This window comes from Aquipseudomonas alcaligenes NBRC 14159 (genome assembly GCF_000467105.1).
Classification (GTDB): domain Bacteria; phylum Pseudomonadota; class Gammaproteobacteria; order Pseudomonadales; family Pseudomonadaceae; genus Aquipseudomonas; species Aquipseudomonas alcaligenes.
This window is the reverse complement of record NZ_BATI01000036.1, coordinates 1-55,163: the sequence shown is the minus strand read 5'-3', so window position 1 is coordinate 55,163 and position 55,163 is coordinate 1. Positions and strand designations below refer to the sequence as shown.

General features: G+C 67.0%; 54 protein-coding genes (1 of these 54 running past the window's edge). 21 read left to right on the top strand and 33 right to left on the bottom strand.

Annotated elements, in window-relative coordinates; translation table 11 throughout:
- The 18 genes from tssM to tssA form a co-directional block, all read right to left on the bottom strand.
- A protein-coding gene (gene tssM / locus PA6_RS18290; RefSeq protein WP_021702448.1) for a type VI secretion system membrane subunit TssM crosses the window boundary here: on the bottom strand, positions 1-151 show its start. Its footprint begins 3,371 nt before the window's first position; the window shows 151 of its 3,522 coding nt (coding positions 1-151); the start codon lies at positions 149-151; its stop codon lies beyond the left edge, outside the window.
- Between the two features lie 6 nt (positions 152-157).
- Complete coding sequence (gene icmH, locus PA6_RS18285; protein ID WP_021702447.1) at positions 158-1,024, bottom strand: type IVB secretion system protein IcmH/DotU; 867 nt, start codon at positions 1,022-1,024, stop codon at positions 158-160.
- A 2-nt stretch (positions 1,025-1,026) separates the two neighbouring features.
- Positions 1,027-2,358: a type VI secretion system baseplate subunit TssK gene (tssK, locus tag PA6_RS18280; RefSeq protein ID WP_021702446.1), complete on the bottom strand. Its 1,332-nt coding sequence runs from the start codon at positions 2,356-2,358 to the stop codon at positions 1,027-1,029.
- A gap of 3 nt (positions 2,359-2,361) precedes the next feature.
- Positions 2,362-2,832 carry a type VI secretion system lipoprotein TssJ gene (tssJ, locus tag PA6_RS18275; RefSeq protein WP_043216985.1) on the bottom strand — a complete coding sequence of 157 codons (471 nt, stop codon included), beginning with the start codon at positions 2,830-2,832 and terminating at the stop codon, positions 2,362-2,364.
- Positions 2,833-2,852: 20 nt separating this feature from the next.
- Positions 2,853-4,076 carry a type VI secretion system-associated FHA domain protein TagH gene (gene tagH / locus PA6_RS18270; RefSeq protein WP_021702444.1) on the bottom strand — a complete coding sequence of 408 codons (1,224 nt, stop codon included), beginning with the start codon at positions 4,074-4,076 and terminating at the stop codon, positions 2,853-2,855.
- An 18-nt stretch (positions 4,077-4,094) separates the two neighbouring features.
- Positions 4,095-4,232 carry a hypothetical protein gene (locus PA6_RS18265; protein ID WP_021702443.1) on the bottom strand — a complete coding sequence of 46 codons (138 nt, stop codon included), beginning with the start codon at positions 4,230-4,232 and terminating at the stop codon, positions 4,095-4,097.
- Between the two features lie 38 nt (positions 4,233-4,270).
- The gene (locus tag PA6_RS18260; protein ID WP_021702442.1) at positions 4,271-4,627 is read right to left on the bottom strand and encodes a DUF805 domain-containing protein; all 357 of its coding nucleotides are present in this window, start codon (positions 4,625-4,627) and stop codon (positions 4,271-4,273) included.
- A 12-nt stretch (positions 4,628-4,639) separates the two neighbouring features.
- A complete protein-coding gene (locus PA6_RS18255) occupies positions 4,640-6,145 on the bottom strand; it encodes a sigma-54-dependent Fis family transcriptional regulator (protein ID WP_043217007.1) in 1,506 nt (501 codons plus the stop codon).
- 22 nt (positions 6,146-6,167) lie between these two features.
- Positions 6,168-8,744: a type VI secretion system ATPase TssH gene (gene tssH, locus PA6_RS18250; RefSeq protein ID WP_021702440.1), complete on the bottom strand. Its 2,577-nt coding sequence runs from the start codon at positions 8,742-8,744 to the stop codon at positions 6,168-6,170.
- Positions 8,745-8,756: 12 nt separating this feature from the next.
- Positions 8,757-9,764: a type VI secretion system baseplate subunit TssG gene (tssG, locus tag PA6_RS18245; protein ID WP_021702439.1), complete on the bottom strand. Its 1,008-nt coding sequence runs from the start codon at positions 9,762-9,764 to the stop codon at positions 8,757-8,759.
- Positions 9,728-11,518, bottom strand: coding sequence for a type VI secretion system baseplate subunit TssF (gene tssF, locus PA6_RS18240; RefSeq protein ID WP_021702438.1), 1,791 nt, complete (start codon positions 11,516-11,518; stop codon positions 9,728-9,730). The genes tssG and tssF overlap by 37 nt, the downstream gene beginning before the upstream one ends.
- Positions 11,518-11,883 carry a carboxypeptidase-like regulatory domain-containing protein gene (locus PA6_RS18235; RefSeq protein ID WP_147289546.1) on the bottom strand — a complete coding sequence of 122 codons (366 nt, stop codon included), beginning with the start codon at positions 11,881-11,883 and terminating at the stop codon, positions 11,518-11,520. Before PA6_RS18235 ends, tssF begins: the two co-directional genes overlap by 1 nt.
- A 98-nt stretch (positions 11,884-11,981) precedes the next feature.
- Complete coding sequence (locus tag PA6_RS23470; protein WP_021702436.1) at positions 11,982-12,368, bottom strand: hypothetical protein; 387 nt, start codon at positions 12,366-12,368, stop codon at positions 11,982-11,984.
- Entirely contained in the window at positions 12,361-13,824 is a 1,464-nt protein-coding gene (locus PA6_RS18230; RefSeq protein WP_021702435.1) for a PAAR domain-containing protein, read from the bottom strand. The genes PA6_RS23470 and PA6_RS18230 overlap by 8 nt, the downstream gene beginning before the upstream one ends.
- 24 nt (positions 13,825-13,848) lie before the next feature.
- Positions 13,849-14,256, bottom strand: coding sequence for a type VI secretion system baseplate subunit TssE (gene tssE, locus PA6_RS18225; RefSeq protein WP_021702434.1), 408 nt, complete (start codon positions 14,254-14,256; stop codon positions 13,849-13,851).
- Positions 14,257-14,262: 6 nt separating this feature from the next.
- Positions 14,263-15,738: a type VI secretion system contractile sheath large subunit gene (tssC, locus tag PA6_RS18220; protein ID WP_021702433.1), complete on the bottom strand. Its 1,476-nt coding sequence runs from the start codon at positions 15,736-15,738 to the stop codon at positions 14,263-14,265.
- A 23-nt stretch (positions 15,739-15,761) separates the two neighbouring features.
- On the bottom strand, positions 15,762-16,268 hold the full coding sequence (gene tssB, locus PA6_RS18215) for a type VI secretion system contractile sheath small subunit (protein WP_021702432.1): 507 nt from the start codon (positions 16,266-16,268) through the stop codon (positions 15,762-15,764).
- Between the two features lie 38 nt (positions 16,269-16,306).
- Positions 16,307-17,869, bottom strand: a complete 1,563-nt coding sequence (gene tssA, locus PA6_RS18210) for a type VI secretion system protein TssA (protein ID WP_021702431.1) — start codon at positions 17,867-17,869, stop codon at positions 16,307-16,309.
- 584 nt (positions 17,870-18,453) lie between these two features.
- Between tssA and PA6_RS18205 the strand changes: the two genes are divergently transcribed.
- Genes PA6_RS18205 through PA6_RS18195 form a run of 3 tightly spaced genes read left to right on the top strand, consistent with a single transcriptional unit; the run spans position 18,454 to position 22,902 of the window.
- On the top strand, positions 18,454-19,017 hold the full coding sequence (locus PA6_RS18205; RefSeq protein ID WP_021702430.1) for a LemA family protein: 564 nt from the start codon (positions 18,454-18,456) through the stop codon (positions 19,015-19,017).
- A gap of 2 nt (positions 19,018-19,019) precedes the next feature.
- Complete coding sequence (locus PA6_RS18200) at positions 19,020-20,948, top strand: DUF2207 domain-containing protein (protein WP_021702429.1); 1,929 nt, start codon at positions 19,020-19,022, stop codon at positions 20,946-20,948.
- 52 nt (positions 20,949-21,000) lie between these two features.
- Positions 21,001-22,902: a DUF2207 domain-containing protein gene (locus tag PA6_RS18195; protein ID WP_021702428.1), complete on the top strand. Its 1,902-nt coding sequence runs from the start codon at positions 21,001-21,003 to the stop codon at positions 22,900-22,902.
- 3 nt (positions 22,903-22,905) lie between these two features.
- On the opposite strand, the gene folE2 is transcribed toward PA6_RS18195, so the two are convergent.
- Positions 22,906-23,799, bottom strand: coding sequence for a GTP cyclohydrolase FolE2 (gene folE2, locus PA6_RS18190; protein WP_021702427.1), 894 nt, complete (start codon positions 23,797-23,799; stop codon positions 22,906-22,908).
- Positions 23,800-23,991: 192 nt separating this feature from the next.
- Here folE2 and zigA point away from each other — a divergent pair, with 192 nt between their 5' ends.
- Positions 23,992-25,197, top strand: coding sequence for a zinc metallochaperone GTPase ZigA (gene zigA / locus PA6_RS18185; RefSeq protein WP_021702426.1), 1,206 nt, complete (start codon positions 23,992-23,994; stop codon positions 25,195-25,197).
- A complete protein-coding gene (locus tag PA6_RS18180) occupies positions 25,197-25,838 on the top strand; it encodes a DUF1826 domain-containing protein (RefSeq protein ID WP_021702425.1) in 642 nt (213 codons plus the stop codon). Before zigA ends, PA6_RS18180 begins: the two co-directional genes overlap by 1 nt.
- Positions 25,839-25,978: 140 nt before the next feature.
- On the opposite strand, the gene PA6_RS18175 is transcribed toward PA6_RS18180, so the two are convergent.
- Positions 25,979-26,332: a hypothetical protein gene (locus PA6_RS18175; protein ID WP_021702424.1), complete on the bottom strand. Its 354-nt coding sequence runs from the start codon at positions 26,330-26,332 to the stop codon at positions 25,979-25,981.
- A 70-nt stretch (positions 26,333-26,402) separates the two neighbouring features.
- Here PA6_RS18175 and PA6_RS18170 point away from each other — a divergent pair, with 70 nt between their 5' ends.
- Positions 26,403-27,368 (top strand): CobW family GTP-binding protein, encoded by a 966-nt coding sequence (locus tag PA6_RS18170; protein ID WP_021702423.1) that lies wholly within the window; start codon positions 26,403-26,405, stop codon positions 27,366-27,368.
- Here the strand turns inward: PA6_RS18170 and PA6_RS18165 are convergent.
- From PA6_RS18165 to PA6_RS18155, 3 genes are all read right to left on the bottom strand, one after another.
- Entirely contained in the window at positions 27,365-27,718 is a 354-nt protein-coding gene (locus PA6_RS18165) for a hypothetical protein (protein ID WP_021702422.1), read from the bottom strand. The two genes, PA6_RS18170 and PA6_RS18165, sit on opposite strands and share 4 nt — an antisense overlap.
- Before the next feature lie 70 nt (positions 27,719-27,788).
- The gene (locus PA6_RS18160; protein WP_021702421.1) at positions 27,789-28,619 is read right to left on the bottom strand and encodes an extracellular medium-chain-length polyhydroxyalkanoate depolymerase; all 831 of its coding nucleotides are present in this window, start codon (positions 28,617-28,619) and stop codon (positions 27,789-27,791) included.
- Positions 28,620-28,784: 165 nt separating this feature from the next.
- Entirely contained in the window at positions 28,785-29,618 is an 834-nt protein-coding gene (locus PA6_RS18155) for an extracellular medium-chain-length polyhydroxyalkanoate depolymerase (RefSeq protein ID WP_021702420.1), read from the bottom strand.
- Between the two features lie 225 nt (positions 29,619-29,843).
- Between PA6_RS18155 and PA6_RS18150 the strand changes: the two genes are divergently transcribed.
- A complete protein-coding gene (locus PA6_RS18150) occupies positions 29,844-31,604 on the top strand; it encodes a DUF1302 domain-containing protein (protein WP_021702419.1) in 1,761 nt (586 codons plus the stop codon).
- Positions 31,605-31,615: 11 nt separating this feature from the next.
- On the top strand, positions 31,616-32,968 hold the full coding sequence (locus tag PA6_RS18145) for a DUF1329 domain-containing protein (RefSeq protein ID WP_021702418.1): 1,353 nt from the start codon (positions 31,616-31,618) through the stop codon (positions 32,966-32,968).
- 22 nt (positions 32,969-32,990) lie between these two features.
- Here PA6_RS18145 and PA6_RS18140 read toward each other — a convergent pair whose 3' ends face one another.
- Complete coding sequence (locus PA6_RS18140) at positions 32,991-33,611, bottom strand: TetR/AcrR family transcriptional regulator (RefSeq protein WP_021702417.1); 621 nt, start codon at positions 33,609-33,611, stop codon at positions 32,991-32,993.
- Positions 33,612-33,790: 179 nt separating this feature from the next.
- On the opposite strand from PA6_RS18140, the gene PA6_RS18135 reads away from it, so the two are divergent.
- Genes PA6_RS18135 through PA6_RS18125 form a run of 3 tightly spaced genes read left to right on the top strand, consistent with a single transcriptional unit; the run spans position 33,791 to position 35,896 of the window.
- Positions 33,791-34,591, top strand: coding sequence for an alpha/beta fold hydrolase (locus PA6_RS18135; protein ID WP_021702416.1), 801 nt, complete (start codon positions 33,791-33,793; stop codon positions 34,589-34,591).
- Between the two features lie 56 nt (positions 34,592-34,647).
- The gene (locus PA6_RS18130; protein ID WP_021702415.1) at positions 34,648-35,529 is read left to right on the top strand and encodes an alpha/beta fold hydrolase; all 882 of its coding nucleotides are present in this window, start codon (positions 34,648-34,650) and stop codon (positions 35,527-35,529) included.
- Between the two features lies 1 nt (position 35,530).
- Positions 35,531-35,896 (top strand): DUF7079 family protein, encoded by a 366-nt coding sequence (locus tag PA6_RS18125; RefSeq protein WP_021702414.1) that lies wholly within the window; start codon positions 35,531-35,533, stop codon positions 35,894-35,896.
- 2 nt (positions 35,897-35,898) lie between these two features.
- Here the strand turns inward: PA6_RS18125 and PA6_RS18120 are convergent, their stop codons facing one another.
- Positions 35,899-36,303: a DUF3301 domain-containing protein gene (locus tag PA6_RS18120; protein WP_021702413.1), complete on the bottom strand. Its 405-nt coding sequence runs from the start codon at positions 36,301-36,303 to the stop codon at positions 35,899-35,901.
- A 127-nt stretch (positions 36,304-36,430) separates the two neighbouring features.
- On the opposite strand from PA6_RS18120, the gene PA6_RS18115 reads away from it, so the two are divergent.
- The 4 genes from PA6_RS18115 to PA6_RS18100 are packed head-to-tail and all read left to right on the top strand — an operon-like array spanning position 36,431 to position 40,068.
- Positions 36,431-36,964, top strand: a complete 534-nt coding sequence (locus tag PA6_RS18115; protein WP_021702412.1) for a TFIIB-type zinc ribbon-containing protein — start codon at positions 36,431-36,433, stop codon at positions 36,962-36,964.
- An 8-nt stretch (positions 36,965-36,972) separates the two neighbouring features.
- Positions 36,973-38,223 carry a hypothetical protein gene (locus tag PA6_RS18110; RefSeq protein ID WP_021702411.1) on the top strand — a complete coding sequence of 417 codons (1,251 nt, stop codon included), beginning with the start codon at positions 36,973-36,975 and terminating at the stop codon, positions 38,221-38,223.
- A gap of 60 nt (positions 38,224-38,283) precedes the next feature.
- Complete coding sequence (locus PA6_RS18105; protein ID WP_021702410.1) at positions 38,284-38,646, top strand: DUF2946 family protein; 363 nt, start codon at positions 38,284-38,286, stop codon at positions 38,644-38,646.
- A 54-nt stretch (positions 38,647-38,700) separates the two neighbouring features.
- Positions 38,701-40,068 (top strand): PepSY-associated TM helix domain-containing protein, encoded by a 1,368-nt coding sequence (locus PA6_RS18100; RefSeq protein ID WP_021702409.1) that lies wholly within the window; start codon positions 38,701-38,703, stop codon positions 40,066-40,068.
- A gap of 4 nt (positions 40,069-40,072) precedes the next feature.
- On the opposite strand, the gene PA6_RS18095 is transcribed toward PA6_RS18100, so the two are convergent.
- Positions 40,073-40,555: an acyl-CoA thioesterase gene (locus PA6_RS18095; RefSeq protein WP_021702408.1), complete on the bottom strand. Its 483-nt coding sequence runs from the start codon at positions 40,553-40,555 to the stop codon at positions 40,073-40,075.
- A gap of 184 nt (positions 40,556-40,739) precedes the next feature.
- Between PA6_RS18095 and PA6_RS18090 the strand changes: the two genes are divergently transcribed.
- On the top strand, positions 40,740-41,459 hold the full coding sequence (locus PA6_RS18090) for a hypothetical protein (protein WP_021702407.1): 720 nt from the start codon (positions 40,740-40,742) through the stop codon (positions 41,457-41,459).
- A gap of 3 nt (positions 41,460-41,462) precedes the next feature.
- Here PA6_RS18090 and PA6_RS18085 read toward each other — a convergent pair whose 3' ends face one another.
- The 3 genes from PA6_RS18085 to PA6_RS18075 form a co-directional block, all read right to left on the bottom strand.
- On the bottom strand, positions 41,463-42,218 hold the full coding sequence (locus PA6_RS18085) for an SDR family NAD(P)-dependent oxidoreductase (protein ID WP_021702406.1): 756 nt from the start codon (positions 42,216-42,218) through the stop codon (positions 41,463-41,465).
- A gap of 145 nt (positions 42,219-42,363) precedes the next feature.
- On the bottom strand, positions 42,364-43,731 hold the full coding sequence (locus tag PA6_RS18080; protein WP_043216999.1) for a glutamine synthetase family protein: 1,368 nt from the start codon (positions 43,729-43,731) through the stop codon (positions 42,364-42,366).
- Positions 43,732-43,871: 140 nt separating this feature from the next.
- Positions 43,872-45,263, bottom strand: coding sequence for an aspartate aminotransferase family protein (locus PA6_RS18075; protein WP_021702404.1), 1,392 nt, complete (start codon positions 45,261-45,263; stop codon positions 43,872-43,874).
- Positions 45,264-45,385: 122 nt separating this feature from the next.
- Between PA6_RS18075 and PA6_RS18070 the strand changes: the two genes are divergently transcribed.
- The 5 genes from PA6_RS18070 (at position 45,386) to PA6_RS18050 (ending at position 50,934) form a co-directional block, all read left to right on the top strand.
- Positions 45,386-46,156: an SDR family NAD(P)-dependent oxidoreductase gene (locus tag PA6_RS18070; RefSeq protein ID WP_021702403.1), complete on the top strand. Its 771-nt coding sequence runs from the start codon at positions 45,386-45,388 to the stop codon at positions 46,154-46,156.
- Between the two features lie 166 nt (positions 46,157-46,322).
- Positions 46,323-46,985 carry a GntR family transcriptional regulator gene (locus PA6_RS18065; RefSeq protein ID WP_021702402.1) on the top strand — a complete coding sequence of 221 codons (663 nt, stop codon included), beginning with the start codon at positions 46,323-46,325 and terminating at the stop codon, positions 46,983-46,985.
- A 74-nt stretch (positions 46,986-47,059) separates the two neighbouring features.
- Positions 47,060-48,658, top strand: a complete 1,599-nt coding sequence (locus PA6_RS18060) for a tetratricopeptide repeat-containing response regulator (protein ID WP_021702401.1) — start codon at positions 47,060-47,062, stop codon at positions 48,656-48,658.
- Complete coding sequence (locus PA6_RS18055; RefSeq protein ID WP_021702400.1) at positions 48,655-49,335, top strand: sensor histidine kinase; 681 nt, start codon at positions 48,655-48,657, stop codon at positions 49,333-49,335. Before PA6_RS18060 ends, PA6_RS18055 begins: the two co-directional genes overlap by 4 nt.
- Positions 49,336-49,539: 204 nt before the next feature.
- A complete protein-coding gene (locus PA6_RS18050; protein WP_043216978.1) occupies positions 49,540-50,934 on the top strand; it encodes a pectin acetylesterase-family hydrolase in 1,395 nt (464 codons plus the stop codon).
- A 43-nt stretch (positions 50,935-50,977) separates the two neighbouring features.
- On the opposite strand, the gene PA6_RS18045 is transcribed toward PA6_RS18050, so the two are convergent.
- The 4 genes from PA6_RS18045 to PA6_RS18030 form a co-directional block, all read right to left on the bottom strand.
- Positions 50,978-51,625, bottom strand: a complete 648-nt coding sequence (locus tag PA6_RS18045; protein ID WP_021702398.1) for a hypothetical protein — start codon at positions 51,623-51,625, stop codon at positions 50,978-50,980.
- Between the two features lie 66 nt (positions 51,626-51,691).
- Complete coding sequence (locus PA6_RS18040; protein WP_021702397.1) at positions 51,692-52,099, bottom strand: SMI1/KNR4 family protein; 408 nt, start codon at positions 52,097-52,099, stop codon at positions 51,692-51,694.
- Positions 52,100-52,329: 230 nt separating this feature from the next.
- Complete coding sequence (locus PA6_RS18035) at positions 52,330-54,318, bottom strand: PhoX family protein (RefSeq protein WP_021702396.1); 1,989 nt, start codon at positions 54,316-54,318, stop codon at positions 52,330-52,332.
- 180 nt (positions 54,319-54,498) lie between these two features.
- Positions 54,499-55,163 (bottom strand): Tim44 domain-containing protein (locus PA6_RS18030; RefSeq protein ID WP_021702395.1); only part of this gene is annotated, 665 nt, incomplete at its 5' end.

The following is a 55,163-nucleotide window of genomic DNA, read 5'->3' as shown; positions in this document are numbered from 1 at the left end:
GGCTGGCCGCCGGCTCCCAGAACTTGGAGTCGGCCACTGCCAGCAGCGGGCCGACGAACCAGATCAGCAGGGCCAGCACCAGTACCAGGCACAGGCTCCAGACCCAGGTCTTGCGGAACAACGCCGCCGTTTTCTTGAGAAAGTCCTTCATCTCAGATCATCCCTGATTGCTGTGTGCGGGGGCCGGGGCGACCTCGGCCGCCTGATAGGGTTGCAGTACCGTGCCGCGCTGCTCGTGCAGCACCCAGCTGAAGCCGGCGTAGAGCAGCGCCAGGCCGGCCACCGTGGCCACCGCCACCAGCCAGCCGGGGACGATGCGTACCAGCCGGCGGCGGCCATCCTTGAGGCCTTCCCAGTGCGGCGACAGTTCACGCGGGATGTCGCCGCACAACTGGCGGATCTGCCGGTACAGGCTGTCGCGGATCGCCTCCAGTTCGAGCATGCCGCGCGGCAGCACGCGGTACTTGCCCTCGAAGCCGAGCGACAGGCAGATGTACATCAGCTCGAGCATGGCCAGGTGCTTGACCGGGTTGCGCGACAGGTGTTCGAGCAGCTGGAAGAACTTCTCGCCGCCGAAGGTCTCGTTGTGGAAGGTCGACAGCAGGCTCATCTGCGACCAGGCGCTCTCGTTGCCCCAGGGCGTGGTCACCACCGCCTCGTCGACCACGGTGCACAGCACGTAGCGCGCCGCCATCACCTGGCCGCCGTCCATGCCTTCCTGCAGGGCGCGGTGCTCGAACAGCTTGATCGCCACGTTGAGGCGTTCGTTGAGCGCGTCGAAGTTCTCCGCGGCGGCCGAGGTCTTCAGCCGCACCACTTCCGAGAGCAGCAGCGCGCTGGCGGCCACCAGCGGGTTGAAGCTGATGTTGAAGACTTCCGCCGGGCGCATGCGCGCGGCATGCACCATGCGCTCTTCGAGCTGCTCGAAGCGTGGCGCGTTGAAGTCGGTGAGCGGGCCGCGCGGGGCGGCGCCTTCTCCCTGGCGGCTAAGGACGACGGTGGTGTCCTGTGCTTCCCTGATCATGTTCAGCTCCTGATCGCCCAGAATTTCAGTTCAAGCCCGGCGAAGTCGCCGGACACGTGGAAGGCAAAGCCGCCGGAGCTTTCCAGCTGCGCCAGTTCCTCGGCGCTGAACTCCAGGGCGAAGTAGGTCTTGCCGGCGTGAAACGGAATCTGCCGCGGTGCCACCGGCAGCGGTTTCACCTTGATCCCCGGCAGGTGCAGGTTGACCAGCTGGCGGATGCGCTCCACGGCGCCGATCTTCAGGTGCGCTGGCAGACGCTTGCGCAGCTCCTCGGATTCGCACTGGGCATTGGCGGCGAGGATGAAGGTGGCGCTGCCGAGCAGCTTGTGATCCTGCAGCGGCGAGACCTGGATGCCGTACTGGCGCTGCTGAAGCGGCAGCTCGATGGCGTGCTGTTCCAGCACCATGGACAGCACCTGGCGCAACGCCTCCATCAGCTTGCGGAAGCTGCCGGCCTGGTCGTTGTGCAGGTAGCGGCCGTCCAGGCGCGGGCGCTTGTGGTCGGCGGCGAAGGTGGCCAGCTCGCCGAGCAGGCCGACCAGCTCGCGGTACAGCAGCTCCGGGTGCATCTGCTCCAGGCTGAGGTAGTGGCGCAGCTGTGGCTCGTAGCGGTTGACCAGCTGCAGCATGAGGAAATCGCCGACTTCGGTATTGCCCAGCTTGCCGGCGGCGCGCACCCGTTCGGCGAGGATGTCGCCGCGGTGGCCGAGCAGGCTGATCACTTCCTTGAGGCAGGACAGCAGGTAGCTGGAGGCCTGGGTGTGCAGGAAGGTCGGGCTGAATTCCGGGTCGAGGCTGATCACCCCGTCCGGGCTGGTGTCGAAGATTTCCGCCACCTTCAGTTTCACGAAGGCCTGGTCGTTCTGCTGCTCGCCGAGCAGCAGGCGGAAGTCCGGGCGGCCGCAGCTGACCTGGCTGACGGTGACGTCGCCGGCGTTGGAGTCGGCCACTTCCAGTTCATGGGCGCGGTAGCGCGCCAGCACGTCCTGCTGCTCGGCGCGGCGGCTCTCGATATGGTTGCCGGTGACCAGCGGCAGGGCCAGGTACACCGGGGTGGCCGCGGTATTCGGCGGCACGTCCAGGGCCAGCGGGTCGCGGCTGGCGTCCAGCTCGAACAGGCTGCCATCGGGCAGCACGCCGCTGGCCTGGCTGAGCACCAGCTTGCCCATGCCGAGGAACTGGCGGTCGATCTCCAGGCTGAAGAAGCCCCAGGGATAGATGTCCTGCAGGCGCGAGCGCGACTTGAGCTGGTGCTCGAAGTAGCGATCGTTCTGCTGGAAGTGCTGTGGGCGCAGGAGCATCCCTTCCTGCCAGACAACCTTGAGCATTTCCATTGCTCAGTCCTCTTGCTTGAGCGGTTCGAGGCCGCGTTCGCCGAGCATCACGCCGGCCTGGTTGATCTCGCCCTCTTCCAGGCTGACGACGTAGCGCCAGTTGGCTTCCGGCAGGTCGCGGTAGGCCGCGACCACGCCGACGTAGCGGCTGCCCGGTTGTACCGAGAGTTTCAGCTCGCGCGCCTCGCCGGGGCGCACTTCCATTTCCTCGAAGCTGACCAGGTCGGGCATCAGCGATTCCTTGGGCCGCTGGTATAGGGAGAAGAAGTCGGCGTTGTTGAACGACGAGGGGTTCTTCAGCTCCAGCAGGCGCACCACGATCGGCGACGGGCGGCCGCGCAGGTCCGGGTTGAGCTCTTCGCTGGCCTGCAGCTTGAGGTCGAGCTTGGTGGTGTCGGAGTAGGGCGACAGGCTGGCGCAGCCACCCAGGGCGGTGAACAGAGACAACAGGCTCAGGCTGATAAGACGGCGCATGGCATTCATCCTTTGCTTCTTCAGGAAGGCTGGTAATCGGTGTTGAGGGTGGCGATCAGGCGTACCTGCTCTTCGTAGGTCTTGGCGAAGTCACGGGCGAACAGGCGCTGGCTCCAGTCGTCGTCCTTCTGCAGCGCGCGGAAGTGGCGCTGGTAGGCGCGCCAGCGGCTGCCCGAGGTGGCCAGCAGCGGCTTGCGTTCCTGCTCGAAACGCAGGCACAGCTGCTCCGGCGCAAACTGCTCGAACAGGCCCTGCACCGCCGTGCGGCTGGCGGCATACAGCGCCACCTGGTGCGCCTGCAGGTCGCGGTAGGCGCGACCCACGGCCTGCTCGGCCGGCAGCGCGCCGGGCTTGTTGCCGCGCAGCAGGGCGCTCAGCGCCTCGCCGGCATCGCCGACCTGCTTGAGCGGGTTGTTGCCGGCGCTCTGCACGGTGGTCAGGGCCAGGCGCAGCTCGTTCTTCAGCTCGCTGCGGGTGCGCAGGCTCTGCTGCAGGCCGGCCACGCTCTGCTTGAGCAGGCGCGCGGCCTGCACGGCCAGGGCCTCGCGGGCCTCGGCGTCGAGGTCATCGAGTTTCACCCCGAGGGCGTCGCCGAAGCGCTGCCAGAAACCTTCGGCCAGCGGCTCGGCGACTGGAATGGGCATGGCGCGCGGCTGCGGGCGCGGTGTCACGACCGGCTCCGGCGTGGCCTCGGCTACCAGCTCGGGCAGCAGCAGGCTTTCCATGTCGATGCGCGCGTACTGGGTGCGCGCCTGCTCCTCTTCCGGGGCCTGTACCAGACCGGCGAACTCGTCCAGCTGGCTGTAGCCACGCGGGCGCTGCTGCAGGGCGGCGATCGGGTCGAGGTCGAGGAAGGCGTCGTCGGGGATGATGCTGCCGGCGTGCTGCACCTGGCCGATGCTGTCCTCGAACTGCGCCGGGTCCTGCAGCACGCGGGCGCGGATCTCCAGTTCGCCGAGGCAGTAGACGCTGCCGTGCTCGATGCGCTGCGGCTCGCCCTTGGGCAGGCGGGCGCCGCTGTCCTTGAGGGTCACGCCATTGCTGCTGGTGTCGGTCAGGTAGAAGTGCCCGTCGACGTAGCTGACCTGGGCGTGGCGCCCGGAGAGGATGCGCTTGCTGTCCGGGATGGCCCAGTCGCAGTCCTCGCCGCGACCGATCACGCCGCCGGCCTTCTTGAAGCTCTTGCTGGTCAGCAGACCCGGGGCGTATTGCTGGGCGCTGACGATGTCGAATACCAGTTCCATGGTAGGGGCTCCTTGGGGTCAGTCGTCGCGCTGCTGCTGCGCGTGCGGATCGCCCAGCGGGCGGTACTCGTCGTCGCTGGACTTGTAGTTGCCGTTGCAGCCGGCGAGGCCGAGCAGGGCGGCGAGCAGGGTGGCGGTCAGAAGGCGGTGGGACATCGCGGGTTCTCCACGGGCGGTTAATGAAGTTTCTGGACTCAAGCGATCACTGACCTTGGTTGCGGCCCGTATTCGTTCTCACGGTCTTGTCCGGGCCAGCTCACTAGCAGAGGCCAGAGTGCGGTTATCAAGATCATTGCGCCGTTGAAGCCCATGTCATGCAGGCGGCGGATCCCGAGACAGAGGTGGGCGGCAAAGACATAGAACAAGCCAAGAGCGGCGAACACATCGCAAGCAGCGTCTGCCCAGGAGAAGGGAAGCTGGTCGACAACAACAAGCGGAGCGAACGAAAACCAGCTCCATATCGAGAGCAGCAGGTACTTGAGGCGCCCGATGCGGCCGCTGGAAACCAGCGGCTCCAGGGTCAGCAGAAACAGAATGTCTTTGGCCTTCATGGTCGTTCTTCCTTAAACATCGGCCGGGCTGATATTCAGCCGGTCCATGCGGTACAGCAGGGTGCGCCGCGGCAGGCCCAGTTCGCGGGCGGCCTGGCTCTGGTTGCCGCGGTTCTTGCGCAGGCAGTCGAGCAGCAGGTTGCGTTCGACCTGTTCCAGGCGTTCGCGCAGGTTCATGCCGCTGTCCTCGACCTGGCTGGTCGGCTGCAGGTTGAAGTGCTCGGGCAGCAGCTCGCCGCCTTCGCACAGCAGCACGGCGCGGGCGATCAGGCCTTTCAGCTCGCGCACGTTGCCGGGGAAGGCGTAGCCGGCCAGGTGGTCCAGCGCCGCCTCGGACCAGCGATAGTCATCGCGCTGCAGGAAGCAAGCGGCTTCGGTGGCGAAGTGCCGGGCCAGTTGCAGGATGTCCTCGGCGCGGGCGCGCAGCGGCGGCAGCTCGATGGGGAAGTGCGACAGGCGATAGAACAGGTCCTCGCGGAAGCGCCCTTCCTCGACCAGCGCGCGCAGGTCGCGGTGGGTGGCGGCGATGATGCGCACGTCGACCTTGTGCGTCTGCGTGCTGCCCAGCGGGCGCACCTCGCCTTCCTGCAGCACGCGCAGCAGCTTGGCCTGCAGCGGCAGCGGCATGTCGCCGATCTCGTCGAGGAACAGGGTGCCGCCGTCGGCTGCATCGAACAGGCCCTTGCGGTCGCGGTCGGCGCCGGTGAAGGCGCCCTTGCGATAGCCGAACAGCTCGCTCTCCAGCAGGTTTTCCGGCAGCGACGCGCAGTTCTGCACGATGAACGCCTGGCTGCGGCGGAAGCCGCAGTCATGGATGGCGCGGGCGACCAGTTCCTTGCCGGTGCCGGTCTCGCCGGTCAGCAGCACGCTGGTGGGGTTGTGCAGCACCTTGCCGATCAGCTGGTACACGCCGCGCATGGCCGGGCTGCTACCGATCAGGCCGTAATCGCTGCGCAGCGCCGGGCTGGGCGCTTCCGGCGCCACTGTCTTGGGGGCGCGCAGGCGCTGCAGCAGCTGGTGCTGGGCCAGGGCGAAGGCGCCCAGGCTGGCCAGCGAGGCAGCGAAGACGTCGAGGTCGCGGGTGCTGCTGCTGGCCACCAGCAGCAGGCCGTTGACGCGCGCCTGCTCGTCCTGCAGCGGCAGGCACAGCAGGCTGCGCCAGGGCTTGTCGATGGCCGGCAGGAAGCTGGTCTCGTGCAGGCTGGGGTCGAGGTTGGCCAGGCTCAGGCGACGGTTCTGGCACAGGCAGTACTGCAGCAGCTGCTCGCCGTCGTAGTCGCTGGGCATGCTGGCTTCGTGCTCGGCGGCCTGACCGTCCAGCCACTCGGCGGCCAGGGTCAGGCGCGTGTGGGTGCTGTCCAGCAGGTACAGCTGGGCCAGGCGGCAGCCGGACAGCTGCGCGGCTGCCTCGGCCAGGGCCATCGGCAACTGCGCGGCGCTGGCCAGGCGGGCCAGCTGGGTGAACTGCTGCAGCAGCTGTTCGGCATAGGCCAGCGGCTGGCTGATGTGCCCCAGCAGCGGCACTTTCTCAAGCGAGCGTTCAGGCAAATTCACAGGCCAGTGCTCCTTCACCGTCCAGGGTGGCGTGTACGCGGGTAATCGGCTCGCCGCTGGCCATGGCGTCCAGCAGGCGGTCGGCGATGCGCGGCAGCAGGCTCTGCTCCAGCAGCTGGTCGATCAGCCGCGCGCCGCTCTCGCCGCTGGCGCAGCGCTCGGCCAGGTGCTCGAGCAGCGCCGGGCTGTGGCTGAACTGCAGGCGGCGCTTGTCCAGGCGCTGGGCCAGGCGTTGCAGCTTGAGCTCGATCAGCTCGCGCAACACGCTGCCGGCCACCGGGTAGTAGGGCACCACGCGCATGCGCGCCAGCAGGGCCGGCTTGAAGTGGCGGCTGAGGCTCGGGCGAATCGCCTCTTCCAGCTGCTCCACCGGCGGCCGCTGTTCGTTCGCGCAGAGTGCCTCGATACGTTCGCTGGCCAGGTTGGAGGTGAGCAGGATCAGGCAGTTGCGGAAGTTGATCTCGCGGCCTTCGCCGTCGTTGGCCACGCCCTTGTCGAAGATCTGGTAGAAGACGTTCATCACGTCCGGGTCAGCCTTCTCCACCTCGTCGAGGAGGATCACCGAGTAGGGCTTCTGCCGCACCGCCTCGGTGAGCATGCCGCCCTCGCCGTAGCCGACGTAGCCGGGCGGCGCGCCAATCAGCCGCGAGACCGTGTGCTTCTCCTGGAACTCGGACATGTTGATGGTGGTGAGGAAGCGCTCGCCGCCGTACAGCAGGTCGGCCAGGGCCAGGGCGGTCTCGGTCTTGCCGACGCCGCTGGGGCCGACCAGGAGGAACACGCCGGCCGGTGCGTCGTCCTTGTTCAGTCCGGCGGCGGCGGCGCGCATGGCGCGGTCCAGCACCTGCACCGCCTGCTCCTGGCCGCGCACGCGGGCGCGCAGGTCGTTGGCGAAGCTGGCCACCTTGGCGTTGTGTTCGCGCGCCAGCTGGCTCAGCGGCACGCCGGTCCAGTGGCTGATCACTTCGGCCACCAGGCGCGGGCAGACTTCGAAGCTGACCAGGCGCTCCTCACTCTGAGCCCTGGCCAGCTCGGCCTGCAGCTCACGCAATTGGCTTTCCAGCGTGGCCAGCTCCTCGCTGCCGTCGGCGCGGGCCTGGGCGCAGTGCTGGCGCAAGTCGAGCAGGCGCTCGGCCAGCTGGCGCTGTTCGCTCCAGCGCGCTTCGATCTGCTGCAGTTCTTCCGCGGCCTCGACCAAACGCTGTTCCAGCGCGGCCAGGGCGGCTTCGTCCACCGCCAGGCCGGCGTCCAGGTCGCGGCGCAGGGCCAGCGACTGGCGCTCGCCTTCGGCCAGCTCACCGCGCAGGCGCTCCAGCGCTTGCGGCGCGGCTGCCAGGCTGATGCGCACGCGGGCGCAGGCGGTATCCAGCACGTCGACCGCCTTGTCCGGCAGCTGGCGCCCGGCCAGGTAGCGCGCGGACAGCTCGGCGGCGGCCACCACCGCGTCGTCGCGCAGGTAGATGCCGTGGCTCTTTTCATAGATCGGGGCCAGGCCACGCAGGATGGTCACCGCTTCGCTCACGGTCGGCTCGTGCAGCTGCACCGGCTGGAAGCGCCGGGCCAGGGCCGGGTCCTTCTCGAAGTACTTCTTGTATTCGCTCCAGGTGGTGGCGGCGATGGTACGCAGCTCGCCGCGAGCCAGGGCCGGCTTGAGCAGGTTGGCGGCATCCGAGCCACCGGCCTGGGCACCGGCGCCGATCAGGGTGTGGGCTTCGTCGATAAACAGGACGGTCGGCTTGGCCGCACCCTTCACCTCGTCGATCACCCCCTGCAGGCGGCGCTCGAACTCGCCTTTGACGCTGGCGCCGGCCTGCAGCAGGCCCATGTCCAGGCCGAACAGCTCGACGCCGCGCAGCACGTCCGGCACTTCGCCGGCGGCGATGCGCAGGGCCAGGCCCTCGACCAGCGCGCTCTTGCCCACGCCGGCCTCGCCGACCACGATCGGGTTGTTCTTCCGCCGCCGGGCGAGGATGTCGATCATCTGGCGGATCGCGTCGTCGCGGCACAGCACCGGGTCGAGCTTGCCGTCGCGGGCGCGCTGGGTGAAGTTGTGGGTAAAGCGCTGCAGGTTGGATTCGCCGGCTGCGGCCGGTTTGCCGGACGTGCTCGGCTGTTGCTGGCTCAAGGCGAAGTCGCGCAGGCGCTCGGCGTCGATCTTCGCCAGCAGCGGCTGGTAGCGGCTGCCGGCGTAGCGCAGCGGATTGCGCAACAGGGCGAGGAGCAGTGCGGCCTGTTCGATCTGGCTCTGGCCCAGTTCCAGATTGGCCACCAGCAGGGCGTCCTGCAGCCACTGCACCAGCTCGGCGGAGAACACCGGGTTGCGCGATTCGCTGGCCTCGCCGCGTGGCTGCAGGGTGGCGGCCAGCTCGCCGGCGTCCACCTCGGCGTCCTGCAGGGCGCGGGCCAGCAGGCCGTCGCGACGTTCCAGCAGGCCGAGCAGCAGGTCTTCGACCAGGATCTTGCTGCCACCGCGCTGCAGGCAGCGTTCGGCGGCGGCTTCCAGTTCGCGGCGGGTCTCGGCGTCCAGTGCCTGGACCAGCTGTTGAAGGTCGACGTTGATCATTTCATCAGTCCTTTAATGAGTCTTGCTGCCGATGGTGACCACACCATCGGCCTGTTCGTGGCCGAGCCAGGAGGTCCAGCCGAGGTGGCAGACGTTGTCCGCGCCGATGCGCAGCTCGCGGATTTCCTCGTGGCGCAGGGCCAGGCGGATGTCGTAGTCGAGCGGGTCGCGCAGGGTGAAGCGCACCAGCGCGCAGAGCGGCTGGTAGCCGTTGCCGATCGGCAGGAATTCGTGGAAGCGCGCCCAGCTCAGCTGGCGGATATGGATGCGGAACTTGCCGCCGCGGTCGCGCACCGAGTCGCCCAGCACCAGGCTTTCGCCCAGCTGGCTGTTGGCCAGGCCGAGGCGGTTGCGCTGCTCGGCGATGATCTCGACGCGGCGCTCGACGCACTGCTCGATGCGCAGGTCGGCGTGCTTGAAGTAGTAACGCAGCACCGACTCGACCAGCGCCGCCGAGTGGGCGCGCAGGCTGAGCAGGCCGAGGTAGGGCAGCAGGCGCCGCCAGTTGAGGTCCTCGGCGGCGCGCAGGCGCTCGCCGCCGAGGCCGATCAGGGCGAACAGGCGCGCGGAGAACAGGTCACGGGCGCCGCTTTCGTAGTGCGCGTAGTAGCGGTACTTGCGCCAGATCGGCAGGAGCAGGCGCTGCAGGCGATCGTTGAACAGGTCGAGGAAGTCTCGGGTGGTGTTGCCGTCCGGGCCGTCGCCCAGGGCCTGCTCGCTGTAGAACGCCGGCAGTGGCGAGCCGGCGCCGAACAGGCCGACCAGGTTGATGCGCAGGCGCGCGCGCAGCTCGCCGTGCTCCTCGAAGAACTCCAGGCGATCGGTGTCGCTGCCGGGGAAGCCCAGGCTGGGGTTGGCCTGGAATTCCAGGCGCTCGTACAGCGCCTCCTCATCCAGCTCGGGATGGGCGGCGCGCAGGCGGTCCAGCACCCGCAGCACGCCCTGGAACAGGCTGTACTCGCGGATGCCGGAGCTGAGTTTGCTCAGAGCAGGGGCTGCTGCCCCATGCGCGGCGTCCATTGGTACACCTCTCCCTGTGTGCTCTGTACGCGCAGCTCGTGGTAGCTGTTGAGGCTGGCGTAGAGGGCGAAGAATTCATTGAGCACCGAGGCGAACAGGAACAGGTCCCCTTCGCCCAGGTAGCCGTCCTGGTCCATGGTCAGTTCGGTGCGCACGCCGCGAATCGGCAGGCCGCGATGCAGGCGGTCGACGTGCTGGTGGGCGATCTTCTTCAGGCCGCCGAGCATGCGCTGGCTGACCTTGAGCGCGTGCTGGTCGTAGTGGCGCGGCAGGTCGTAGGTTTCGAGGATGACCTTGAGCGCCTCGACGTCGGCCAGCGACAGGTAGTTCAGCGACATGTTGGAAATCAGCTTCCACAGATAGTCGCGGTGCAGTGGCGGCGCATAGCTCGGCGTCACCGTGCCGATATTGCGGAAGCTGAGGAACTCCGGGGTGTCTTCGCTGGGTAGGCAGATATCGCCCGGCTTGAGCTGGCGCGCCAGGCTCTGGTTGGTGCAGGTCAGCTCGATCGACAGGGTCTCCTGGGCATCGCCGTTGCGCGCGCCGAAGCTCAGCCAGGTCTCCAGGCCGTCGCCGAGCAGCGACGGCTGCTGGCGTACGCTGTAGTGCGGACGGGCGCGCGGTTGGTCGAAGCTGCTGTCGTGCTCGAACGACTCGAACGGCACGTATTCCTCGTAGCCCATGCCACCCGGTTTCCAGCCGGTCACCCGGTCCACCGAGAACACCCCGCAGTGCTGCGGGTCGAGTTCGGCCGGCAGCAGCAGGTACTGGTCCTGCTTGCCGTCCAGGCGGATCGGGATGGCGTCGTGGGCGAACAGATTGACCACCGGCGTGCAGTACAGGCGCACGTTATCCAGGGTCGGGCGGATGCGCTGCAGGCCGGTCTTGCGGATATCGAAGCGCAGCTCCAGGCCGCGGGCACGTTCCAGCACCTCGGCCGGCTGGCGCTGCAGCGCGTCCAGGCCCTTGAGCTCGACGAACAGGAACTTGTCCTGGAAGGCGAAGTATTCCTGCAGGTGGCGATAGCCGCGGAAGGTGTTGTGCGGGTAGGGGATCAGCGCGTGGTCTTCGCTGAAACCGACCGCCTCGACCTGGTTCGCTGGCAGGCCGATGGCCGGCAGCGGCAGGCCCTGTTCGCCGGTCAGCGGCTGGCCCTCGCCATCCAGCAGCACCAGCTGCAGACCGCCGAGGTGGCGCAACAGGCCGAGGTAGAGCAGTTGGGCGATATAGCGCTCGCCGGCCAGGTGCAGGCGCAGGGTGCTCAGGCCGACCTCGCCGAGATGGCCGTCGGCGCTCATGCCCAGGCGCAGGCTGAGCAGCGCGCCGTCGCCCTTCACCGAATAGTCCAGGCCGTTCAGCGCCAGCGGCAGCACTTCCGAGGCATAGGCGGTGCGGAAGCGGCAGGTCACGCCTTCGATGGCTTTGGCTTCCACCGGCGTATGGCGCGGCACCGAAAGGGCCGGGCCGGGGCGCTTGAGCGGGTCGAACTGCAGCATGCTGAAGGCCGGCAGCGGGCGCATGTAGTTGGGCCACAGCAGGTGCATCAGCGAATGGGTCAGCTCCGGCAGTTCGTCGTCGAGCTTCTGCCGCAGACGCCCGGTAAGAAAGGCGAAGCCTTCCAGCAGGCGCTCGACATCCGGATCACGCCCGGCCTGGCCGAGGAACGGCGCCAGCGCCGGGCTGCGCTCGGAGAAGCGCTTGCCCAGTTGGCGCAGGGCGGAGAGTTCGCTCTGATAGTGGTGGTTGAAGGACATTAGTGGGCCTGCTCCTTGGCCGATTCGATGCAGCGCCAGAGGTTGTCAGGCGTCTCTTCTTCGGGGGACCCGATGTATTCCGGCTGCAACGTCAGACGCGGCAGCTTCATTGGTTCTGACGAGCACCAATAGGTGCTCGTCCACATGCAACGGCGGGCGTGATAACCGGGGGCGCTGATCGACAGCGTGGTCCAGCATTGCGGCCCATCGGCCAGCAGGGCGTACAGGCGATAGTCACGGTGTTCGGCGAAGGCGAAACGGCCTTCGGCATCGCTGCGGGTTTCGTAGCGCCAGGACTCGTCGCTGCTGATATCCAGCTCAATCCTGGCGTCCGCCACTGCCTGCCCTGTTTCGGCGGACAACACGCGACCCTCGATGGCCGGGTTGCGGGTTACCGAGTGCGGGTAGGGTACGCAGGCGCTAAGAGTTAAAGCCGTCATGAGCAGATAGGCAACTTTCGTACTTATGGACATAGTTGATCTGAAGATATCTTCCAGATATCAACGGTATTTCCTGGTTCGCCAATCGAGGACTCTTCAAGAGCGGCGATAAATTCGGGCTTTTTCAGTGTTATCTTCTTCTGGTTCGCCGATATTTCCAGTTTGTAGGTATCCGGAAAACCACTGATCAAATCATCGCTAAAAGAGATATAAGAAAGCACCTCTGTGGATTCGCCTGGCTGCAGTGTTTTGACAAGATGCAGAGGTGTCTTGGCATTCGAGTATTCATTAACGTCAATGCTAACTGTGTATGAGCATTCATTGTAAAAATCTACGATAAAGACGTACTTTTCCTGGGCTGTGCAGCCAGTCATAAGCATGGTCGCGAATATGCCTAGTGTTCTAGTCATTGAACTCTACTCGGCTTAGCCAAAGCAGGCCTTTGACATCCTGCTCGGAGATGGATGATCTATCCCAGAAATCCAGCCAGGCAGCTTCTCCAACTGGGTCCTCGGTGAAGTAATGCATCACATCCAGCTCCCCGGTAGCTGAAATGTAGTGGTTGTCTTTTCTGTTTTGAGTCAAAACGGTGGAAGTATCTTTATGGCTCCATGAATAATGTGGTATCAGGCCGCCGTCACCATATTCATTAAGAACCAAATGACCGAATTCATGGGCCGCGGTGTGCATGAACTCTTCATCGGCGAAAAACGTAGGGTATCTGCGTACTGACCAGTATCCGAAGTTGTGGTGGATAACTCTGAAGCCTCCAAGGCTGGTTGACCGGCCGCCATCTACGGTTAAATTCTCGGTAAGCGGAAAATTCTTGGCGGAAGGTTTTGCATTAATGTCCGCCTGTACCGTACAGCGATAAAGTCCATTGCTGGTATTGATGCCGCTGGCGATGCCTTGGGTACGCGTACCATTGCGAGACCAGTAATGCTCAATCCCTCTCTTGGCCTGAGCTTCCAACGCTGGATATGCCAGTGGTGTGAGATTGCTGTTCTGATCCTTGATGCCGCCGTCGGAGAAACTTGGGCGTACAGTGACTTCGACAGTCTTGGCATTCTGATCGACCCGCGCATCTACCCAGTCCACTTCCTCGCTTTTATTGGCCAGCGGAAGCTCCATGATCTGCTGCAGGCCACCCTTGACCGCAGTCAGGCGCACCTTGAGCGCGGCACTCTTGAGCACCTTGGTATCGAGGACGCCGGCGAGGCTGTAGCCGTCCCATTGCCAGGGGTGTTCGCCGGTGGGCAGCAGCTTGGCGGTATCGGCTTCGGCATAGATCAGCGTGCTGCCGTCCAGCACTTCCAGGGTCAGGCTGTCGGCGGGTTGCTCGCGGTTGATGACCAGGAAATCGATGGTTTCCCGACTCTTCGTGGTGCCGCTGGCCAGCTCGGCGTAGTCGGGAATCTCCAGCGGAGTGAGGATGCGATTGCCGTCGGACTTCAGCTCCAGTCGGTAGTCCAGCGCCTCGCTCTTCTGCTCGGCGGCTTCGGCGCCCGGAACAAGTGCGTCGACAATTGCCGCCACGGCGCTGGCGACAAAGGACACCGGGGCGACCGGGCCTATCGTCGCTCCGCCACCACTGGTGCCAATCAACACCGTCCCCGACCCTGCCACCACCACATTGCCGTGGTTACCCACGGTGCCAATGGTGGTTGCCGGCTTGCCATTGATCAGCACGGTCGGGATTACATTGCCCGACAGCGCGCCGCCGCAGGCAGAGGCATCGCCCTGGCGGGCCGCCGGCAGGCTGTCGAACAGCACGTTGGGCGAGCCGACAGCGATGGGGTTGGTGCCGTGGCCGGGAACCGGGCAGGCGGTGGGGTCGCCCAGGCGGGCGGCGGGTTTACCGGACATCCATGCTCTCCTTTGAACAGGCCCTTACCTGACCTTCACTTGCCCGCTGCCATCCAGCTGCGCGGCGAAACTGACCTGGCGCTTGATGCCATCGACCTGCAGCAGCCCTTCGATGGCGAAGTTGAGGCTGAGCGGGTCGTGCTCGCGCGGCAGGGAAATGACCCGCACCTGTTTCAGGCGCGGCTCGTATTGTTCGATGAAGCGTTCGATCGCCATGCGTGCCTGCTGCAACGCGTCGTGCAGCGACAGGCGCATGTCGTTGAGATCGGGCAACCCGTAGTCGGGCAGCGTCTGCACGCTGCCCGCCCGGGTGCTGAGCATCTTGGCCAGATGGGCAGCCACCGAGGCCATCACGCTCACCTCGTGGTCGAGGCGGGCGCGGCCGACGGTGTCACCGCCGAGGCGCTCGAACAGGCTGCCGTATCCGGTCATTGCCCCTTACTCCTTGTCCAGCTTGCCGACCAAGGACAGGGTGAAATCGGCACCCATGTACTTGAAGTGCGGGCGCACGTTGAGGCTGACGCGGTACCAGCCCGGCTCGCCTTCCACGTCGCTGACGATCACCTGCGCGGCGCGCAGCGGACGACGGCTGCGGACTTCCGAGCTGGGGTTCTCCTGGTCGGCGACGAACTGGCGGATCCACTTGTTCAGCTCCAGTTCCAGGTCGGTGCGCTCTTTCCACGCGCCGATCTGCTCGCGCTGCAGCACTTTCAGGTAGTGCGCCAGGCGGTTGACGATGAACAGGTAGGGCAGCTGGGTGCCGAGCTTGTAGTTCAGCTCGGCGGTCTTGCCTTCTTCGCTGATGCCGAAGAACTTCGGCTTCTGCGTGGAGTTGGCGGAGAAGAACGCGGCGTTGTCGCTGCCCTTGCGCATGGTCAGGGCGATGAAGCCTTCTTCGGCCAGTTCGTATTCACGACGGTCGGAAACCAGCACTTCGGTGGGGATCTTGGTCTCGATCTCGCCCATGCTCTCGAAGTGGTGCAGCGGCAGGTCTTCCACCGCGCCACCGCTCTGCGGGCCGATGATGTTCGGGCACCAGCGGAACTTGGCGAAGCTGTCGGTCAGCTTGGAGGCGAAGGTGTAGGCGGTGTTGCCCCACAGGTAGTGCTCGTGGCTGGCGGACACGCTCTCCTTGTAGACGAAGGTCTTCACCGGGTTCTCTTCCGGATCGTAGGGGTTGCGCAGCAGGAAGCGCGGCAGGGTCAGGCCGACGTAGCGCGCGTCTTCGCGCTCGCGGAAGCTCTGCCACTTGGCGAACTGCGGGCCCTCGAAGTGATCCTTGAGATCCTTGAGGTTGGGCAGGCCGGTGAAGCTTTCCAGGCCGAAGAATTTCGGGCCGGCGGCGGCGATGAACGGCGCGTGGGCCATGCAGGCGACCGAGGCCACGTGCTGCAGGGTCTTGATGTCCGGTGAGCTGGGGTCGAAGAAGTAGTTGGCGACGATGGCGCCGACCGGCTGGCCGCCGAACTGGCCGTATTCGGCGGTGTAGATGTGCTTGTACAGGCCGGACTGGGTGATTTCCGGGCTGTCCTCGAAGTCATCCAGCAGGTCCTGCTTGGAGGCGTTGAGGATCTCCAGCTTGGTGTTCTCGCGGAAATCGGTGCGATCGACCAGCAGCTTGAGGCCGCGCCAGGAGGATTCCAGAGCCTGGAAGTCGGCGTGGTGGAGGATCTCGTCCATCTGCCGGCTGAGCTTGGCGTCGATCTCCGCAATCATGCGGTCGACCATGGCCTTCTTCACCGGCTCGTTCTGGTTGTGCGGCTTCAGCAGCTCTTCGATGAAGGCGGACACGCCACGCTTGGCGATGTCATAGGCCTCGTCATCCGGGGTCAGGCGGGTTTCCGCGATGATGCGGTCGAGAATGCCAGCTTCGGCGACATTCCGGGTGCTTTCCACTACTGCACTGGTGCTCATGCTCGGGCTTCCTTGTCGAGGGTTCAGGCGTCTTGCTGGGCTTGGGCGGCGAGGCCCAGTTCACCCAGTACGCGGTCACGGGAGTCGTCGTCGGAGAGAACGCTTTCGATCGCTTTGCGGAAGGCCGGGGCGTTGCCCAGCGGGCCTTTCAGGGCGACCAGGGCGTCGCGCAGTTCCATCAGCTTCTTCAGCTCGGGGACCTGGTCGACCACGGCGGCCGGGTTGAAGTCCTTCATCGAGTTGATGCGCAGCTGCACCGGCAGCTCGTCGTCGGTTTCTTCGTCCTGCAGGCGGTTGGGCACGGCGAAGGTCAGGCTCAGCTCCTGCTTGCCCAGCACTTCGTCGAAGTTGTTCTTGTCGATGCTGATCGGCTTGCGGTCCTCGATCTTGCGGTCGTCGGCGCGCTGGGTGAAATCACCCAGAACCATCAACTTGAGGGGCAGTTCGATCTCTTCCTGAGCACCGCCGGTCGCCGGTTTGAAGGTGACGTTGATGCGTTCCTTGGGTGCTACCGAGCCTTCTTTGGCCATGGTTGTTCTCCTTTACGTTAAGCGGAGGCCTGGCGGCCTCAATCCAGCACCACTTCGAGATCGAGGTGGCACAGCCTGCGGTGGATCTCTTCCTTGCGCTCGCGGATCGCGTGGTTCTGCGGCAGCAGCTCGTAGCAGTTGTGCAGCAGACGCAGCACTTCCAGGGCGAGATCGGGTTCCCACTCGCCGAGGCCGGAGGCCTGCAGCGTCTGGTCGAGGGATTCGAGTTGGGTCTTGGCCAGTTCGTGCTTCTTCGCCGCGCTGCACAGGCGCGCCAGGGCGAGCTGCCAGAAGAACCGCGCGCGGCCGCCCTGGGCCTGGGCCATGCCCTGCTTGAGCTGCTGCACCGCGGGCTTCAGGCCGTCCTTGCGCAGGCGTGGCAGGGCCGCTTGCAGGGCGACTTCCCAGGCCGGCAGCTCGCCGCCGGCGCCAACCTGCACGGTCGGTTCGGCGCTCGGCGGCTGCAGGTGCGGCAGCACGCTGGCGCCTATCCAGGCGCGGGTCTCGGCATCGGCGAAGGGCGCGCCGTCGTGGTAGCGCAGTTCGTCCAGGCCGGGTACGCGCTGCAGGAACAGCGCCAGCTGCATCTCCACTTCGACCATGGCGGCCTCGGCGCCGAGTTCCTGCAGGCATTCCCAGGCCAGGCGCTGGCCATCCAGCCAGAATGGCGCGCGGGCGATGCTGGCTTCCACTTCCACCAGCAGGTCGGCGTACTGGCCGGCGGCGAAGCGCTCGGCGAAGCTGGCCAGCTTGTCGGCGGGCAAACCGCGCAGGGCGGTGATCTGTTCGGCATTGGCCTGCGGCAGGCCATCGATCGGCAGCCACAGCAGGGTGCGGGACAGGCGCAGGGCGCGCAGGTCGCTGGCCTTCTGCTTCAGCCACCAGGCACACAGCGGCCGAGCACCGTCCTGCAGGGCGCGCAGCGACTTGTGCGCGTCGCGCTCGTTGTCCAGCGGGGCGCTGGGGTTGATCACCTGGGCGGCGGCCTGTTTGACCTGAGCGATGGCCGCGCCGACCATCCCGGGTTCGCTCTGGCCCTGGCTGGCACGGTTGATCTGCTCGTCCAGGCGGCGGCACAGCGGCAGCAGCAGCGGTGCTTCCTCGCCCAGACGCTGCGCCAGGCAGGTCTCCAGGCCGCGCAGCAGCTCGGCCAGGGAGCGGAACAGCGGCAGCTGCGCGGCCACCGGGATGTCCTCGGCCAGGGCTTTTTCCAGGCGCGGGGTGAGCCAGGCTAGGGCGGCGGCGCGGGTGCGGTCCTTGCGCGGGTGCAGCTCGTTCCAGCGCTCGCCACACAGCAGGTGGAGCAGGCCGAGACCCGCCTGCAGGCCGGCCAGTCCCTCGCGCTGGTACAGCGCCCAGGTCATCCAGCAGGCGGCGCGCAGATCCTTGGAGTGATGACGCAGCAGCGCCTCGCTCAGATCGCGGATCTTCTGCCAGTCGATGGCCTCGGTCTGGTGCAGGGACGCGGCTTTTTCCAGCTCGCCTTCGAGGGTTTCGAATTCGCCGGAATAACGCATATCGGCACCGGCGAAATCTCCATCGTTAATGGGGTTTTTCGCCAGCTGCAAATAATGCTCAGCCAGGGGTGAAAGTGCAGTCATTCCTTTGACTCTGTTCGCTATCCAGCAACTTCCGATGGCTTCTTATATATATGAAGCAAGCGGTTGCTTGGTTGATATGTGCAACTTTCTGCGCAGTTGTTTGCGCAAGTAGTTGCACAGAATCCTTCTGGGGTGGGCATCCTAGACCCGCTGGCGAGGTCGGGCAAGGCGGAAAGTGTGAAGTGTTAGACAAGCGCAAAGATTGCCTGAAGTGTGCTCGGGCCAAGTCTGTAGCAAACTTTGACGCCAATTTCAGGGATAGTGGCCAATCGCTGTTTATATGTTGGTTATTTGTTTAATTCGTGTAAGAAATGGCTTACTTGAAGTTTTGCCATGGTTCACATTTGGCCATCACTGAAGTGGCGTCAGTGTGAACCGGCGCGGCATTTTCATTGTGCGCTGGTTCATGGTCGTTGCCTGGCTGGCTTTGCCGCCTGGCCATGCGAGGCGAGGGGCGGCGAGCGCCTGCACCTGCACCTGCACGTGTTGTGCTGTTGTGCTGTTGGGCGGCTGTGGCGCAATCGGCGGCATCGGCCTGGTTCGGCAGGTACACTGGGCGCCTGGAACTAGCCGGGGGCGAGGGAATGCAGGGATTCGGATGGTGGGGCGGTGCCCTGTGCGTGCTGGTGCTGTTGGCCGGTATCTATGGCTACAACCGCCTGGTGTTCAACCGCGCGCGGGTGGCGGAGGCCTGGAGTGGCATCGATGTGCAACTCAAGCGCCGTTCCAGCCTGATCCCGCAGTTGGTCGCCTGTCTCAAGGCCTACATGGCGCATGAGCGCGATACCCTGGAAGAGCTGGTCATTCGGCGTGGCGAAGCGCAGGCCCACGAGCGCGATGGCGCCGCTGGCCGCGGCCCGATCGAAGGCCAGTTGTCGGCCGCCCTGCAGCGCACCTTTGCCCTGGTCGAGGGGTATCCGGAGCTCAAGGCTGACGCGGTGTTCCTCGACCTGCAGCGCAATCTGAGCGAGGTCGAGGAGCATATCCAGATGGCGCGCCGCTACTACAACGGCGCCGTGCGCGAGCTCAACGTGCTGGTCGAGTCGGTGCCGAGCAACCTGCTGGCCAAGGCCTTCGGTTTTCGCTGCGCCGCCTATTTTGCCCTGGATGACGCCCGCGACGGGCTGTCGCCGCAATTGGAGTTCTGAACATGCCGGGATGGCTGAAACCCCTGCTGCTGTTGTGTGCCGTGCTGCCTGGCGTGACGCTGGCGCAGGAAGTGATCGAGGATTTCGCCGTCGAGCTGCAGGTTCGCAACGATGGCCGGCTGGACGTGACCGAGCGCATCACCGTGCAGGCCGAGGGCGACAAGATCCAGCGCGGCATCTATCGCGACATTCCGGTGACCTATCGCCTGCCCGGTGGTCTGCTGCGCAAGACGCCGATCGACCTGCTCAGCGCCACCCGCGACGGTGAAGCCGAGTCGGTGCGCCGTGAGAGCCAGGGCGCCTACCAGCGTTTCTACCTCGGTTCGCCACATATCCAGCTGGACCCGGGGCGCTACGTGTACGAACTGCGCTACCGGGTCGATCCGCAGCTGCTGCAGCGGCCGGACGAGGACGAGCTGTACTGGAACGTCACCGGCAATGCCTGGGCGTTCCCGATCCTGCAGGCGTCGGCGCGTGTGCGGTTGCCGGCCGGGGCCAAGATTGGTCAGCTCGCCGGCTACACCGGCGCCAGCGGAGCGCAGGGCCGGGGCTATCGGGTCGTGGAGCTGACCGACGACACGCTGCTGGTGGAAACCACCGTCGTGCTGCCGCCTCAGCAGGGCTTCACCATTGCCCTGGACTGGCAGTCCGGACTGATCGAGCGGCCCGGCCTGTTTCAGCGCGGCTTGCGCCTGCTGTTCGACAACGCCGGCCTGACGCTGGGCGGGCTGCTCTGGCTGGCGCTGCTGGGCTACTACCTGCGCACCTGGCGGCGTGTCGGGCGCGACCCGCGCAAGGGCCTGCATATCGTGCGCTTCGAGGCGCCGGACGACCTCAGCCCGACCCAGGTCGGCTATCTCTGGCACCGTGGCTTTCGCGGCGCCTTCGATGAGGCGCGGGCGCTGAGCATCTGCTTCACCGACTGGGCCATCCAGGGTCTGATTCGCCTGCAGGACCGGCCGCGTGCCGAGGGTTTTGTCATCCAGCGCGGCAAGAAGCCGATCGAGTCGGCCCGCATCGGCGAAATCGAGTGGCTACGCCGGCTGTTCCCGACGAGCAAGGGCGACCGGCCGCTGGAGTTGGGCAGTACCTACCAGCCGCGCCTGGCCGAGATGAAGGCGCGCATGGTCGACAGCCTGCAGACCCACGGCAACCTGTGGCACGCCACCAACCGCGGGGCCTGGGCCACCGGCCTGGCCCTGGCGGTTCCGGGCATGCTGGTTGCCGCGCTGGCCGGGCTGGAGGGCGACGAGCAATGGGCGCTGGGGATCGGCGGCCTGCTGTTCTCCTTCGGCTTCGGCATTCCCTTCGCCATCATGCTGGTGATGGCCGCGCGGCAGTCGACCTGGGGCAAGCGCATCGGCATGGGCCTGGTGGCCCTAATGTTCGGCTGGCCGGTGCCGATCGGCCTGGGCATGTTGTATTCCGCCACGTCGTTGCCGGTGCTGCTGCTGTTCATCGCTTTCCTGGTGCAGCTGGTGCTGTTCTACCGCTGGCTGGAGGCGCCTTCGGTGAAAGGCCAGGCGCTGCTGGATGCGGCGGCCGGCTACCGTGACTACCTGCAACTGGCCGAGAGCGAGGTGCTGGCCCGTGCCGGTGATGCACCGGCCATGAGCATCGAGCTGTACGAACGCCACCTGCCCTATGCCATGGCGCTGGGCGTGGAGGCGCAGTGGAGTGCGCGCTTTGCCGCTGCGCTGGAGGCTGGCCTGGTCGACCCGAGCCTGCACGAGTACCAGCCGGACTGGTACAAGGCACGGAGCAGCTTCAGCTCGCCGAGTGCCTTCAGTGGTGCCCTCAGTTCCAGCCTGGTCAGTGCCAGTGCCAGCGCGTCGACGCCGCCGGCCAGCTCGTCTTCGTCCTCCGGCGGCTCTTCCGGGGGCGGTTCCTCCGGTGGTGGTAGCGGCGGCGGTGGCGGGGGTGGCTGGTAGGTCGCTTCACCGCCTAACCCGGCGCCTTCGGGTGCCTACAAGGAGTTTACTCATGCCAGGAAGGCTGTTTTCCCTGCTGTTTTGCGCCTGTCTGTCGTTGTCGGTGCAGGCTGCCGAGGTCATCGAATCCTTTGCCGCGACGCTGCAGGTGCAGCGCGATGGCCTGTTGCTGGTCAGCGAGCGCATCGTGGTGCAGGCGCAGGGCGAGCAGATTCGGCGCGGTATCTATCGCGAGCTGCCGGATCTCTATCGCCTGAGCCCTGGCCTGCAGCGCAGCACGCCGATCCAGTGGCTCGGAGCCACACGCAACGGCCAGCCGGAAAGTACCAGGGCCGTGCGCGAGACCTATGGCGAGCGGCTCTATCTGGGCAGTGCGGATCGCCTGCTCGAACCGGGGCGGCATACCTATGAGCTGCGTTACCGTGTCGACCCGCAGTTGCTGCAGAGTGAGCAGCGTGACGAGCTTTACTGGAACGTCACCGGCAATAGCTGGGCATTGCCGATTCTCGAGACCCGTGTCGAGGTGCTGCTGCCCGAGGGTGCGCGGCTGGGGGCGGCGCATGCCTACACGGGGTTCAAGGGTGCGCAAGGGCGCGACTACCGCATCGTGGCGCGCGACGACGCACGTCTGGAGGTCGTCAGCACGGAGACACTGGATCCAGGCGAGGGGCTGACCCTGGCAGTGGACTGGCAGTCCGGGCTGGTGACTCGGCCGGCAGCCTGGCAACGCACCTGGCGCCTGCTGGTCGACAACCCCCAGGTGCCCAAGGGCGCATTGGCCGTGCTCGTGCTGTTGGGCTTCTATGGCCTGTGCTGGTATCGCCTGGGGCGTGATCCCAGGCCCGGGTTGATGGTGCCGCGCTACGAGCCGCCCGAGGGGCTGAGCCCGGCCATGGTCAGTTTTCTCTGGCATCGCGGTTTCGCGGGTGGTCTCGACGGTGTGCGCGAGCTGGGTGTGAGTCTCACCGATATGGCAATACGCGGACTGCTCAGGTTCGAGGCCGAAGCCGGCAATCTGCTGCTGCAGCGCGGCAGCCTGGCGAGCGAGGCGGCGAACTTTGAGGAGCGCAAGCTGCTCGATCAGCTGTTTGCCGAGGAGCAGCCATTGCCGCTGGGGAGCAAGTTCCAGCCGCGCCTGCAGAGCGCGCGTGCCGCGTTGAACACGCAGCTGCAGCGCTTCGCCGAGCGCTATCGTTCATCGAACAGCGATGCCTGGCTGATCGGGGCGGGCATTGCGGCCATCGCGACCCTGATTCTGCTGTTCGGCAGTATCGAGGGCGCCGCCGTCAAGGAGGTGGCGGGGCTGTCCCTGGTGGCTCTGGTGCTCGGTGGTTTTGGGCTGCTGTTGCTACGCGACGGCACGGTGGCGGGAGGCCTCGTCGCCCTGCTGTTCGCGTTGATCGCATTGGGCGGGTTGGCCACGCGCGTCGGCGACTACACGCTGCTTGCGATCGTACTGCTCTGGCTGCAGGTGCTGCTGTTCCGCTTTCTGCTGCCGGCGTCGACGTCTGAGGGGCGACAGCTGCTGGATGAGCTGGCTGGCTATCGCGAGTACCTGCAGCTGGCCGAGGAGGATAGCCTGGCGCAGGCCGGGGCCGCGCCGCCCATGAACATCGCGCAGTATGAGCGGCACCTGCCCTATGCCATGGCGCTGGGGGTGGAGGAACAGTGGACGGCGCGTTTCGTCACGGCTCTGGCTGCCGGGTTGATCGAGCCGCAACTGCGCGAGTATCGGCCAGGCTGGTCGCTGGGGCGTGACGCCGAGGGTATCAACCGCGAGCTTGCGCCCAGCCTCTATCGCGGAGTGGCCAGCGCCTGTGTCGAGACCCCGGTCAGGCAGTCGTCGACCTCTCGTTCCATGCCGAGCGCGCCGAGTTCCAGCGGTGGTTCTGCATCCTCGGGAGGCGGTTCCTCCGGCGGTGGTAGCGGTGGTGGCGGCGGGGGCGGCTGGTAGGTCTCAGCGCCAGTTCCAGCTGCCCTGGGCCGCTGCATCGTGGGCATGCAGGCTTTCGGCGTGCACCACCTCCAGGGCAAAGCCGAGCAGCCCGTTTTGCGCCCGCAAGGCTCGATGCAGGCGGCGTGCGGCGTCCTCGCAGAACATCAGGTTCTGCCCGTTGGCCAGGGCGAAGGCCTGCTCATCGGCGCGCTTGACCGCCGTCTGCAGGGCGGTGCCCAGGGCGGCCTCGGCGCTGTCCAGCCAGTGCAGCAGCGGCAGCTCTTGCAGAGTCGGGTCCAGGCGCAGCTGCAGGCGCGCCTCGCTGCGCTGGCTATGGGGCGTGGCGAGAATGCCTTCTGAGCTGCCGAGCCAGTCCAGGATGTCCGCATGATCGAGTGATTTACCTGCAAAATCATTAATAAATCGCTGCTGAATCAGTTGCCGGGCCAGCGCCGCCGAGCATGGGCAGGTCGAGGAATAGCCCAGTGTCAGCTGCAGTTCCACGTGAAACCCCCTGGCGTCCAGGCGGGTGTTGAGTGCCACGGGGTAGGCCTTCCAGCCGGCCAGCGGGCTGATCAGTGCCGGGCGCTTGAGCAGCAGCTCGCCGCGCAGGTTGAGGTAGGCGCGCTGCGCCAGGCCTGCGTGGCTGTCCAGGAACTGGCGCAGTACCTGCTGCACGGCCGGCAGGGTCAGCGGCTGGTGTTCCAGGTCCTGCAGCGCCAGGTACAGGCGCGACATGTGAATGCCCCGCGCGCTGGCGTCATCCAGGCTGACCCCGGCGTCCACCCTACAGGCCAGCGGCGTGCCGGCCAACTGCACGGGCAGGGCGATCTGCTGCATGCCGACGAAGTCCAGCGCGGGCTGCGTCTGGGTGCTGATTTGCATGGCGATATCGGGGAGGGTCGGGGCGTTCATCGGTGATCCGGGGTTGATTTCTCCAGTTTGCGTTATGTTATAACAAAAATAGATCGACACTGACGAGACCTGCCTGTGCTCAGCGAGGCCGACTTGCCGACACCTGTCTGAACCAGGCGCAGCAGGCGTTCGCCAGCCTGGGCGTCGAGGCCAAGGAACGTCAGGAACAACGCGAGCTGCGAGGAAACCCCAATGGATAACCGCTTACCCGTCACCGTGCTGTCCGGTTTTCTCGGCGCCGGCAAGAGCACCCTGCTCAACCATGTGCTGAAGAACCGCGACGGCCTGCGCGTGGCGCTGATCGTCAACGACATGAGTGAGATCAATATCGACGGCTCGGAGGTGCAGCGCGACGTCAGCCTCAACCGCGCCGACGAGAAGCTGGTGGAGATGAGCAACGGCTGCATCTGCTGCACCCTGCGCGAAGACCTGCTGGAGGAAGTGGCGCGGCTGGCCCGCGACGGCCGCTTCGACTACCTGCTGATCGAGTCCACCGGCATCAGCGAGCCGCTGCCGGTGGCCGAGACCTTCACCTTCCGCGACGAGCAGGGCCAGAGCCTGTCGGACCTGGCGCGCCTGGATACGCTGGTGACGGTGGTCGACGGGGTGAACTTCCTGCGCGATTTCCATGAGGCGGAGAGTCTGGCCAGCCGTGGCGAAACCCTGGGTGAGGAAGACGAGCGCTCGATCACCGACCTGCTGATCGAGCAGGTGGAGTTCGCCGACGTCATCCTGATCAGCAAGACCGACCTGATCTCCAGCACAGAGCGCGAGGAACTGACGGCCATCCTGCGCGGGCTCAACACCGAAGCCGAGATCCTGCCGATGGTGATGGGCCAGGCGCCGCTGGCGAAGATCCTCAACACCGGCCGCTTCGATTTCGACCGGGCTTCCCAGGCCCCCGGCTGGCTCAAGGAGCTGCGCGGCGAGCACGTGCCGGAGACCGAGGAGTACGGCATCGCCTCGACCGCCTACCAGGCGCGCCGGCCCTTCCACCCGGAGCGCTTCTTCGCCTTCCTCAACCGCGAATGGGTCAACGGCCGTCTGCTGCGCTCCAAGGGCTACTTCTGGCTGGCCAGCCAGTACCAGGAAGCCGGCAGCTGGTCGCAGGCCGGCGGCCTGATGCGCCATGGCTATGCCGGGCGCTGGTGGCGCTTCGTGCCCAAGACCCAGTGGCCGGAGGACGAGGACGGCCTGCGCACCATCATGAGCAAATGGAGCGCCGAGGTCGGCGACTGCCGCCAGGAGCTGGTGTTCATCGGCCAGAACATCGACTTCGCGCGCCTGCGCGCCGAGCTGGACGACTGCCTGCTGACCGACGCCGAAATGGCCGCCGGCCCCGAGGCCTGGCAACGCCTGCCGGACCCCTTCGGCGCCTGGACCGAGGAGGCCGCCTGATGCTGGCGCTCAAGCTGCGCCCGCCGCCCCGCGCGTGCCTTGGGGCCGACCCCGAGGTTCTCGCCGAGGCGCTGCAGGAGGGCGTCAACCTGGCGGTCTGGCAGCGGCGCCTGGCGCCACAGGTCGAGGACTTCGCGCGCATCCTGCTGGCCCAGCCGCTGGAGGTCTCGGAGTCGGTGCAGATCGAGGTCGGCGCCGACGAGCAGCTGCGCCTGCCCGCGCTGCTGCGGGCGCAGGCGGATTTTCATGGCTATGACGCCTTCATTGCCGATCTCACCTGGCTGGTCGAGGCCTTTGCCTGCCTGCTCGGTGCCCGACGCATCGGCCTGCGCCTGCGCAGCCTGGCCAAGCCGATGTGCCCGCGTTTTCACGTCGACCATGTGCCGCTGCGGCTGATCAGCACCTATGCCGGGGTGGCCAGCGAATGGCTGGAGGAGGGTGGCATGGACCGCCGCCGTCTCGGCGACGCTCAGGCCGAGCCGAGTGACAGCGAGCGCATCCAGCGTCTGCAGGCCGGCTGGGTGGCGCTGGCCAAGGGCGAGAAGTGGTCGGGTAACGAAGGCGCCGGGCTGATTCATCGCTCGCCGACACCGTCGCCGGGCGAGCGCCGCCTGCTGCTGACCCTGGACTGGCTGGCCTAGCAGACCGTTGAAAAACTACCTGCGTTGCCATCGCAGCGTTAAAAACAGGCTCAAAATGCTCATTTACCACTTGTAAACTGCGCTTTTTCGCCTGTTTTTGCCTTGCGCTGGCGGCCTCGCCAACGTTTTTCAACAGCCTGCTAGCGCGTCATCCACACGCCCTTGCTCTGCTGCTCGCAGGCGGGCTTGAGGTAGCGGGCGTCGCTGGCCACGCCGTAGTAGTGGATGTCCTGCTGGTAGGGCGTGCCCTGCACCTTGGCGTTGCGGCATTCGCCGAAGGCGCCGGTTGGGCATTGCCCGGCGAAGCTGACCTCGACCTTCTGCCCCTGCAGTTGCGGGGCGCAGAAGCCGGTGCGGAACAGATTGGCCGGGATGCTGCGGTTCTGCTGGCAGAGCTTCACCTCCACCTGCTTGCCTTCGGCATGCACCACGCAGGCCTCGGCCCAGGCCTGGCCGGCCAGGCTCAGCAACAGCAGGGCAAGCATCGCGCGCATCGCATCTCTCCTCGAACAAAGCGGCGACTTTAGCCTTTCCCGCGGCCGCGTGAAACCGCACCATAGCGCCATGCTCGCGAATATCCCGACCCATCTCATCGCCGGCCCCCTGGGGGCTGGAAAGACCAGCCTGATCCGCCATCTGTTGGCGCATAAACCGGCGCATGAGCGCTGGGCGGTGTTGATCAACGAGTTCGGCCAGATTGGCCTGGACCAGGCGCTGCTGACCGGCTCCTACGACGGCGTCAGCCTGAGCGAGATCCCCGGCGGCTGTCTGTGCTGCGTGGCCGGCGCGCCTTTCCAGGTCGGCCTGGCCCGCCTGCTGCGCCAGGCGCGGCCGGATCGCCTGCTGATCGAGCCCTCCGGTCTGGGCCACCCTGCGGAACTGCTGCGTCAGCTGGGCCAGGCGCCCTGGGCCGGGGTGCTGGCTCTGCAGCCGCCGGTGCTGGTGCTGGACGCCGCCGCCCTGGCCGCCGGGCAGGCACTGCCGGAGAGCCAGCAGGCGACCCTGGCGCTGGCCGGCCTGTTGCTGCTGAACAAGGCGGAGGGCCTGGACGAGATGGCGCGCGCGCGGCTGCAGGCGCAGCTGCCGATGCTGCCAATGCGCTGGACCTGCCAGGGCGAGCTGGACTTCGCCGAGCTGCCCGGCAGTAACGTGCAGGCCGGACCGGAGCAGGACAACGGGCTGCCGGCCGCCGGGCGCGAGCCGCTGGCGCAGATCTGGCGTGACCCGCAGGAGCCGATCTGCCAGGTGCAGGCGCAGGCTGAGGGCTGGAGCATCGGCTGGCGGGTACATCCTTCTCAGGTATTCGAACTGGAACGGGTGCAGGCCTGGCTGGCCGGGCTGCCTTGGCGGCGGGCCAAGCTGGTGCTGCACGGCGAGAGCGGCTGGCACTCGGCCAACGCGCTGCAAGGCGCGGCGCTGCAGTGGCGAGACAGTGAGTGGCGGCGCGATTCGCGCCTGGAGCTGATTTTCGCCGCGCCGCAGCAGGCGCAGGCGCTGCAGGCCGGACTGCTGGCCTGTCGGCGCCGCTAGTGTTGCAGCAGGGCTTCGGCCAGGCTGCCGAGCAGCACCAGGGCCAGTAGCGCCAGGCTGGCGCGGCGCACGGCAGCGGAGCGGCAGAAGGCGATCAGGCGGTTGTCCCGCGCGTCGGCGAGCTGCAGGTGGTGCTCATGCTCGCCCGGCGCCTGATGGAGCGCCTGCCAGGCACGCGGCGCGTCGCCGTCATGCGGCAGCAGCAGGGCGTAGCGATGACCGCGGGCTTCCTCGCCGAGGTCGCAGGCGATGGCCTCGATGCCCAGCTCGTTGAGCCGATCGCGGAGGAAGTCGATGTAGCTGCCGTTGTCGGAGGTGCGCAGGTTCTGCAACGTGTGGTCCTTGTCCACGATGGTCGGGCCGGCCGCCGGGCGGCCGGTCGCGATGGTAGCAGATTGCCAGTTTGTGATGCGTTTGGCGTTATGGGTGGGCCGCGAACCAGGCGAGGATCTTGCCCGGTGAGGCGGCGAACCACTCGTGGCTGCCCAGCGGCTCGGTGTAGCGCGCCGTTTCGATGCCCTGATAAAGCAGGCGGTCGTAGTACAGGTCCATGCTCCACCAGGGCACTACCGCATCGATGAAGCCATGCACGAACAGGGTCGGCGGGTGGTCGGCGGGCAGCTCCGGTACCACGCACAGCGGCCCGCTGCAGGTGGCATAGGAGCCGGACTGGATGGCCAGGGCGCGGAATTTGCCGGGGAAGGACACCGCCATGCGGCTGGTGTTGTAGCCGCCGCTGCTGATGCCGGTGGCGTACTGGCGCTGCGCGTCGAGCGGGCCGAAGTGGCCGGCGGCGATGGCCGCCAGCACGTTGCCGAGGAAGTCGTAGTCGGTGCTCAGCTCGTAGGCCTGCGCCAGGCCGGGGATGTTGGTCTGCCAGAACAGGTCGGCCGGCGCGCTGGGGGCGATCACCGCGTAGCCGTTGTCGAGCAGGGTGCGGATCAGCTTGCCCTCGTAGAAGCCGCCGAACGGCTGGTTGCTGTAGTAGGTGAAGTTGTCCAGCGGGAAGAACGAGCCCTGGTAGACCAGCACCACCGGCCAGCCGCCGGCGGGCGGCGTGCCCAGTGGCGTCTGGTAGATCACCTGGCGGGCGCCGATCACGCCGGAATCGATCCAGGTGGTCTGGTGGCTGCAGCTGATCTTGGCGGGCAACAGCAACGACTTCGGCCTTTCGCTGCAGCGCGAGTCGGCCAGGGCGGGCAGGGAGCAGAGCAGGAGCAGGCAGCAGAGCAGGGTGCGGGAAGCGATCATGGCGGCGATCTCCGGCGTTGTTGTTGGGCGTACCGCTCACTGAATAGAAACAGGAATTCCGATTCCGTCAAATACTGCAGGTGCACGTCGGGCAAGGCGCTGCTGGGCTCGGTCAGTGCCGTGCTGGCTGGAGTGGCCCCGTCCGGGCGGACGGGGCGGGCGGGCTCAGGGGTGGCGCTGGAACCAGTCGAGGATCTTTACGGGCGAAGCGGCGAACCACTCGTGGCCGCCGTCGGCCTCGCTGTGCAGGGCCGTCTCCACGCCCTGGTAGAGCAGGCCGTCATGGTAGGGCTGCATGCTGCTCCAGGGCACCACGCGGTCGGCCATGCCGTGGAGGAACAGGGTCGGCGGATGGGCGGCCGGCAGCGTCTGCGGCAGCTCGCAGCGCGCACCGACGCAGGTGGCCCAGGACGCCGACTGGATGGCCAGCGCCTTGAAGCGGCCAGGGAAGGACAAGGCCATGCGGCTGGTGTTGTAGCCGCCACTGGAGATACCGCTGGCATACCAGCGCGCAGGGTCGAGCTTGCCAAAGCGGCCGGCGCCCATTGCCTTGAACAGGTTGTTGAAGAACAGCTGATCGTTGCTCGCCGCGTAGTCCTCGGCGTACTGCGGGTCGTTGGTCTGCCAGGCTTCGGCGGCGGTCAGCGCGTTGGGGGCGATCACCGCATAGCCGCTGTCGAGCAGGGCGCGTACCAGCTCGCCCTGGTGGTAGCCGCCGAAGGGCGCATCGCTGGCGTAGGTGAAGCCACTGACCCGCACCAGCGAGCCATGGAACAGCAGGGCGACCGGCCAGCCTGCGCTGGGTGCGCTACCGGTCGGTACCTGGAACACCACCTTGCGCTGGCCGGCGCTGCCGGAGTCGATCCAGGCCGTCTGTGCGCTGCAGCTGATGCTGGTGGCGGTCGAGGTGCAGCGCGAGGCGGCCTGGGCCTGCAGTGGCAGGTTGGCGGCCGCCAGCAGGGCGGCGCCGAGGATCAGGGAGGAACGGACAGTAGGCATGGGCTACTCCTGCTATCGATGGAACGCAGGGGAGTAGACGCCCGGCTGGCGGGAATATCACCAAATATTGGCGCCATATTTCCGGCAGTCGATGGGTGGCGGCGCTAAGCGAGCGGGGAGGCGGCAGAAAAATATCGGCCGTGACTTGCCAGGGGTCTGATCGACTTCTACATTGCAACGGAACCGATGTTCCGATTCCGATAAAAACAACAGCTGGAGGTCATCGTGGCATATCAAGGAAGAGGCCTGGCGGTCGCCGGCCTGGCACTGCTCGGCACGCTGCCCCTGGAAGTAGCGCAGGCGTTTCAGGTGCGTTCGGGCGACTGGACCACCTCGCTCGACACCACCGTCTCCTACGGCGTCAGCTACCGCATGGAGGGCCAGGACGACAAGCTGATCGCCCGCGCCAACGGCGGCAGCGGCAGCAACTCGGGGCTGATCAACTCCGACGATGGCAACCTGAACTTCAAGAAGGGCGACCTGTTCTCCGAGATGGTCAAGGTGGTCTCGGAGATGGACCTGCGCTACCAGGAGCGCCACGGTGTGTTTATCCGTGGTCGCGCCTTCTACGACTTCGAGCTGGAGGACGATTCGCGCCGCCACCGCGAGATCAGCGACGGCGGCCTGGACGAGGCCGGCTCCAGCGTCGATCTGCTGGATGCCTTCGTCTACGGCAGCTGGACCCTGAACGAGCGCGACCTCAACGCCCGCCTGGGGCGCCAGGTGATCAACTGGGGCGAGGGGCTGTTCTATCAGAACGGCATCGGCGCGACCAACCCGGTGGACATCAACGCCCTGCGCGCACCTGGCTCGGAAGTGAAGGAGGCCTATATGCCGACCTTCATGGTCTACGGCTCCTACGAGCTGCGCGACAACCTCACGCTGGAAGGCTACTGGCAGCCGGGCAAGGCCTGGGAAGCCTCGAAGATCGACCCCTGCGGCACCTACTTCTCCACCCTCGACCCGCTCGGCGAGGACTGCGAGTACCTGTCCGCCGCGCCGCTGCAGGAGCAGATCACCGGCCGCGTCGGCGAGGCTCTGGCCTTCGACAGCCCGGCCGCCGCGCAGGCCTGGGCCAACAGCCTGGCGCCCGGCCTGGTCAACAATCTGTTGCGCGGCTACATCCCCACCACCTTCATCCCGCGCGCCCAGGACATCGACGGCGACGATTCGGCCCAGTACGGCCTGGCCCTGCGCTGGTACGTGCCGGAGCTGAACGACACCGAGCTGGGCTTCTACTACCTGCGCTACAACATGCAGGTACCGATGATCGGCCTCACCGTCGGCCAGCCCGTGGTGTTGCCGGTGGTCGGCGCACTGCCCGATGCCAGCAGCTCGCGCTACTACGCCGAGTACCTGGAGAAGCGCGACCTGTTCGGCATCAGCTTCAACACCTCGATCGGCGGCGACAGCCTGTTCAACGGCCTGTCGCTGGCGGGCGAGCTGAGCTACCGGCCGGACACGCCGATCGCCCTCGGCCTCAACGAATACCTGCCGACCGCGTTGCTCAACCCGGACGGCCTAGCGGTCGGCACCCGCCTCGACGGCTACCGCGAGAAGGACATGTTCCAGGCCTCGCTGGCCGCCATCTACAACTTCAACGGCCTGCTCGGCTCGGACTCGGCCGCGCTGTTCTCCGAGCTGGTGGCCAGCCGCGTGCAGGGCCTGGAGTCGGACGTCGACTACTACGAGGCCACCAGCAGCGCCTACGGCGCCCAGGCCAGCCTGCAGCTGACCTACACCAACGTGTTCAACCTGGTGAACCTGGTACCCAGCGTCGGCTACCAGTACAGCATCAACGGGGTGGCGCCCCAGCTCACCAATGGCCTGGACGAGGAAGCGCAGAGCTGGTCGGTGGGGCTCGATGCGATCTACCAGGAGTCCCTGACCGTCGGTGCCAAGTACGTCGGCTACAGCGGCGGCGGCATCTCCAACAAGCGCACCGACCGCGACTACCTGACCTTCAACGTCAAATACAGCTTCTGAGAGGGAACGCCATGCACTGTCTGCGAATTACCCTGCTGGCCGCCGCCCTGCTGGCCGCCACCCCGGCCCTGGCCCAGGTCGGCGCCGACCAGGTCGCTCGTCTCGGCCAGGACCTCACCCCGCTGGGCGCGGAAAAGGCCGGCAACGCCGCCGGCACCATCCCGGCCTGGGACGGCGGCCTGGCCAAGGACAGCGGCGCCTTCGACGCCAAGCTCGGCTACAAGGACCCCTTCGCCGCCGACCAGCCGCTGTTCAGCATCAGCGCCGCCAATGCCGAGCAGTACCGCGCCAACCTCAGCCCCGGCCAGCTGGCCATGCTCAAGCGCTATTCCGGCACCTGGAAGCTCAACGTCTACCCGAGCCGTCGCTCCGCCTCCTACCCGGACAAGGTGTATGCCGCGATCAAGGGCAACGCCGCCAGCGCCAGGCTGATCGAGAACGGCAACGGCATCGCCGACTTCAAGCTGGCCACGCCCTTCCCGATTCCGCAGTCGGCGCTGGAAGTGCTGTGGAACCACCTGGTGCGCTACCGCGGCGACAGCGTCAAACGCTACTACGCCCAGGCCGTGCCGCATGCCAGCGGCGACTACTTCATGACCCAGATCGAGGACCTGTTCCTGTTCAACCAGGATGCCGGCGACTACGCCAAGGACAACGGCAACGTGCTGTTCTACTTCCGCCAGTCGGTGCTGGCGCCGGCGCGCCTGGCCGGCACCGAGCTGCTGGTCCACGAGACCGTCAATCAGGTCAAGGAACCGCGCCTGGCCTGGCTCTATGCCGCCGGCCAGCGCCGTGTGCGGCGCACGCCGAACGTCGCCTACGACTCGCCCGGCACCGCCTCCGAGGGCATGCGCACCACCGACAACTTCGACATGTTCTCCGGCGCGCCGGACAAGTACGACTGGCAACTGGTGGGCAAGCAGGAGCTGTACGTGCCCTACAACAGTTACCGCTTCGCGGCCAAAACCAACAAGTACAGCGACATCGTCCAGCCCGGCCACGTCAATCCGGACCTGCTGCGCTACGAGCTGCACCGCGTCTGGCACGTACGCGCCAACCTCAAGGCCGGCCAGCGCCACCAGTACAAGCAGCGCGATCTGTACTTCGACGAGGACAGCTACCAGATCCTGGTGGTCGACCATTACGACAATCGCGACAACCTGTGGCGCCTCGGCGAGTCCTACACCATCAACCTGTATGACCAGCCGCTGGTATGGACCAAGGGCGACGCCGTATATGACCTGATCGGCGGCCGTTATGTGATCGGCATATTGTCCAACGAAGAACCGGCGGAACAGTTCGATATTGCCCTGAAGCCGACCGATTTCACCCCGGCGCAATTACGCCGTGACAGTCGCCGCTGACCCGCGTGGATATATAAGTGAGTCAGCGCGGGGACACTTGCAGGTAATTGCAGACCAGTCGCGAAAGTTCTCCCGGGATATGTTCCCGGGGGGTCGTGCCGAGGCTGCCGACCATGGTCAGGTAGTTCAGGCCGGAGAGCAGCATGTGCGCGCTGAGGTCGGCGGCCTGTTCCGGGGCGGGGTGCTGCAGGCTGTCGCGGTGGCTCAGCACGATGCTGGCGAACGCCTGGCCGATGTGGGCGTTGAGCTGGTGGAAGCGCTGGCGGAACTGCGGGTCCATCGAGCTACGCCGGATCAGCGCGCGGAGCAGGCCCTCGCTGCCGTCGAACAGGCGCACCACGCCGCGGATAAAGGCCTCCACCTGGGCGTCCAGCGGCAGCGGCTGGCGCGTCAGGTCGGCCACCAGGCTGTCCACGGCGGTGCGGCTCTGCTCGACGAAGTGCTGGTGTACGGCGTACAGCAGTACGTCCTTGTCGCCGAGCAGGCGGTAGAAGGTGCCGACCGAGGACTCGGCCAGCTGGGCGATCTGGGAGATGCCGGTTTCTTCGAACTGGTTGTTCGCCAGCAGCTCGGCAGCCACGTTGAGGAAGCGCTCCAGAGCCTTCTTGCTGCGTGCCTGGGTGGGGCTGGCGATGCTGTACATGATCAATTCTCGAAACGGCGCTGATCGATTCTAGGGGGTTTGCCAGGGCAAGGCAAATAACACGGAAGAGCAAATAAGGTGGGTATTAAAAGTTTTCCGCTCGAGCAACTTTGTTTTGCCTGAAAGTTGCTGCGGCAATATCGATTAATTGTCATTTAATAGTGCAGGGAATAACTTTCATGGATTATCTGAACTTGCCCAATGGCCGTTTCGCCTATGTTCGGCAGGGGCGCGGTAGCCCGGTGCTGCTGTTGCACGGTCTGGGTTCCTCGCTGCTCGACTGGCAGCCGCAGATCGAGCACCTGGCGCAGCACTGCGAGGTGTTCGCCATGGACGTACGCGGCCACGGCCAGAGCGAGCCGCTGCGGGCGCCGGTGAGCATGGCCGAGCTGGCCGCGGACGTGGCCGACTTCATCCGCGCCATGGACATCGCGCCGTGCACCCTGGTGGGTATTTCCATGGGCGGCATGCTGACCTTCCAGCTGCTGGCCGACCAGCCTGCACTGGTGCGCGCGGCGGTGGTGGTCAACAGCGCGCCGAGCTTTCCACTCGACTCCTGGAAGATCCGCGCGCAGGTCTGGCTGCGCCTGGGCCTGGTGCGCCTGCTCGGCCTGCCGGCGCTGGCGCGGATGCTGGCCGGCAAGCTGTTCCCCAAGCCCGAGCAGCAGGCCCTGCGCGATCTGGTGGCCGAGCGCATCGCCGGCAACGACCGCACCTCCTACCTGCATGCCATGCGCGCCATCCCCGGCTGGTCGGCGCTGCCGGCGGCGGGGCAGGTCGAAGTGCCACTGCTGGTGGTCAGTGGTGACCGCGACTACACACCGGTGGATTACAAGCGCGCCTACCTTGCGCAGCTGCGCAACGCGCGCCTGGAAGTGATCGAGGACTCCGGCCACGCCACCCCGCTGGACCAGCCGCAACGCCTGAACCAGCTGCTACAGGCCTTTATCGCCGAACATTCGCCACCTTTGTCGGCCTGACTCGGGCGCGGCGCATCGCTACACTGGCCGCAGTTTTCCGCCGTGGTCCTTTCTGCATGCACCTGCTTCCCTGGTCCCACTCCACGTCCGCCGGCTTCACCCTCAGCGGCTGGCACACACCGCCCAGCGGCAAGCCGCTGCTGCACTTCCTGCATGGCAACGGTTTCTGCGGGCGTACCTACGAGCCGATGCTGGCCGACCTGGCCGAGCACTTCGACCTCTGGCTGTGTGATGCCCAGGGCCATGGCGACAGCGAGCACGGGGGCCGTTTCCACGGCTGGAACCGCAGCGCCGAGCTGGCGGTGGAGGCCTTCGAGGCGGGCCGCGGGATCTTCGGCGAGGTGCCGCGCTTCGCCCTCGGTCACAGCTTCGGCGGGGTGCTGACCAGCCTGATCCTGGCGCGCCAGCCGCAGCTGTTCCAGCGCGCCGTGCTGCTCGACCCGGTGCTGTTCAGCCAGACCATGATGGGCGTGATGGCGTTGTCCGAGCTGGTCGGCCTGCACCGGCGCAACGTCATGGCGAAGAAGTCGGCCAGCCGCCGCCGGCACTGGCCGGATCGCGCCAGCGCCTTCGCCCTGCTGCAGGGCAAGGGCATCTTCCGCGGCTGGACCGACGCGGCGCTGCAGGCCTATGTCGACCACGCGCTGAAGGACAGCGCCGAGGGTGGTGTCGAGCTGAAGTGCCGGCCCAGCCGCGAGGTGGACATCTTCAGCTCCTTCCCGCGGCGCCTGTGGCCGTCGCTGGCGACGATCACCGTGCCGACCCTGCTGCTGTACGGCGACAAGACCTATCCCTTCGTCGGCCAGTCGGCCAGGCGTCTGGCCGGGCTCAATGGCGCCGTGAGTATCGCCGAGGTCCCTGGTGGCCACTGCTTCATGCAGGAACACCCCGAGGACGCCGCCGCGCGGGTCCTGGCCTTCCTTCGGCCCGGAGCCTGAGATGGGCGCCAGTCGCGAGGATGTGTGGCTGGCGCTGTCCGAGCTGTGGCTGGATAACCAGCTGCAGGACTCCAGCCATCGGCATATCGCCCGCGTACTGCTGGCCAGCGGGCTGCCGGTTGAGGAGCTGCGGCTGATCTACCTGGAAGAAGTGGCGCCGCTGCTGTGGCTCAACCACTGGGGCGTGGCCGGGGTCTGGGAGGGTTTCGATCCGCTCTGGCTGAACAGTGGCTGCCGGCGCAACCAGGCGCGCCGGGCCAGCCGCTGGCATCGCTGGCGCTGCCGCCTGTTGCGCAGGCCGATGACCTACGCGGCCGAACCGGAATGGCGCCAGGTGCTGCGGCAGATGGACGAGCTGCGCGGCTGACCTCAGTCGACCCGCCGCTGCTCGTCGCCCTTGGGATGATCGCGGCGCCAGTCGTCGAGGCGGATCACCTTGTCATCATGCGGCGGTGGCGCCTGGAACGGGTGCGCCGCCAGCTCGATGGCGCCCAGCTGGCGGCCGTACATGCTGATGCTGCCGCTCAGGCGCTGCTCGCCGGTGACGGTGAACTCGAAGCCGTAGATGCGCGCCACGCGGCGCTGGCCGCGGCTGTCGCGGAGCAGGGCCAGGCGCCGGAAGGCGACATTGCCGTCGAGCAGCTCCACGTCCAGCTTGGCGCAGTGCTGCTTGGCCAGCGCCAGGGCGCGCTCGCGAATGCCATGGCCGCGCCACAGCCAGGCGCAGGCGGTGGCGAACAGCATCAGCAGCAACACATCCAGCAGGTCGATCATGGCGGCTCCGGCAATCTCAGGCCCAAGCTTAACCGATCCGTGACGCCTCGCTCAGCCATCGCTTGAGCCTGCCCGGCTTATTGGATAGGGTCGCGCCCAGCAATTCCACCCGCGAAAAGGATGTCCCATGCATTGCCCCGCCTGCCGTGATTCGCAACTGAAACCCACCAAGCTCGACGAGGGCCTGCTGGCCCATGGTTGCGAGAAATGCTCCGGCGCCCTGGTGGCGCTGCTCTATTACCGCGACTGGGCCGAGCGCGCGCCGCAGCCCGAGGCGAGTGCAGCCGAACTGCAGGCCGAGCCCGCCAGCGAAAGCACCCAGGCGCTGACCTGCCCGAAGTGCGCCAAGCTGATGAGCAAGTTCCAGATCAGCGGCACGCGCGGCAATCGCCTGGACCTGTGCACCTCCTGCGACGAGGCCTGGCTCGACGGCGGCGAATGGCAGCTGCTCAAGGCGCTGGAGCTGAGCCGCAAGATGCCGGCGATCTTCAGCGAGGCCTGGCAGCGCCGGGTGCGCCAGGAGAGCGCTGGACAGGCCCGTCGTGAGCGCTTCACCCGCCTGGCCGGCGCCGAGGCAGTGGCGCGCGCCGACGAGGTCCGTGCCTGGCTCAAGGATCACCCACAGCGCCGCGAACTGCTGCACTACATCGGCCACGAGTGAGGCCAGCGATGAAGAAGTGGCAGAAGGTCCTGCTCGGCACTGCAGGCGTGCTGGGCGCGTGCGCCTGGCTATGGTGGCAGGACGAGCCGCTGGCACCCCAGGCCCAGGCCTGGCTGGAGCCGCCGGCGGAGTCCGCCGAGAGTGCCGCCTATTTCCTGCTGCTGGGCCTGGATGCGCCTGCCGGCCAGGAGCCGCAGGCGGTCGGCCGCCAGCTGTTGCAGGCGCATCGGCAATGGCGTGCGCAGCATGACCTCTCCGAGCCGATGGCGGCCGTCGCCAGCGAGCGGATCGAGCTGCCCGGCGCCGAGCTCTGCATGCTGGGCGAGGGAGATTGTGTGCAGCGGCTGCGTGAGGACCGCGCGGTGCTGGCCGAGCTGCTGGTGCGCCATGGCGAACTGCTGCGGCGCTACGAGACCCTGCTGGCGTTGCAGGACTACCGCAGCCTGAGCCAGCCGAGCATGGACGAGCCGCTGGCCAACTTCACCACCCTCGACCGTGCCAACCGCCTGCGCGCCGCTCAGGCGCTGGCACTAGCCCTCGACGGTCGCGGCGACGAGGCGCTGGCCGCGTTGCAGCAGGATGTGCGCCTGTTGCGTGGCTGGCTGGCGCGCGCTGACAACCTGATCCTGAAGATGATGCTGGCGCGTCAGCTCGGCAACGACCTGGATGCCATCGCCGCGTTGTATCGCGCCGGCTTAGCGCCAGCTCCCGCGGCACAGCCCGTGCTCAGTGAGGCGGAGCGTTCGCTGGAGGCGCCCATGCAGCGCGAGTTTGCCCTGGTGGGTTCCGGACTGCTGACCCTGATAGGCGATTCGCAGGCTGCTGCCGAACTGGGGGCGTCCAGAGGGTGGCTGCGCTGGATATACAAGCCACACATGACGGTCAACGACAGCCTGCCGGACTACCTGCAGGCAGCGGCCAACTCGCGGCTGGATACGGCAGCTTTCGTCCGCGCGGTGAAACTGCCGTCGCGCAGCGAGCGCAGCATCTGGCGTGGTGTGCGCAATCCGGTGGGAGCGATACTCGGCGGTATCGCCATGCCCGACTTCAACAAATACCTGGCCCGCCTGCATGACCTGGATGCCAAGCTGGCGCTGTTCAATGCCCTGGGGCAGGGCGTGCCGGAGGCCGACAACCCCTACCGGCCAGGCCAGTCGGCGAGCTGGAACGCGCAGCGGCAGGGCTATTGCTTCAGTGGTCCGCTACGGGACGAACAGGGCCTGCGCTGCCTGCCCTGGGCACCACCGCCGCTGCAATAGCGGCTATGCTTGCCCCCGGGGCGCGCTCGCGCCCCGTTTCCTGCCCAACCGGATAGCCCCTTGACCCCGACCTGCCGCCTACAGAGCACTGCGCGCCTGGCCCTGCTGGCCATGTTCCTGCTGCTGGCTGCGCCGCTGTTCTCACAGGCCGTGGCGGCCAGCGCCGTGCCGGCCTGGATGAGCGAGATGGCCTGCGGTGATGCGGAGCACGCGCCGCAGCCGCACGATGCGCCGCTGTGGGCGCAATGCGGCTACTGCACCCTGCTGCTGTCCAGCCCGGCGCTGACCGGCACCCTGCCGGGCCTGGATGGAGTGGCCATAGTCGTCGCCACGCTGCACGCCCCGGTGCTCACCAGCGTCCGGGGCGAGCCGGTCATCCCGCACGATGCGCCGCCGCGCGCCCCACCGCACCGCTTCGTCTGATCCTTCCACCAGAGGCCGCAGAGCCTCTCGATCCGACCATTGCGGAGTATTCGCATGAGCAAGCCATCCTTCTACAACCTGGCCTGGCGCTGGCACTTCTATGCCGGGCTGTTCGTCATTCCCTTCATGATCCTGCTGTCGCTGACGGGCATCGTCTACCTGTTCAAGCCGCAGCTGGACCAGCTGATGTATCCCGAGCTGCTCAGCGTGCAGCCGGCCGGTACGCCGCTGTCCGCCGACCAGCAGCTTGCGCGCCTGCAGCAGGCGCTGCCGCAGGCCGAGGTGAGCCAGTACCTGCCGCCGGCAACTGCCGAGAGCAGCGCGCAGTTCGTCGCCCAGCTCGACGGACGCAAGACCAACCTGTTCCTCGACCCCTATAGCGGCGCGCTGCTCGGCCAGCAGGACGCGGCGAACAACCTGCAGGCTCTCGCCCGCGCCCTGCACGGCGAACTGCTGATCGGCACTGTCGGCGATCGCCTGATCGAGCTGGCCGCCGGCTGGGGCGTGGTGCTGGTGGTGTCCGGCCTTTACCTCTGGTGGCCGCGCGGCCAGCGTGGCGCTGGCGTGCTGTGGCCGCGCCTGAATGCCCGCGGCCGCCTGCTGTGGCGCGACCTGCATGCGGTCACCGGGTTCTGGGGCAGCGCCGTGCTGCTGTTCATGCTGCTCACCGGCATGACCTGGACCGGCTTCTGGGGCGCGCAGTTCGCCGGCGCCTGGAACCACTTCCCGGCGGCCATGTGGGATGCGGTGCCGCAGTCGGACCTGCAGGCGCGCAGCCTCAATACGGCGGCCCGGCAGACCGTGGCCTGGGCGGTGGAGAACACCCCGCTGCCGCAATCCGACCCGCATGCCGCGCACAACGGCCATGCTCCCGCCGCGCCGGCAGCTGCCGCGCGCATCGGTTTGCAACAGGTCGTCGACACCGCCAGCCGCCTGGCTGTGCAGCCGGGCTACAGCGTCAGCTTCCCGGCCGACGACAAGGGCGTGTTCACCGTCGCCCTGTTCGCCGATGACCCGCGCCATGACGCCACCCTGCACCTGGATCAGTACAGCGGCCAGGTGCTGGCGGACATCCGCTGGGCCGACTATGGCCTGGTGGCGCGGGCGGTGGAGAGTGGCGCCATGCTGCACGAGGGCAAGATGTTCGGCCTGGCCAACCAGTTGCTGATGCTGCTGGCGTGCCTGCTGATCCTGCTGGCCTCGGTCAGTGGCCTGGTGATGTGGTGGAAACGCCGTCCGCAAGGCCACTTTGGTGTGCCGCCACTGCGCCACGACCTGCCGCTGTGGAAGGGCGGGGTGGCGATCATGTTCGGCCTGGGCCTGCTGTTCCCGCTGGTCGGCGCCTCCTTATTGCTGATGCTGGCGCTGGACTGGCTCGGCCAGCGCCTGACCCGGCGCGGGGCCGAGGCAGTCGCCGGCTGAGTGCTCAGCCCTCGTCGTCGAGGAACTGGTAGCGCTGTTCCAGTTCCTCGCGGATCACCCGGCGCTGCTGCGCCTGGCGGAAGCGCCGCTGTTCGTCGGCGCTCCCAGGCTGCAGCGGCGGCACCGGCTTGGGCTGGCCGTGCTCGTCCATCGCCACCATGGTGAAGAAGCAGCTGTTGCTGTGGCGCACCGAACGCTCGCGGATGTTCTCGGTGATCACCTTGATGCCGATCTCCATCGAAGTGCGCCCGGTGTAGTTGACCGAGGCGAGGAAGGTGACCAGTTCGCCGACATGCACCGGCTCGCGGAAGATCACCTGGTCCACCGACAGGGTCACCACGTAGCAGCCGGCGTAACGCGCGGCGCAGGCATAGGCCACCTCGTCGAGGTATTTGAGCAGGGTGCCGCCATGTACGTTGCCGGAAAAGTTGGCCATGTCCGGCGTCATCAGCACGGTCATGGAGAGTTTGCTGGTTGCGAGTTCCATCGTGTGTCTCATAGGCAGTTTTAAGGTGCTGGCGATGCAGTCCTGCGGGGTCTGCTTGTTGTTATAGGTTCTGCCTGTCTACTTCGCTGTGCCAGCGCGGGGCACCATGCAAGTATGTGGCCGACTATCGTGCACAGACGCGCCAAACCACCTAACCAGGCACCTTTCGCCCGGGAGACTGAATATGCGACACCTGCTGATGGCTTTCTTTCTGCTGCCTTTTGGCGCGTTCTGCACCGCCGCGCAGCAGGCCTGCACCGATGCGGTGAGCTGCAATGGCGTCGGCACGGCCGCCTATCAGGCGGGGCGTTCCACCGAGGCGCTGCAGGCGTTCGTGCGTCAGCTCGGCTTCGCCGAGGATGCCGACGACAGCAAGGCGCAGGAGCTGGCGCTGAACAACCTGATGCTGGCCAGCCTCAAGGCCGGGCAGAACGGCATGGCCCGCGCCTGGATGCAGCGGGCGCTGCGTGCCGGCTTCGAGGGCGAGGCGACCCGCTTCAATCTGGCCAAGGTCGCGGCGGCGGTCGACTATGCCGCGTTGCAGGCTTCGGCCGAGGGGCGCTACCTGCGCTACGCCGGTCAGGGCGGCTGGAGCGTTATCGAAGTGCGGCGCCAGGGCGATGGTTATCGGCTGCAGTTCTACCCGATCCGCGTGGGCCGCGGGCCGCTCGACGACTACGGTCCGGCCGCCATCGGCGAGCTGAGCGGCCGGCTCGACGGCCAGGGATCCTACTGGACGGTGCGCGACACCGGGCTGGCCGAGGGCTGCACGCTCGGAGTGCTGCGCGAGAGCCTCGACCTGCGGGTGCTGGAAGTATTCGGCGAGCGCTGCCAGGACTATGGCGGCGCCGGCATCAGCGTGGCGGGCGAGTACCTCAAGGTCGACAGCCGGCTGGCCGACTAGACCTCACTTGCCAGCCGACAGTCCGAGGTCGATCGCCAGATCGGCGCCGGTGATGGCGGCTGCCCCCGGCTGGCAGAGGAAATGCACCAGCTCGGCCACCTCGGCGGGCTGGACGAAGCGGGCGCGCTCGCCCTGCGGATACTTGTCCAGCAGCTCGCGGAAGTAGGCGCGCGGGTTGCCGTTGCCGTAACGCTCGGCCTGGAACTGCAGCATGGGCGTGTCGATATCGCCGGGCGATACCGTGTTGACCCGCACGCCATGCGGCGCCAGGTCCAGCGCCAGGGTCTTGCCCAGGAGCGTCAAACCGCCCTTGCTGGCGCAGTAGGCCGCCGCATTGCGGTTGCCCTGGTGGCCGGCGTCGCTGGAGATATTGACGATGCAGCCACGGCTTTCCTTCAGGTGCGGGATGGCCGCCGAGCACATGAAGAACGGCGCCTTGAGGTTGACCGCCATGAGCAGGTCGTAATCCTCTTCGCTGAACTCCTCCACCGGTCCCTCGCGCCAGATTCCGGCGGCGTTGACCAGCGCATCCAGTCGCCCAACGCGGCCCAGCGTGCGCTCGACCACGTCGCGGCAGGCGTCGGCCGTGCGCAGGTCGGCGGTGATGCAGCCGGCCAGCGGCATCTCATGGCCCAGCTGGGCCAGCCCGGCGGCGTTCTGGTCGGTGACCACCACCCGCCAGTTGCCCTGGTGAAAACGCTGCGCCAGGGCGCGGCCGAGGCCGCCGGCGGCGCCGGTGATCAGTACGACGGGTTGCATAGGTGCTCCTCCGTAAGGGAGAACGGGTTGGCGAGAGGCGTCGCGAGCGATGAGCAGGCTAGGCTCCAACAACACCTGCGCCTCGGCTGCTCCTGCAGCCCGAGGCATTTCCCACTTCCCTGTGGGTCATCGGCGCAGCAGCCTCTCAGGCGTGGGTCAGGTACCAGCGCCAATCCTGCTCGCCGACCTCGCCGACGAACTGGCGGAACTCTTCCCATTTGATCGCCAGGAAGATCTTCAGGAAGTCCTCACCGAGGGCTTCCTTGGCCCAGGCCGACTGTTCCAGGGTGCGCAGCGCGGTCAGCCAGTCGGTCGGCAGGGTTTCGCGGGCCTGCTCGTAGCCGTTGCCGACGATGGCCTCGCCCGGGTCGATCTGGTGCTTGATGCCATGGTGGATGCCGGCGAGGATCGCCGCGGCTGCCAGGTATGGGTTGGCATCGGCGCCGCAGATGCGGTGCTCCACGTGACGGCTCTTGGCCGGACCGCCGGGCACGCGGAACGACACGGTGCGGTTGTTCACGCCCCAGCTCTTGGCCAGCGGCGCGTAGCTGTTGGCCTGGAAGCGGCGGTAGGAGTTGGCGTTGGGGCAGAAGATCGCCAGCGCATCGTTGAGCGTGGCCATCATCCCGCCGATGGCGTGGCGCAGCAGCGGGGTGCCGTGCGGGTCTTCCGAGGCCATCAGGTTATTGCCCTGTTCATCGGCCAGCGACACGTGCATATGCAGGCCGCTGCCGGCCAGATCGCCGAACGGCTTGGCCATGAAGCAGGCGATCAGCCCGTGCTTGTTGGCCACGCCCTTGACCAGGCGCTTGTAGCGGATGCCTTCGTCGACCGCCTGCAGGGCGTCGAAGCGGTGCTCCAGGGTCAGCTCCAGCTGGCCGGGGGCGTACTCGGAGATCGCCGTGCGCACCGGCAGGCCCTGGGCCTCGCAGGCGCTGTAGAGGTCATCGAGGAAGGCCTGCTGCTGCTCCAGCTCCAGCACGCCATACACCTGCGGCGCCTGCGGGCGCACGCCGTTGGCCTGCACGGCCGGTTGCGGGCGGCCGTTGGCGTCGCGGTGCTTGTCCAGCAGGTAGAACTCCAGCTCCACCGCCATCACCGGGTGGTAGCCGTCGGCCTTGAGGCGGTCGATGGCGCGCGCCAGCACATGGCGTGGGTCGCCGGCGGCGGCCGGCGCGCCCTGGGTCGGGTGCATGCTCACCTGCACCTGGCCGGTGGGCGTGGCACGCCAGGTTTGTAGGGTCAGGCTGCCGGGGAGCGGGTAGGTCCAGCAGTCGGCATCGGCGACTTCCCAGACCAGGCCGCTGGCCTCGACGTCCTCGCCCTGGATGGTCAGCGAGAGGATGGAGCTGGGCAGCGGGCGGCCGTTCTCGTAGATCGCCAGTAGCTCGTCGCGGTGCAGCAGCTTGCCGCGCGGGATGCCGTTGGCGTCGATCAGCATCAGCTCGATCAGGCGCACCTCGGGGTGCTGGGCGAGGAAGTCGCGGGCTTCCTGGGGGTTGGCGAATTGCATGGTGGTGTCCTTGCTTTTCATTCCCCTCTCCCTCCGGGAGAGGGGCTAGGGGTGAGGGTGATTCAGGCGACTCGGAGTCGGGCTTCCCTCACCCCAACCCTCTCCCGGAGGGAGAGGGGGCAAGAGCGCCCGAGAACGGCTTAGAGCCGCGCGCCGGGAATGGCCAGCAGCTCGGTAATGGCCTGGTCCAGCATGCTGATCAGCTTGTCCACATCCGCGGCCGTGGTGCTCGGGCAGCACAGGGTCATGTTGTGGAACGGGGTGATCAGAATGCCGCGGTTGATCAGGTACAGGTGGATGGCCATCTGCAGCTCGTCGTGGAAGGCGGCCTCGGCCTCGGCGCCGGTGCGTGGCGATACCGGGCAGAACTGGAATTCGCTGCGCGCGCCCAGCTCGGTCACCGACCACTTCAGGTCATGCTTGGCGATCAGGCCACGGAAGCCGTCGGCCAGGCGCTTGGCCAGCGGCAGCATGTGGTCGTAGGCGGCCTGGGTCATCACCTGTTCCAGGTTGGCGCGCATGCAGTGCATGGCCAGGGCGTTGGCCGAGAGGGTGGTGCCCATGCCGCTGTGGCCGTGGCCATGGCTGTCTTCCTGGGCTTTTTTGCGCGAGGCGAGCATCTTCTCGGCCATCTCGGCGCTACAGCCGAAGATGCCGCAGGGCACGCCGCCGGCGATCGGCTTGCCGACCACGAAGAAGTCCGGGTCGAGGTTCCACAGCTTTGTGCAGCCACCGATATTGGTGGAGATGGTGTGGGTCTCGTCGATGATCAGCAGCGAGCCATATTTACGGGTGAGTTCCCGGCACTTCTGCATAAAGCCCGGGTCGGGCAGGACCATGCCGATGTTGGTCATGGCCGGCTCGCACAGCAGGGCGCAGACGTCGCCCTTGGCCAGCGCCGCTTCCAGCGCCTCGACGTCGTTGAACGGAATCGAGCGGCTGTACTGGGTCAGGTCATAGGCCTGGCCGACCAGACCGGAGCGGTGCACGGTTTCGCCATCGCGGTAGCGCACCATCACGTCGTCTACGGTGCCGTGGTAGCAGCCGTCGAACACCAGCAGGGTTTTCTTGCCGGTCACGGCGCGGGCCCAGCGCAGCACGTAGCGGTTGGAGTCGGTGGCGGTGGCGGTGACCTGCCAGAACGGCAGGCCGAAGCGCTCGGCCAGCAGCTCGCCGCAGACCACGGCGTCCTCGCCCGGCAGCATGGTGGTCAGGCCGTTGTTGGCCTGCTCGGCGATGGCCTTGGCGATCGGGTCCGGCGAATGGCCGAACATGGTGCCGGTGTCGCCCAGGCAGAAGTCGATGTACTCGTGGCCGTCGACGTCATAGAAGCGTGCACCCTTGGCGCGCTCGACGAACAGCGGGCAGGGGGTCGACCAGTCGGCCATCCAGTGCATCGGCACGCCGGCGTACAGCGAGTTGCGCGCACGTTCGGCCAGGGCCACGGATTTCGGGTTGCGCGCCAGGAACAGTTCGCGCTCGCGGGCGGCGAAGGTTTCCACGGCGGAGGGGCTGATACCGCTGGCAGTCATGTTGAACACCTCGTTCGAATTTCTGCACATGCTATTTTGTGATCACAGAAATGGCAATAGCTCCATTTTTGAGCGAATTAATCTAGTATCAACTTAAATTTGTGATCACAAAAGGCTTATCCATGAACATGAAAGGGCAAGTGGCACTGGTCAGCGGCGCCGGCAGCGAACAGGGCATCGGCATGGCCATCGCGCGGCGTCTGGGGCTGGCGGGAGCGCGGGTGCTGGTCACCGCCAGCAGCCCGCGTATCGAACAGCGCGCCGCCGAGCTGCGCCAGGAAGGTATTGAAGCACGTGCCTGGATCGCCGACCTCACCGACGAGCAGCAGGTCGCCGAACTGGCCGCCTGGGCCGAGGCGCAGTGGGGGCGGGTGGATATCCTGGTGAACAATGCCGGCATGGCCATGCAGGGCAGCCCTGAGCCGTTCGCCGAGCTGGCGCAAATGGACCTGGTCACCTGGCAGCTGTCGCTCACGCGCAACCTGACCACCGCCTTCCTGCTCACCCGCGCCGTGCTGCCGGGCATGCAGGCGCGCGGTTACGGGCGCATCGTCAATATCAGCTCGACCACCGGCACCCGCGGCAGCAATGTCGGCGAGTCGGCCTACAGTGCGGCCAAGGCCGGCATGCTCGGCCTGTCGATGGGGCTGGCGCTGGAAGTGGCCAAGCAGGGCATCACGGTCAACAGCGTGGCGCCAGGCTGGATCGGCACCGGCTCCTCCACCGACGAAGAGCGGCACGCCGCCGCGTACACGCCGGTCGGGCGGGCTGGGCGCCCTGAAGAAGTGGCCGCCGCCGTGGCCTTCCTGGCGTCGCCCGAGTCCAGCTACATCACCGGCGAGGTACTGGTGGTGGACGGCGGCAACTGCCTGATCGAAAACAAGGCGCCCTGAACGGATCTGTGCCCGTCAGGCGTTATTGCGTCTTTCGGGCACTTTCGCACCCAGCCTGCCTCCAGCAGAATCGCCCAGCCGATTTTTCCACCCTCCGGAGACCACCATGCGCAATTGCCTGCTCACCCTGTCCCAGCTGCCCGCGCCGCCACGGAGCCTCTGACCCATGGCCGATAATCTGCAGGAACAACTCTACCAACGCATTCGCGAAGGCCTGCTCGAAGGGCGTTTCCAGCCCGGTGAGCGCCTGAAGATCCGTGACCTGGCCGCCGCCTGGGGCACCAGCCCGATGCCGGTGCGCGCCGCGCTGCAGCGCCTGGTCGCCGAGGGCGCCCTGGAGGGCGAGCCGCAGCGCTCGGTGCGCGTGCCGGCAATGACCCGCGAGCGCTACCAGCACATCTTCCAGGTACGCCTGGGCCTCGAAGGCCTGGCCGTGGAACTGGCCACGCCCAACCTGACTGCCGCCGACCTGGCCGAGCTGCGCGACTGCGTGGCGCGCATGGACCAGGCCATCGAACAACGCTTGGCGCAGGATTACCTGGAGGCCAACAGCCGCTTCCACCTGTTGCTCTACGGCGCTTGCGGCAACCCGGTGCTGCTGCGCTCGATCGAGTCGCTGTGGCTGCAGATCGGCCCCTTTTTCAACCGCCTGTTCACCGGTGCCGACCTGTCGCTGCGGCTCAACGACTTCCACGAGGAGGCCTTCGCCGCCATCGAGGCGGGTGACGCCAAGGCCGCGCGCCAGGCCATGGAGCAGGACCTGATCTACTTCGCGCGCTTCCTCCTCAACCTGCTGGAGCTGGAGCAGCGGCCGGTGCCGGCGCGGTAGTCGGCGGGCCTTCGTCGGTACGCTTCCTGTCTTACACTTGAGGCAAACCCATCCCCGCGTCCAAGGATTGCCCGATGCAGGATTACAGCGACAAGCGTTTTCTGGTGGTCGACGACTTCAACGACTTCCTCAGCTCGGTCAAGGCGATGCTGCGCGAGATGGGCGCGCGTGACGTGGATACCGCCAACCGTGGCGAGGAAGCCATCGCCATGTGCCGGCAGAAGCGCTACGACATCATCCTCCATGACTACAACCTGGGCGCCGGCAAGAACGGCCAGCAGGTGCTCGAGGAGCTGATCGCCGCGCGGCTGATCAGCCACCAGTGCATTTTCGTCATGGTCACCGCCGAGAGCAGCCAGGCCATGGTCCTCAGTGCCCTGGAGCACGAGCCGGACGCCTACCTGACCAAGCCGTTCAACCGCGCCAGCCTGGCCCAGCGCCTGGACAAGCTGATGGAGCGCAAGGCGCTGCTCAAGCCGGTGCTGCAGGCGCTGGACAAGCAGGACCCCGGCGCGGTGCTGAGCGCCTGCGACAGCCTGGCCCAGCAGGACAAGCGCCTGCTGCCGCTGTGCCAGCGCTACAAGGCCGGTGCCCTGCGCAGCCTGGGGCGCGGCGAGGAGCTGGAGCGTCTGCTCAATGCGGTGCTGGCCGAGCGGGCGATCCCCTGGGCCTACCAGGCCCTGGGCGCCCAGTTGCTGGCCCGCGGCGAGCATCTGCACGCCCGCCAGCTGTACGAGAAGGCGCTGCAGACCTTCCCCATGCAGCCGGGGTTGTACGATGGCCTGGCCGCCGTGCTGGATGCCCAGGGCGAGCACCAGCGCGCCCAGCAGGTGCTGGAAGACGCGGTGCGCCTGTCGCCCCTGGCCATTCGTCGGCAGGCTCAGCTGGGCAAGCTGGCCATGCGCAACGAGGATTTCGCCAGCGCCTACAAGGCCTTCCGCAGCGCGGTCGAGCAGGGCAAGAACTCGCGCTTCAAGAGCCCGGAGAACTACCTGGGATTGAGCCAGGCGCTGATTTCCGGAGCCGGCGAGGAGGCCCTGGACAAGCGCGCCCAGGCCGAGCTCAACCAGGCCCTGGCCGAGCTGGACAGCCAGTTCGCCGAGGACAAGGCCCTGCGCCTGCGCTCGCGCCTGATGCAGGCCAGCAGCCTGCGCCAGTGCGGCGATGTGGCGCGTGCCACGCAGCTGGCCGCCGAGGTCGCGGCCGGCGTGGAGCAGCTGGGCGAGTTCTTTTCCGCCGACGCCGCACTGGCGGTGGCCAGCCAGCTCAAGCAGCTGGGCCAGGCCGGCGCCGGCGAGGCGCTGCTGAAGAGCTGCGTGGAAATCTACGGCGATGATCCCGAGGTGCTGCAGGGCGTGGCGAAACTGACCAGCGACCCGGCCATCCTCGGTGGCGCCAAGGAGGCGGTCGAGCTCAACCGTCAGGGGGTGCGCGCCTACCAGCTGGGGCGCCACGCCGATGCCCTGGAGCTGTTCCGCCGCGCGCTGGCGCTGCAGCCGAAGAACATCAGCATTGCCCTCAACACGGCTCAGTCGTTGCTGCGCCAGGGCGAGAGCGACGAAGCGCTGCGCGAGGAATGCCGGCAGTGCCTGGACGCGGTGAGCATGATCCCGCCCGGCGATGCGCGCTACGAGCGCTATCAGCAACTGCGCCTGCGGGCCTTCGGCGAATGAGCGGGCTGGACTTCTCCACGGTGATCGCTTCCACCGTGCACGACATGAAGAACTCGCTGGCCATGCTCGGCCAGGCCCACGCGCAATGGCTCGCCCAATTGCCGCCGGAGCTGCAGGGCGGCGCCCAGCGCGGGGTGATCGAATACGAGTTCGCCCGCCTCAACGGCATGCTGGTGCAGCTGCTCGGCCTGTACAAGCTGGGCGTCAACCAGCTGCCGATGCGCCCGGGCTACCACGAGGTGGAGGATTTTCTCCAGGCGCAGCTGGCGCGCCATGACGAAGTGCTGCGCAGCCGCGGCATCGCGGCGCGCTGCGAGGTGGCGGAGTTCGACCTGATGGGCTTCTTCGACCAGGAGCTGCTCGGCTCGGTGGTCGCCAACGTCATCGCCAACTCCATCCGCTACGCGCGCAGCCAGCTGCTGATCGCCGCCCGCGAAGAGGATGGCGAACTGCTGCTGAGCATCAATGACGACGGTGCCGGCTACCCGACGGCCATGCTGGAGCACCAGGGCGACTACGTGCTGGGCCTCAACCAGAGCAGCGGCAGCACCGGCCTGGGCTTGTACTTCGCCGCGCGCATCGCCGAGCTGCATCAGCGCCAGGCGCGCAGCGGGCGCATCGAGCTGCGCAACGGCGGACCGCTGGGCGGCGGCGAGTTCCGTATCTACCTGCCCTGAGTGGATGGGCGCCAATGGCGGCGCTATCGCGTTAGTTAGCTTCTTTTAGCGCACTATCTCGAATCAATATAAGGCCTCGTCTGATCTTCCCGGCGTCCTGTACTAGCGTGCCTCTTGTGCCCTGATTCCATGACGGGATCGCCACCGGGTATGGATGTCTCCGGCTGTGGCCCCATGCCCCGACAAGAACAACAAGACGAGGACATGCCGATGAAGTCTGCCTTGCTGGCCAGCTGCGTCTCCGCCGCGGCCCTGCTGATCACACCTCCCGCGCACGCCGAACTGGGCGATTACAGCGCCTGGAAAACTCTGGTCAACCTGGTGTCGCCGCCGCCGGCGGACAACAAGGTCACTGCCGAACAGGGCCTCGGTCCCTATCCGCTGCTGAACAACCCGGGTGGCTTCAACGCCGGCTTCAAGCCCGGCAACTACTACGGCTGGCAGACCGTGCAGCTGGCGCCGCAGACCGGCGCGGTATGCGGCAACGGCTCGCCCTACAAGTTCTTCGTCAACCGCGTGCCGAACACCAGCAACACCATCATCTACCTGGAGGGCGGTGGTGCCTGCTGGGACTACGCCAGCTGCACCGGGCAGACCGGCATCCGCGGGGCGCGCAACCCCGATGGCATCCCCGACGACTACATGAGCCTGCTCAACCCCGGCGCCAGCCTGGTCAGCCCGCTGGTGGTGCGCCTGCATCCCTGGACGCGGACCAAGACGCAGAACTGGAACATGGTCTATGTGCCCTACTGCACCGGCGACATCTACTCCGGTGACAAGGTGGCCATCTATGAAGACCCACAGAACCAGAAGCCGCCGCTGGTGTGGCACCACAACGGCCTGCGCAACACCCGCGCGGTGGTCGCCTGGCTGAAGAACAACCTGCAGCGCCCGGCCCAGCTGCTCACCACCGGTTGCAGCGCTGGCGGCGCCGGCAGCCTGACCAACTACGTGGGTATCCGCCAAGACATGGCGCCGAGCCGTGGCTTCCTGCTCAACGACTCCGGCCCGGTGTTCAGCGCGCCACCCGGCAGCGATATCGGCCAGTACCCGTCGCTGCCGCTGCAGAACCATATCCGCAGCACCTGGGGGCTCGACGCCGGGCCGGTGCCCTACCTGCAGAGCCGTCTGCCGGGGCTCGATGGCAATGATCTGGGCACCCTGTATGCGGCACTGTCGAGCAACCTGCCGGGGGATCGTCTGGGGCATACCCATTTCTGGCAGGACCTCAACTACTCGTCCTACTCCTACGAGCGCTTCCACCCGGACATCATCAATGCGCCGGATGCGGCTACCAAGGAGGCGCTGATCCACGCCAAGTGGGCAGTGGACAGCGAGCGCCTGCGTGGCCAGCTGGCCAACCTGAGCAACTTCGGTGGTTACTTCCCGCAGTACCGGGCGGTGAACGAGAGCCACTGCACCAGCATCATCGAGTTCGCCAACTCGGATATCCAGGAGCAGAACCTGGAGCTGGACAACTTCGTCAACAACCTGCTGAACGGCAGCGGTGCGGTGCTGGCCGCTTCGGAAAGCAGCGATGCGGCGGACAAGGCCAAGCCGTTCAACCTGCTGTACTACATCCTCGATCAGTTGTTGTAAGCGGCGGGCGGCGCCGGGGCGGCAGGCCCCTGTTCCCGGCGCCTTACTGGTAGGCCTGCTCGCGCGCCTCCTGCAGGCGCTGGCGCAGGTACTGGTCGCGGCTCAGGCCGTCGGGAATGCTGTCCAGCGCCATCACCTCATCGACGATGCGCTTCTCCTCGGACTTATAGCGGCTGAAGCGTGCGTCGGGAGCCTTCGCCTGAGCCTCGCGCTCGGCGCTGAGCGCCTGGTAGCGGGCCAGCAGCGCATCGGCACGGGCCTTCTGCGCCGCCTCGTCGCCACCTTCGGCCTGGACCAGCCCCACCTGCATCAGCAGCGCCTCGCTCAGCGCCAGCTCACCGGCCGCCTCGCGCCGGTCGATCTCCTTGGCCAGGGCGGCCGCGCGCTGGCGGCGCTCCTCCTCGCTCAGTTCGGCGGCGCTCTTGATGAAGATCTGGTAATCACCGGCAAACGTCAGGCGGGCCTGGTAGTCCAGCACCTCGGGCCGCTGCAGCAACTCGGCGCGCTTGACGTCGTCGGCCAGGCTGCCGGCGATCTGCGCATCGGTAGTCCCCCCCGGCAGCGGCGCATCGGCGGTGGCGGGCAGCGCTGCGGGCTTCTCGCGCGGACCGACCAGGCCCAGCCAGAGGCCGCCGCCGATCGCCAGGCCGGCGAAGGCGGTAAGGGGTAGCCAGCGGCTGATCTTGGCCATGTCGGGGCTCCGCAAGGTTGGTGCCTGCCAGTTAAGCCCAGCGTCCGCCGGGCTGCCAGCGCCGCCTCAGCTCTCCAGCCAGACGTCGCGGCACCAGTGCCAGACCGAATCCCAGCTCTCGTCGGTGAGTTCGCCTTCGTCGCCATCCCACAGCCACACGGTGCCTTCCACGTCCACCGCATAGTAGTCGCGACCGTCCTGGCACAGCGGCACCAGGTCGCGCGGCAGGCCACGGTCCCAGGCCACCGAGGCGACTTCCGGCAGGTAGGTGTGCGAGTGCGGGTCGCTGGCGGTGACCGGCTCCAGGCGGCCGTAGACCACGTCGCTGACCTTGAGCAGGTATTCGCGCAGTTCGAAGGGCAGGTGAATGAGGATCTGCTCCTGGATTTCCACCAGGGTCTCCTCTTCCGGCAGCTCCAGCGGCACCGGCACCGGCTCGTTGAGTTCGCGCAACTGATCGATGACTTCTTCCACGGGACGTCTCCTGCAAGCGGTTTCGGCTAGAGGGTAGCCGATCGGAGGCGCGTTTTACCCTGTGCGGGCGCTGAGCGGAAGAGGCTCGTGGCGGATCTCCGCTCTCCCATGGATGGGAGAGGGGAGGAGGCAGAACCTTGCCCGGATGCAATCCGGGAGAACCGGCGGCTCCGTCCCCCCCCGGCCCCGCTCATGGGAGGCGGAGGGAGCGGCATATAGTGGCTTGGGCCTTACATCAGGCGCTTGCCATCCTCGCGGGTGATCACCACGGTGGCCGAGCGCGGGCGCCGGCCAGGGCCGTCCGGCCAGCTGCTGAGCAGGTTGCTGGCGGTGGAACCTTCGCCCGGGTGCTGGATGTTGACGAACAGGGTGCGGAAGTCCGGCGTGGCGCTGATGCCGGTGACTTCGGCGCCGATCGGGCCGGTGAGGAAGCGTTTGACCTCGCCGCTGCGCGGGTCCGCCACCAGCATCTGGTTGTGGCCGAAGGGGCCGCTGGCCAGCTGGCTGCCGCTCATGTCGGTCTGGATCCACAGGCGCCCGTCCGGGTCGAACCACAGGCCGTCCGGGCTGGCCAGGATGCTCGCATCGTTCAGCGCCGCGCCGTTCGGGCCGCGACTGTCGCCCTGCGGGCCGGCGAGCAGGAAGATATCCCAGTTGAAGCGCTTGCCGGCGTGGTCGCGACGGTCCTCGCGCCAGCGGATGATGTGCCCGTAGGGGTTGGCGGCGCGCGGGTTGGCGGCGTCGGCGACGGTACGTGAGCTGTTGTTGGTGAGGGTGAAGTAGACCTCGCCGTTGTCCGGGTTGACCGCGCCCCACTCGGGGCGGTCCATCTTGGTGGCACCGACGATGTCGGCCGCCAGGCGGGTATTGATCAGCACTTCGCCCTGGTCGGCGAAGCTCGCCCCGGCCGCGGCGCAGGCGGCCTGGAAGGCCTTGTCCTTGAGGTCCAGGGCCAGCCAGTCGCCCGTGCCGTCGGCGTTGAAACGGGCCACGTAGAGGGTGCCCTCGTCGAGCAGGCGACCGGGCTGGCGCAGCAGCGGCAGGTATTTGCCACGGCTGACGTACTTGTAGATGTATTCGTTCTGCGAGTCGTCGCCGGAGTAGCACACTAGCGGGCGGCCGGCCTGTACCGGGGCGAAGATCAGGCCCTCGTGGGCAAAGCGGCCGAGGGCGCTGTGCTTGACCGGGGTGGAATCCGGGTTGAAGGGATCGATCTCGACGATCCAGCCGAAGTGGTTGGGTTCGTTGCGGTAGTCACCGCTGGCATCGGCGGCCTTGCGGGTGGCATCGAAGCGCTGGAATTCGTCGCCGGGCAGGGTATCCCAGCCGAAGCGGCTGCTGCTGCGCAGGCCGTAGCGCTTGAGTTCGCGCGGCAGGTCGGCGTCGCGCGTGGCGAAGTAGCCGGCCCAATTCTCCTCGCAGGTCAGGTAGGTGCCCCAGGGCGTGTAGCCGTTGGCGCAGTTGTTTTGCGTGCCACGGGTGGCGGTGCCGTTGGGGCTGTGCAGGGTCTTGAGCAGGGCATGGCCGCGCGCCGGGCCGACCATCTGCATCGGCGTGGCGGCGGTGATGCGGCGGTTGTAGCGGCCGGGCACCACCTGCCAGTCGCCGAAGCGGTCGCGGCGGACCTCGACGATGGTCACGCCGTGGGCGTTGATTTCCTTGCGCACTTCCTCGGCCGAGGTGCGCAGGCCGTTCAGTGTGGTCGGGCCGTTGGGGTGCAGCAGCGGCGCGTCGATGTACTCGTTGTTGAACACCAGCAGGCCGTGGTTGGAGCGGCGCCCGCCACCGTGACGGCCGTCGATGGGGAAGAAGTGCATGCCGTCATGGTGCATGCCGACTTGCTCGGCCTGGTCCTGGGCGCTGTTGCTGGCGTCCTCGAGGAAGGCCGGGAAACGCCCGCTGATCGGCGTGCCCCAGGGCACGAAGACGCTGGCGCGGTAGCCGGCCGGCACCGTGATGCCGTCGGCGCGGCTCACCGGCACGGCGTCGAAGGGCAGGCGGTTACGCCTGCGCAACGGCATGGCGACGCTCTGTTCGGCCGCCTCGACTGCCTGCGGCAGCACGCCGAGGAAGCCCAGCGCACCGAGGGCGGCACCGCCGGCGAGGATCTGCCGGCGGCGCTGGTCGATCAGCTCGCTCATGTGCGGGTTGGCGCAGTGGTTGCTGGGGAGTTCATCGCCGCTGCCAAACAGCACGGCGTTCTGTTCATCAAGGCTCATCGTTCGGTTCCCTTCTGCGGAGGAGTGGCGACGGAGCCATGACGCTAGCGAGGGAAAGCGACGGGACGATGACGCTTGTGTGGCGAAACGATGGGCTGCGAGAGGGTTCACGCTTTGGCCGGCGTCTGCCGGGCAGAAAAAACCCGGGCCAGGCCCGGGTTCTTGGTGACGCGTGCGGGATCAGCCGTTCTGGCGGATACCGGCGACCAGCCAGGGCTGGTTGTCGCCGTTGACGCGCTCCATGCGCCAGCTTTCGCTGAAGGGCTCGCCCTGGTCGAAGCGCGAGGTCTTGGCCACGCCGCGGAAGGTCAGGGTGGCGACCGTCTTGTCGGCCAGCTCGTCGATGCCGTCCAGCTGTACGCTGAGGTCATCGATGTAGGTGGACTGGTAGGCGTCGCCTAGGCTGGCGCGCTCTTCCTTGAGGAAGCTGAGCATCTGCGGGGTGACGAACTCGGCGATCTTGTCCATCTCGGCCGCGTCCCAGTGCTGCTGCAGGGCCAGGAAGTGGGTACGACCGGCTTCGATGAAGCGCTGCTCGTCGAACCAGGCCGGCGCATTGATGGTCGCTGCCGCGCTCGTGCTGGCGCTGGCGCCACCGAAGATCGGTGCCTGCTGCGGCATCTGCCGCTGCATGCCGCCAGCCATGGCCGGCTGGCCCTGCGCCTGGCGGCGCGCGGCGAACAGCTTGAAGATGACGAAGGCGATCAGGCCCAGCAGGAGGATGTCGAGGAACTGGATGCCCTCGAAGCCATCGCCCATGAACATCGCGGCGAGCAGGCCGCCGGCGGCAATGCCGGCCAGCGGGCCGAGCCAGCGCGAGGCACCGCTGGCGGCAGGGGCGGCGC

What these genes read in the sequence shown, in the direction of transcription:
- PA6_RS18045 (WP_021702398.1), bottom strand. Translation starts at nt 51,625, where the DNA reads ATGGCCAAGATCAGCCGCTGGCTACCCCTTACCGCCTTCGCCGGCCTG.
- PA6_RS18075 (WP_021702404.1), bottom strand. Translation starts at nt 45,263, where the DNA reads ATGACTGCCAGCGGTATCAGCCCCTCCGCCGTGGAAACCTTCGCCGCC.
- PA6_RS18140 (WP_021702417.1), bottom strand. Translation starts at nt 33,611, where the DNA reads ATGTACAGCATCGCCAGCCCCACCCAGGCACGCAGCAAGAAGGCTCTG.
- PA6_RS18055 (WP_021702400.1), top strand. Translation starts at nt 48,655, where the DNA reads ATGAGCGGGCTGGACTTCTCCACGGTGATCGCTTCCACCGTGCACGAC.
- PA6_RS18195 (WP_021702428.1), top strand. Translation starts at nt 21,001, where the DNA reads ATGCCAGGAAGGCTGTTTTCCCTGCTGTTTTGCGCCTGTCTGTCGTTG.
- tagH (WP_021702444.1), bottom strand. Translation starts at nt 4,076, where the DNA reads ATGGAACTGGTATTCGACATCGTCAGCGCCCAGCAATACGCCCCGGGT.
- tssE (WP_021702434.1), bottom strand. Translation starts at nt 14,256, where the DNA reads ATGACCGGATACGGCAGCCTGTTCGAGCGCCTCGGCGGTGACACCGTC.
- PA6_RS18120 (WP_021702413.1), bottom strand. Translation starts at nt 36,303, where the DNA reads ATGATCGACCTGCTGGATGTGTTGCTGCTGATGCTGTTCGCCACCGCC.
- PA6_RS18145 (WP_021702418.1), top strand. Translation starts at nt 31,616, where the DNA reads ATGCACTGTCTGCGAATTACCCTGCTGGCCGCCGCCCTGCTGGCCGCC.
- zigA (WP_021702426.1), top strand. Translation starts at nt 23,992, where the DNA reads ATGGATAACCGCTTACCCGTCACCGTGCTGTCCGGTTTTCTCGGCGCC.
- PA6_RS18265 (WP_021702443.1), bottom strand. Translation starts at nt 4,232, where the DNA reads ATGTCCCACCGCCTTCTGACCGCCACCCTGCTCGCCGCCCTGCTCGGC.
- PA6_RS18085 (WP_021702406.1), bottom strand. Translation starts at nt 42,218, where the DNA reads ATGCAACCCGTCGTACTGATCACCGGCGCCGCCGGCGGCCTCGGCCGC.
- PA6_RS18200 (WP_021702429.1), top strand. Translation starts at nt 19,020, where the DNA reads ATGCCGGGATGGCTGAAACCCCTGCTGCTGTTGTGTGCCGTGCTGCCT.
- PA6_RS18160 (WP_021702421.1), bottom strand. Translation starts at nt 28,619, where the DNA reads ATGATCGCTTCCCGCACCCTGCTCTGCTGCCTGCTCCTGCTCTGCTCC.
- PA6_RS18035 (WP_021702396.1), bottom strand. Translation starts at nt 54,318, where the DNA reads ATGAGCCTTGATGAACAGAACGCCGTGCTGTTTGGCAGCGGCGATGAA.
- PA6_RS18130 (WP_021702415.1), top strand. Translation starts at nt 34,648, where the DNA reads ATGCACCTGCTTCCCTGGTCCCACTCCACGTCCGCCGGCTTCACCCTC.
- PA6_RS18060 (WP_021702401.1), top strand. Translation starts at nt 47,060, where the DNA reads ATGCAGGATTACAGCGACAAGCGTTTTCTGGTGGTCGACGACTTCAAC.
- tssF (WP_021702438.1), bottom strand. Translation starts at nt 11,518, where the DNA reads ATGTCCTTCAACCACCACTATCAGAGCGAACTCTCCGCCCTGCGCCAA.
- PA6_RS18050 (WP_043216978.1), top strand. Translation starts at nt 49,540, where the DNA reads ATGCCGATGAAGTCTGCCTTGCTGGCCAGCTGCGTCTCCGCCGCGGCC.
- PA6_RS23470 (WP_021702436.1), bottom strand. Translation starts at nt 12,368, where the DNA reads ATGACTAGAACACTAGGCATATTCGCGACCATGCTTATGACTGGCTGC.
- icmH (WP_021702447.1), bottom strand. Translation starts at nt 1,024, where the DNA reads ATGATCAGGGAAGCACAGGACACCACCGTCGTCCTTAGCCGCCAGGGA.
- tssH (WP_021702440.1), bottom strand. Translation starts at nt 8,744, where the DNA reads ATGATCAACGTCGACCTTCAACAGCTGGTCCAGGCACTGGACGCCGAG.
- PA6_RS18090 (WP_021702407.1), top strand. Translation starts at nt 40,740, where the DNA reads ATGCGACACCTGCTGATGGCTTTCTTTCTGCTGCCTTTTGGCGCGTTC.
- PA6_RS18180 (WP_021702425.1), top strand. Translation starts at nt 25,197, where the DNA reads ATGCTGGCGCTCAAGCTGCGCCCGCCGCCCCGCGCGTGCCTTGGGGCC.
- PA6_RS18080 (WP_043216999.1), bottom strand. Translation starts at nt 43,731, where the DNA reads ATGCAATTCGCCAACCCCCAGGAAGCCCGCGACTTCCTCGCCCAGCAC.
- tssB (WP_021702432.1), bottom strand. Translation starts at nt 16,268, where the DNA reads ATGGCCAAAGAAGGCTCGGTAGCACCCAAGGAACGCATCAACGTCACC.
- PA6_RS18065 (WP_021702402.1), top strand. Translation starts at nt 46,323, where the DNA reads ATGGCCGATAATCTGCAGGAACAACTCTACCAACGCATTCGCGAAGGC.
- tssK (WP_021702446.1), bottom strand. Translation starts at nt 2,358, where the DNA reads ATGGAAATGCTCAAGGTTGTCTGGCAGGAAGGGATGCTCCTGCGCCCA.
- PA6_RS18095 (WP_021702408.1), bottom strand. Translation starts at nt 40,555, where the DNA reads ATGGAACTCGCAACCAGCAAACTCTCCATGACCGTGCTGATGACGCCG.
- PA6_RS18170 (WP_021702423.1), top strand. Translation starts at nt 26,403, where the DNA reads ATGCTCGCGAATATCCCGACCCATCTCATCGCCGGCCCCCTGGGGGCT.
- PA6_RS18110 (WP_021702411.1), top strand. Translation starts at nt 36,973, where the DNA reads ATGAAGAAGTGGCAGAAGGTCCTGCTCGGCACTGCAGGCGTGCTGGGC.
- PA6_RS18070 (WP_021702403.1), top strand. Translation starts at nt 45,386, where the DNA reads ATGAACATGAAAGGGCAAGTGGCACTGGTCAGCGGCGCCGGCAGCGAA.
- tssG (WP_021702439.1), bottom strand. Translation starts at nt 9,764, where the DNA reads ATGGACGCCGCGCATGGGGCAGCAGCCCCTGCTCTGAGCAAACTCAGC.
- tssA (WP_021702431.1), bottom strand. Translation starts at nt 17,869, where the DNA reads ATGACTGCACTTTCACCCCTGGCTGAGCATTATTTGCAGCTGGCGAAA.
- PA6_RS18230 (WP_021702435.1), bottom strand. Translation starts at nt 13,824, where the DNA reads ATGTCCGGTAAACCCGCCGCCCGCCTGGGCGACCCCACCGCCTGCCCG.
- PA6_RS18260 (WP_021702442.1), bottom strand. Translation starts at nt 4,627, where the DNA reads ATGAAGGCCAAAGACATTCTGTTTCTGCTGACCCTGGAGCCGCTGGTT.
- PA6_RS18205 (WP_021702430.1), top strand. Translation starts at nt 18,454, where the DNA reads ATGCAGGGATTCGGATGGTGGGGCGGTGCCCTGTGCGTGCTGGTGCTG.
- PA6_RS18125 (WP_021702414.1), top strand. Translation starts at nt 35,531, where the DNA reads ATGGGCGCCAGTCGCGAGGATGTGTGGCTGGCGCTGTCCGAGCTGTGG.
- PA6_RS18175 (WP_021702424.1), bottom strand. Translation starts at nt 26,332, where the DNA reads ATGCGCGCGATGCTTGCCCTGCTGTTGCTGAGCCTGGCCGGCCAGGCC.
- PA6_RS18100 (WP_021702409.1), top strand. Translation starts at nt 38,701, where the DNA reads ATGAGCAAGCCATCCTTCTACAACCTGGCCTGGCGCTGGCACTTCTAT.
- tssC (WP_021702433.1), bottom strand. Translation starts at nt 15,738, where the DNA reads ATGAGCACCAGTGCAGTAGTGGAAAGCACCCGGAATGTCGCCGAAGCT.
- folE2 (WP_021702427.1), bottom strand. Translation starts at nt 23,799, where the DNA reads ATGAACGCCCCGACCCTCCCCGATATCGCCATGCAAATCAGCACCCAG.
- PA6_RS18155 (WP_021702420.1), bottom strand. Translation starts at nt 29,618, where the DNA reads ATGCCTACTGTCCGTTCCTCCCTGATCCTCGGCGCCGCCCTGCTGGCG.
- PA6_RS18135 (WP_021702416.1), top strand. Translation starts at nt 33,791, where the DNA reads ATGGATTATCTGAACTTGCCCAATGGCCGTTTCGCCTATGTTCGGCAG.
- PA6_RS18115 (WP_021702412.1), top strand. Translation starts at nt 36,431, where the DNA reads ATGCATTGCCCCGCCTGCCGTGATTCGCAACTGAAACCCACCAAGCTC.
- tssJ (WP_043216985.1), bottom strand. Translation starts at nt 2,832, where the DNA reads ATGCGCCGTCTTATCAGCCTGAGCCTGTTGTCTCTGTTCACCGCCCTG.